The organism is uncultured Psychroserpens sp. (assembly GCF_947492715.1).
In the GTDB taxonomy this organism is placed as follows: Bacteria; Bacteroidota; Bacteroidia; order Flavobacteriales; family Flavobacteriaceae; genus Psychroserpens.
In genome coordinates this window covers 576,714-634,384 of record NZ_CANLNS010000001.1, presented here as the reverse complement: position 1 = coordinate 634,384, position 57,671 = coordinate 576,714, and the positions used below count along the sequence as shown (strand labels likewise).

General features: G+C 34.2%; 60 protein-coding genes (2 of these 60 cut by a window edge). 31 read left to right on the top strand and 29 right to left on the bottom strand.

What is annotated here, in order from left to right; genetic code table 11:
* Window positions 1-193, top strand: partial view of a thioredoxin family protein gene (locus tag Q0787_RS02930; protein ID WP_298900728.1) — the final stretch only. It extends 428 nt beyond the left edge of the window; the window shows 193 of its 621 coding nt (coding positions 429-621); its start codon lies beyond the left edge, outside the window; it ends in the stop codon at window positions 191-193.
* Here the strand turns inward: Q0787_RS02930 and Q0787_RS02925 are convergent, their stop codons facing one another.
* Genes Q0787_RS02925 through Q0787_RS02885 form a run of 9 tightly spaced genes read right to left on the bottom strand, consistent with a single transcriptional unit; the run spans window position 194 to window position 5,966 of the window.
* Entirely contained in the window at window positions 194-955 is a 762-nt protein-coding gene (locus tag Q0787_RS02925; protein ID WP_298900727.1) for an energy transducer TonB, read from the bottom strand.
* Window positions 956-1,013: 58 nt separating this feature from the next.
* A complete protein-coding gene (locus Q0787_RS02920) occupies window positions 1,014-1,553 on the bottom strand; it encodes a hypothetical protein (protein ID WP_298900726.1) in 540 nt (179 codons plus the stop codon).
* A gap of 35 nt (window positions 1,554-1,588) precedes the next feature.
* Window positions 1,589-2,284: a tRNA pseudouridine(55) synthase TruB gene (truB, locus tag Q0787_RS02915; protein WP_298900725.1), complete on the bottom strand. Its 696-nt coding sequence runs from the start codon at window positions 2,282-2,284 to the stop codon at window positions 1,589-1,591.
* On the bottom strand, window positions 2,281-3,072 hold the full coding sequence (locus Q0787_RS02910) for an undecaprenyl-diphosphate phosphatase (protein WP_298900724.1): 792 nt from the start codon (window positions 3,070-3,072) through the stop codon (window positions 2,281-2,283). Before Q0787_RS02910 ends, truB begins: the two co-directional genes overlap by 4 nt.
* Window positions 3,073-3,122: 50 nt before the next feature.
* Window positions 3,123-3,386 (bottom strand): DUF3098 domain-containing protein, encoded by a 264-nt coding sequence (locus Q0787_RS02905; protein WP_298900723.1) that lies wholly within the window; start codon window positions 3,384-3,386, stop codon window positions 3,123-3,125.
* A 9-nt stretch (window positions 3,387-3,395) separates the two neighbouring features.
* Entirely contained in the window at window positions 3,396-3,773 is a 378-nt protein-coding gene (locus Q0787_RS02900; RefSeq protein WP_298900722.1) for a hypothetical protein, read from the bottom strand.
* 57 nt (window positions 3,774-3,830) lie between these two features.
* Complete coding sequence (locus Q0787_RS02895) at window positions 3,831-4,520, bottom strand: hypothetical protein (protein ID WP_298900720.1); 690 nt, start codon at window positions 4,518-4,520, stop codon at window positions 3,831-3,833.
* A 12-nt stretch (window positions 4,521-4,532) separates the two neighbouring features.
* Entirely contained in the window at window positions 4,533-5,087 is a 555-nt protein-coding gene (locus Q0787_RS02890; protein ID WP_298900719.1) for a hypothetical protein, read from the bottom strand.
* Entirely contained in the window at window positions 5,088-5,966 is an 879-nt protein-coding gene (locus Q0787_RS02885) for a permease-like cell division protein FtsX (RefSeq protein WP_298900718.1), read from the bottom strand.
* Between the two features lie 122 nt (window positions 5,967-6,088).
* Between Q0787_RS02885 and leuS the strand changes: the two genes are divergently transcribed.
* The 5 genes from leuS (at window position 6,089) to Q0787_RS02860 (ending at window position 11,506) form a co-directional block, all read left to right on the top strand.
* Window positions 6,089-8,932: a leucine--tRNA ligase gene (leuS, locus tag Q0787_RS02880; RefSeq protein WP_298900717.1), complete on the top strand. Its 2,844-nt coding sequence runs from the start codon at window positions 6,089-6,091 to the stop codon at window positions 8,930-8,932.
* A 4-nt stretch (window positions 8,933-8,936) separates the two neighbouring features.
* Window positions 8,937-9,302 carry a hypothetical protein gene (locus Q0787_RS02875; RefSeq protein WP_298900716.1) on the top strand — a complete coding sequence of 122 codons (366 nt, stop codon included), beginning with the start codon at window positions 8,937-8,939 and terminating at the stop codon, window positions 9,300-9,302.
* Between the two features lie 89 nt (window positions 9,303-9,391).
* Complete coding sequence (locus tag Q0787_RS02870; protein WP_298900715.1) at window positions 9,392-9,907, top strand: hypothetical protein; 516 nt, start codon at window positions 9,392-9,394, stop codon at window positions 9,905-9,907.
* An 82-nt stretch (window positions 9,908-9,989) separates the two neighbouring features.
* Window positions 9,990-10,685, top strand: coding sequence for a zinc metallopeptidase (locus Q0787_RS02865; protein ID WP_298901514.1), 696 nt, complete (start codon window positions 9,990-9,992; stop codon window positions 10,683-10,685).
* Window positions 10,686-10,780: 95 nt separating this feature from the next.
* Entirely contained in the window at window positions 10,781-11,506 is a 726-nt protein-coding gene (locus tag Q0787_RS02860) for a Bax inhibitor-1 family protein (protein WP_298900714.1), read from the top strand.
* Window positions 11,507-11,567: 61 nt separating this feature from the next.
* On the opposite strand, the gene Q0787_RS02855 is transcribed toward Q0787_RS02860, so the two are convergent.
* From Q0787_RS02855 to Q0787_RS02845, 3 genes are all read right to left on the bottom strand, one after another.
* Window positions 11,568-12,245, bottom strand: coding sequence for a response regulator transcription factor (locus tag Q0787_RS02855; protein WP_298900713.1), 678 nt, complete (start codon window positions 12,243-12,245; stop codon window positions 11,568-11,570).
* Window positions 12,235-13,041 (bottom strand): ATP-binding protein, encoded by an 807-nt coding sequence (locus Q0787_RS02850; protein ID WP_298900712.1) that lies wholly within the window; start codon window positions 13,039-13,041, stop codon window positions 12,235-12,237. The genes Q0787_RS02855 and Q0787_RS02850 overlap by 11 nt, the downstream gene beginning before the upstream one ends.
* Before the next feature lie 610 nt (window positions 13,042-13,651).
* Window positions 13,652-14,059: a hypothetical protein gene (locus Q0787_RS02845; RefSeq protein WP_298900711.1), complete on the bottom strand. Its 408-nt coding sequence runs from the start codon at window positions 14,057-14,059 to the stop codon at window positions 13,652-13,654.
* 181 nt (window positions 14,060-14,240) lie between these two features.
* On the opposite strand from Q0787_RS02845, the gene Q0787_RS02840 reads away from it, so the two are divergent.
* From Q0787_RS02840 to Q0787_RS02830, 3 genes are all read left to right on the top strand, one after another.
* Entirely contained in the window at window positions 14,241-14,765 is a 525-nt protein-coding gene (locus Q0787_RS02840) for a phage tail protein (RefSeq protein ID WP_298900710.1), read from the top strand.
* A 193-nt stretch (window positions 14,766-14,958) separates the two neighbouring features.
* On the top strand, window positions 14,959-15,771 hold the full coding sequence (locus tag Q0787_RS02835; protein ID WP_298900709.1) for a T9SS type A sorting domain-containing protein: 813 nt from the start codon (window positions 14,959-14,961) through the stop codon (window positions 15,769-15,771).
* Window positions 15,772-15,846: 75 nt separating this feature from the next.
* On the top strand, window positions 15,847-16,620 hold the full coding sequence (locus tag Q0787_RS02830) for a T9SS type A sorting domain-containing protein (protein ID WP_298900708.1): 774 nt from the start codon (window positions 15,847-15,849) through the stop codon (window positions 16,618-16,620).
* Between the two features lie 72 nt (window positions 16,621-16,692).
* Here Q0787_RS02830 and Q0787_RS02825 read toward each other — a convergent pair whose 3' ends face one another.
* Together Q0787_RS02825 and Q0787_RS02820 are read right to left on the bottom strand one after the other, a co-directional pair.
* Window positions 16,693-17,163, bottom strand: a complete 471-nt coding sequence (locus Q0787_RS02825; RefSeq protein ID WP_298900707.1) for an Lrp/AsnC ligand binding domain-containing protein — start codon at window positions 17,161-17,163, stop codon at window positions 16,693-16,695.
* A 12-nt stretch (window positions 17,164-17,175) separates the two neighbouring features.
* Window positions 17,176-18,540 carry a saccharopine dehydrogenase C-terminal domain-containing protein gene (locus Q0787_RS02820; protein ID WP_298900706.1) on the bottom strand — a complete coding sequence of 455 codons (1,365 nt, stop codon included), beginning with the start codon at window positions 18,538-18,540 and terminating at the stop codon, window positions 17,176-17,178.
* A 122-nt stretch (window positions 18,541-18,662) separates the two neighbouring features.
* On the opposite strand from Q0787_RS02820, the gene Q0787_RS02815 reads away from it, so the two are divergent.
* Entirely contained in the window at window positions 18,663-19,064 is a 402-nt protein-coding gene (locus Q0787_RS02815; protein ID WP_298900705.1) for a DUF423 domain-containing protein, read from the top strand.
* Between the two features lie 54 nt (window positions 19,065-19,118).
* A complete protein-coding gene (gene pckA / locus Q0787_RS02810) occupies window positions 19,119-20,726 on the top strand; it encodes a phosphoenolpyruvate carboxykinase (ATP) (RefSeq protein WP_298900704.1) in 1,608 nt (535 codons plus the stop codon).
* A gap of 80 nt (window positions 20,727-20,806) precedes the next feature.
* Here pckA and Q0787_RS02805 read toward each other — a convergent pair whose 3' ends face one another.
* Together Q0787_RS02805 and Q0787_RS02800 are read right to left on the bottom strand one after the other, a co-directional pair.
* On the bottom strand, window positions 20,807-21,559 hold the full coding sequence (locus tag Q0787_RS02805) for a uroporphyrinogen-III synthase (protein ID WP_298900703.1): 753 nt from the start codon (window positions 21,557-21,559) through the stop codon (window positions 20,807-20,809).
* A gap of 16 nt (window positions 21,560-21,575) precedes the next feature.
* Window positions 21,576-22,229 (bottom strand): DUF4271 domain-containing protein, encoded by a 654-nt coding sequence (locus Q0787_RS02800; protein ID WP_298900702.1) that lies wholly within the window; start codon window positions 22,227-22,229, stop codon window positions 21,576-21,578.
* Between the two features lie 162 nt (window positions 22,230-22,391).
* On the opposite strand from Q0787_RS02800, the gene Q0787_RS02795 reads away from it, so the two are divergent.
* A complete protein-coding gene (locus tag Q0787_RS02795) occupies window positions 22,392-23,117 on the top strand; it encodes a polyprenol monophosphomannose synthase (RefSeq protein ID WP_298900701.1) in 726 nt (241 codons plus the stop codon).
* Window position 23,118: 1 nt separating this feature from the next.
* A complete protein-coding gene (locus Q0787_RS02790) occupies window positions 23,119-24,465 on the top strand; it encodes a dihydroorotase (RefSeq protein ID WP_298900700.1) in 1,347 nt (448 codons plus the stop codon).
* Between the two features lie 2 nt (window positions 24,466-24,467).
* Here the strand turns inward: Q0787_RS02790 and Q0787_RS02785 are convergent, their stop codons facing one another.
* Window positions 24,468-25,487 carry an NAD-dependent epimerase/dehydratase family protein gene (locus Q0787_RS02785; RefSeq protein ID WP_298900699.1) on the bottom strand — a complete coding sequence of 340 codons (1,020 nt, stop codon included), beginning with the start codon at window positions 25,485-25,487 and terminating at the stop codon, window positions 24,468-24,470.
* An 85-nt stretch (window positions 25,488-25,572) separates the two neighbouring features.
* Between Q0787_RS02785 and tyrS the strand changes: the two genes are divergently transcribed.
* Window positions 25,573-26,865, top strand: a complete 1,293-nt coding sequence (gene tyrS, locus Q0787_RS02780) for a tyrosine--tRNA ligase (protein WP_298900698.1) — start codon at window positions 25,573-25,575, stop codon at window positions 26,863-26,865.
* A 90-nt stretch (window positions 26,866-26,955) separates the two neighbouring features.
* Here tyrS and Q0787_RS02775 read toward each other — a convergent pair whose 3' ends face one another.
* From Q0787_RS02775 to Q0787_RS02760, 4 genes are all read right to left on the bottom strand, one after another.
* Window positions 26,956-27,408, bottom strand: a complete 453-nt coding sequence (locus Q0787_RS02775) for a YHS domain-containing (seleno)protein (protein WP_298900697.1) — start codon at window positions 27,406-27,408, stop codon at window positions 26,956-26,958.
* 30 nt (window positions 27,409-27,438) lie between these two features.
* Entirely contained in the window at window positions 27,439-28,419 is a 981-nt protein-coding gene (locus Q0787_RS02770) for an acyl transferase (protein ID WP_298900696.1), read from the bottom strand.
* A gap of 68 nt (window positions 28,420-28,487) precedes the next feature.
* Window positions 28,488-29,393, bottom strand: a complete 906-nt coding sequence (locus Q0787_RS02765; RefSeq protein ID WP_298900695.1) for a T9SS type A sorting domain-containing protein — start codon at window positions 29,391-29,393, stop codon at window positions 28,488-28,490.
* 98 nt (window positions 29,394-29,491) lie between these two features.
* On the bottom strand, window positions 29,492-31,291 hold the full coding sequence (locus Q0787_RS02760; protein ID WP_298900693.1) for a T9SS type A sorting domain-containing protein: 1,800 nt from the start codon (window positions 31,289-31,291) through the stop codon (window positions 29,492-29,494).
* A gap of 344 nt (window positions 31,292-31,635) precedes the next feature.
* On the opposite strand from Q0787_RS02760, the gene Q0787_RS02755 reads away from it, so the two are divergent.
* The gene (locus Q0787_RS02755) at window positions 31,636-32,319 is read left to right on the top strand and encodes a response regulator transcription factor (protein ID WP_298900692.1); all 684 of its coding nucleotides are present in this window, start codon (window positions 31,636-31,638) and stop codon (window positions 32,317-32,319) included.
* Window positions 32,319-33,362, top strand: coding sequence for an ATP-binding protein (locus tag Q0787_RS02750; protein WP_298900691.1), 1,044 nt, complete (start codon window positions 32,319-32,321; stop codon window positions 33,360-33,362). The genes Q0787_RS02755 and Q0787_RS02750 overlap by 1 nt, the downstream gene beginning before the upstream one ends.
* Here the strand turns inward: Q0787_RS02750 and Q0787_RS02745 are convergent.
* Window positions 33,345-34,391: a glycosyltransferase gene (locus Q0787_RS02745; RefSeq protein ID WP_298900690.1), complete on the bottom strand. Its 1,047-nt coding sequence runs from the start codon at window positions 34,389-34,391 to the stop codon at window positions 33,345-33,347. The genes Q0787_RS02750 and Q0787_RS02745 overlap by 18 nt on opposite strands.
* Window positions 34,392-34,478: 87 nt before the next feature.
* Between Q0787_RS02745 and trmB the strand changes: the two genes are divergently transcribed.
* The 3 genes from trmB to Q0787_RS02730 are packed head-to-tail and all read left to right on the top strand — an operon-like array spanning window position 34,479 to window position 36,160.
* Window positions 34,479-35,153, top strand: coding sequence for a tRNA (guanosine(46)-N7)-methyltransferase TrmB (gene trmB / locus Q0787_RS02740; protein ID WP_298900689.1), 675 nt, complete (start codon window positions 34,479-34,481; stop codon window positions 35,151-35,153).
* A gap of 2 nt (window positions 35,154-35,155) precedes the next feature.
* Complete coding sequence (locus Q0787_RS02735) at window positions 35,156-35,785, top strand: lysine transporter LysE (RefSeq protein ID WP_298900688.1); 630 nt, start codon at window positions 35,156-35,158, stop codon at window positions 35,783-35,785.
* Between the two features lie 45 nt (window positions 35,786-35,830).
* Window positions 35,831-36,160, top strand: coding sequence for an MGMT family protein (locus Q0787_RS02730; protein ID WP_298900687.1), 330 nt, complete (start codon window positions 35,831-35,833; stop codon window positions 36,158-36,160).
* A gap of 9 nt (window positions 36,161-36,169) precedes the next feature.
* Here the strand turns inward: Q0787_RS02730 and Q0787_RS02725 are convergent, their stop codons facing one another.
* Window positions 36,170-36,568, bottom strand: a complete 399-nt coding sequence (locus Q0787_RS02725; protein WP_298900686.1) for a hypothetical protein — start codon at window positions 36,566-36,568, stop codon at window positions 36,170-36,172.
* Window positions 36,569-36,892: 324 nt separating this feature from the next.
* On the opposite strand from Q0787_RS02725, the gene Q0787_RS02720 reads away from it, so the two are divergent.
* From Q0787_RS02720 to Q0787_RS02700, 5 genes are all read left to right on the top strand, one after another.
* Window positions 36,893-38,029: an Mrp/NBP35 family ATP-binding protein gene (locus tag Q0787_RS02720; RefSeq protein WP_298900685.1), complete on the top strand. Its 1,137-nt coding sequence runs from the start codon at window positions 36,893-36,895 to the stop codon at window positions 38,027-38,029.
* A gap of 3 nt (window positions 38,030-38,032) precedes the next feature.
* Entirely contained in the window at window positions 38,033-38,275 is a 243-nt protein-coding gene (locus Q0787_RS02715; protein WP_298900684.1) for a NifU family protein, read from the top strand.
* Window positions 38,276-38,448: 173 nt separating this feature from the next.
* Window positions 38,449-39,510 carry an NAD(P)/FAD-dependent oxidoreductase gene (locus Q0787_RS02710; RefSeq protein WP_298900683.1) on the top strand — a complete coding sequence of 354 codons (1,062 nt, stop codon included), beginning with the start codon at window positions 38,449-38,451 and terminating at the stop codon, window positions 39,508-39,510.
* Window positions 39,511-39,581: 71 nt separating this feature from the next.
* The gene (locus Q0787_RS02705; protein WP_298900682.1) at window positions 39,582-39,932 is read left to right on the top strand and encodes a four helix bundle protein; all 351 of its coding nucleotides are present in this window, start codon (window positions 39,582-39,584) and stop codon (window positions 39,930-39,932) included.
* 52 nt (window positions 39,933-39,984) lie between these two features.
* The gene (locus tag Q0787_RS02700; RefSeq protein WP_298900681.1) at window positions 39,985-40,317 is read left to right on the top strand and encodes a 2Fe-2S iron-sulfur cluster-binding protein; all 333 of its coding nucleotides are present in this window, start codon (window positions 39,985-39,987) and stop codon (window positions 40,315-40,317) included.
* On the opposite strand, the gene Q0787_RS02695 is transcribed toward Q0787_RS02700, so the two are convergent.
* Window positions 40,314-41,210 (bottom strand): metallophosphoesterase family protein, encoded by an 897-nt coding sequence (locus Q0787_RS02695; RefSeq protein WP_298900680.1) that lies wholly within the window; start codon window positions 41,208-41,210, stop codon window positions 40,314-40,316. The genes Q0787_RS02700 and Q0787_RS02695 overlap by 4 nt on opposite strands.
* A 254-nt stretch (window positions 41,211-41,464) precedes the next feature.
* Between Q0787_RS02695 and Q0787_RS02690 the strand changes: the two genes are divergently transcribed.
* From Q0787_RS02690 to Q0787_RS02665, 6 genes are all read left to right on the top strand, one after another.
* Window positions 41,465-45,115 (top strand): hypothetical protein, encoded by a 3,651-nt coding sequence (locus tag Q0787_RS02690; protein ID WP_298900679.1) that lies wholly within the window; start codon window positions 41,465-41,467, stop codon window positions 45,113-45,115.
* An 11-nt stretch (window positions 45,116-45,126) separates the two neighbouring features.
* Window positions 45,127-49,635: a DUF6443 domain-containing protein gene (locus Q0787_RS02685; protein ID WP_298900678.1), complete on the top strand. Its 4,509-nt coding sequence runs from the start codon at window positions 45,127-45,129 to the stop codon at window positions 49,633-49,635.
* A 3-nt stretch (window positions 49,636-49,638) separates the two neighbouring features.
* Window positions 49,639-50,043, top strand: a complete 405-nt coding sequence (locus Q0787_RS02680; protein WP_298900677.1) for a hypothetical protein — start codon at window positions 49,639-49,641, stop codon at window positions 50,041-50,043.
* Window positions 50,044-50,480: 437 nt separating this feature from the next.
* Window positions 50,481-51,554 carry an RHS repeat-associated core domain-containing protein gene (locus Q0787_RS02675; RefSeq protein WP_298900676.1) on the top strand — a complete coding sequence of 358 codons (1,074 nt, stop codon included), beginning with the start codon at window positions 50,481-50,483 and terminating at the stop codon, window positions 51,552-51,554.
* A gap of 3 nt (window positions 51,555-51,557) precedes the next feature.
* Entirely contained in the window at window positions 51,558-51,899 is a 342-nt protein-coding gene (locus Q0787_RS02670; RefSeq protein WP_298900675.1) for a hypothetical protein, read from the top strand.
* Between the two features lie 59 nt (window positions 51,900-51,958).
* The gene (locus Q0787_RS02665) at window positions 51,959-52,369 is read left to right on the top strand and encodes a hypothetical protein (RefSeq protein ID WP_298900674.1); all 411 of its coding nucleotides are present in this window, start codon (window positions 51,959-51,961) and stop codon (window positions 52,367-52,369) included.
* 512 nt (window positions 52,370-52,881) lie between these two features.
* Here the strand turns inward: Q0787_RS02665 and Q0787_RS02660 are convergent.
* Window positions 52,882-53,550 (bottom strand): SGNH/GDSL hydrolase family protein, encoded by a 669-nt coding sequence (locus Q0787_RS02660; protein ID WP_298900673.1) that lies wholly within the window; start codon window positions 53,548-53,550, stop codon window positions 52,882-52,884.
* Between the two features lie 290 nt (window positions 53,551-53,840).
* On the opposite strand from Q0787_RS02660, the gene Q0787_RS02655 reads away from it, so the two are divergent.
* Window positions 53,841-54,203: a hypothetical protein gene (locus Q0787_RS02655; RefSeq protein ID WP_298900672.1), complete on the top strand. Its 363-nt coding sequence runs from the start codon at window positions 53,841-53,843 to the stop codon at window positions 54,201-54,203.
* 285 nt (window positions 54,204-54,488) lie between these two features.
* Here Q0787_RS02655 and Q0787_RS02650 read toward each other — a convergent pair whose 3' ends face one another.
* The 4 genes from Q0787_RS02650 to Q0787_RS02635 all read right to left on the bottom strand — a co-directional run.
* Window positions 54,489-55,055 (bottom strand): hypothetical protein, encoded by a 567-nt coding sequence (locus tag Q0787_RS02650; protein WP_298900671.1) that lies wholly within the window; start codon window positions 55,053-55,055, stop codon window positions 54,489-54,491.
* Complete coding sequence (locus tag Q0787_RS02645; protein WP_298900670.1) at window positions 55,052-55,741, bottom strand: hypothetical protein; 690 nt, start codon at window positions 55,739-55,741, stop codon at window positions 55,052-55,054. Before Q0787_RS02645 ends, Q0787_RS02650 begins: the two co-directional genes overlap by 4 nt.
* A 567-nt stretch (window positions 55,742-56,308) precedes the next feature.
* Window positions 56,309-56,659 (bottom strand): hypothetical protein, encoded by a 351-nt coding sequence (locus tag Q0787_RS02640; RefSeq protein WP_298900669.1) that lies wholly within the window; start codon window positions 56,657-56,659, stop codon window positions 56,309-56,311.
* A 123-nt stretch (window positions 56,660-56,782) separates the two neighbouring features.
* A protein-coding gene (locus tag Q0787_RS02635) for an acyl-CoA dehydrogenase family protein (RefSeq protein WP_298900668.1) crosses the window boundary here: on the bottom strand, window positions 56,783-57,671 show its 3' portion. The gene runs 290 nt beyond the window's last position; 889 of the gene's 1,179 nt are visible here — the last part of the coding sequence; the start codon falls outside the window, past its right edge; the stop codon is at window positions 56,783-56,785.

The window sequence follows — 57,671 nt, the reverse complement described above, 5'->3', positions numbered from 1 at the left end:
GATTGATCATACCACAGAAGAAATTGTGCATACGTTTGGACCTAGACCTAGTAAGGCAACTCAGTTGGTGAACGATTACAAAGAAGAACACGGTACGTTAACTCCAGAGTTTAAAGAAGATTTACAAGTGTGGTACAACAAAGATAAAGGTCAAAATATAATTAGTGATATCGTAGCGCTTTTAGGCGTGTAGTTATTTGCCTTGGAAATAATAAGTAATAGAACCAATCTGACTTTTTCGTTTAGCATCAGAGAATACAGCATTTTGAGCATATTCTAAAGCCGTATCAATTAAACACTGATTTTTACTAGACGAAGACGAATTGATATAAGTGTCGGTTACCTGACCTTGAGCGTTTACCGTAATATTTATTACAATTTTTCCACCTACCTCACATAAATATACTGGAGGTGGTAACTTTACTTTATTACGATTGGTCAATGAAAATGAAACACTACTATTGGCATTACCTTTACTGTTTTTTGTGCTTTCTTTAGGTGTATGCATTGCCAATATATCGTTGGCTTTATTGAACGTTTTTCTTTCCTTTTCTTGTAAAGCGTAGTTTTTAGAATTACTGTATGACGAATTAGAATTAGAGGTCATCACATCATCTGTGGTATTTGAAGCGTCTTCAATAGGTTCGTCAGGTGTATCAGAAGTGTCTTCTTCTGGCTGAGAATTCATAGATTTAAAATTACGCATCATTTCCTTGAACTCTTCATCCTCATTAAAGGCTTCGTTGGTTTTAGGATTAGCGTTTTCCTTGTCTTCTAATGCTTTTAGACGTTCCAATTTTTCGAGTTCCTCAATGGTTTGAGGTTCAATTTCATAATAACTTTCAGCTATAAATTCAGACTTTTTCTTAATATGAAAACTGAACATACCAAGAACTATCGTTCCTGTAATTAAGGACGTTATAAGTAGTGCTTTATGTTTTTCAACAAAATTCAAGTAGGCAAAAATTTAAATATAGTTTGTCTTATATATACGTCAATATAGGCAAATTGGATTAAAAGAGCATAAATTCGAGGAAAATGGCGAAGCTTGAGAGCTTTTCAGTTTGTCTAAAACCAAAACGTTTCCTACTAAAATCGAAACCAATTAAAAAGGAGTTTTTAAAATTATCATCATAAGCACGATAACCAATTCCTACTTTATATGTGTTTCCATTTTCAAAGGCTTTTCCTAAATCGACTAATTTTCCATAGCCACCACGAACAAATACTTGATCGTCAAAATCCAAAATATTATAAGTAAAATCGAGATAGACTGGCAGGAAATTTAAATTTTGATCGATGTAATGATCGTATTCCACATTAAGTCCTATACTGGATCTCGTATCAAATTGATAGCCAATCGTGTTGTTTATAAAAAGACCGTTGAGGTTAATAAATGATTCGCCATCGTCGTTGGCAATAGTATAATTATCGTTAGTGGTTAACGTTGCAGATAACGAGACCTTATAAAATAACCCGTTCGTCTTGTCTTCTTCTTGTGAAAAACCTGCGGTAAAATAAAATAAAAGAAGTAGTGTATAAAGATGCTTCATAATTTTTTAGTTAGAAGCAAAATAGATATCAAGAATTATTCCGAAGAGAGTCTTGCAATAAAATCTTCTGGAGCTATTGCATTTTTCACATCGAATGTTCCAATTTTCGTACGACGTAATGCCGAGAGATGTGCTCCAGAGTTCAGTGCTTTCCCAAAGTCGTGCGCTAAAGACCTAATATAAGTACCTTTACTGCAAACCACTCTAAAATTAAGATGATTAGCATCAATAGCTGTGATTTCAAATTCTGAAATGTTTACTGTTCGAGATTTTATCTCTACCTGTTCACCAGCACGAGCGTATTCGTATAAACGTTTACCATCTTTTTTTAATGCCGAAAATACAGGAGGAAACTGTTCGATATGTCCTATAAACTGTTGAACGGTATCATGAATTAAACCTTCGGAAATGTGCTCAGTAGGAAAGGTTTCATTAATCTCTGTTTCTAAATCGTAAGATGGTGTTGTACTTCCCAAAACAAAGGTGCCTGTGTACTCTTTATCCTGACCCTGAAACGTATTAATTTGTTTGGTCATTTTGCCTGTACAGATAATCAATAAACCTGTGGCAAGTGGATCTAAAGTCCCAGCATGTCCTACTTTGATTTTTTTAATATTAAAAGCCTGTCTAATCTCCCAACGCAATTTATTTACAGCTTGAAAGGACGTCCATGTTAATGGCTTGTCTATAAGTAAAACCTCTCCAGATTGGAAATCTTCTCCTGTTTTCATAGTAAAGTAAAAATGATAGCTGTGATACCTACAATAACACAATAAAGTGCGAAATATGAGAGCTTGCTTTTCTTTACAAGAGCTATCATCCAAGTACATGCAAATAAGCCAGAAATAAAGGCAGCAACAAAACCAAAACCTAATGTTGTAAAGTTGGCACTTTCATAACTAATATCTCCACTTACTATATCTTTAGCAATTTTCCCGAAAATTAATGGTACTACCATCAAAAAAGAGAAACGAGCAGCTCTGGTTTTATCGTTTCCTAATAATACTGATGTTGAGATGGTTGCGCCAGATCTTGAAATACCTGGGAGCATAGCAATGGCTTGGGAAATTCCAATAATAAAGGCATTAGAAAAACTCACTTTTTTATTGGTGTCTTTCGCTCTATCTGCTAGAAACAAAAGCGCAGCAGTTACAATAAGCATACAGCCTACGAGTAAAATGTTGCCACCAAATAATTGTTCAAGTTGATCTTCAAAAAAGAGACCTACGATAACAGCAGGTATCATAGATAAAGCGATTTTAGATACAAACTTTAAGTCATCGTTCCACTCAAATTTTAAAACCCCTTTAGCAAGATCTATAATGTCTTTTCTAAACACAACCATAGTGCTTAATGCCGTTGCAAAATGTAAGACTACAGTAAATAATAAACTTTCTTTTGGAACAGAATTATCTCCAAGAATGGCTTTACCTAATTCGAGATGACCACTTGAAGATACTGGTAAAAACTCGGTAAGCCCTTGAATAATTCCTAATACAATTGAATCGATGATATCCATGAGGCAAAAATATCAAAATAGATGCAGCTATTGTTAAAAAGAGTTGATTTTTAAGATTTAGATCCTTTGTTAGGATTTAATAAAATCGCATAAACCTGAATTCCAAATCCTATTAAGACCAATGTTGGTGCCAATCTTATACGTCTCCAACTAAAAATTGAAGGGTCGAATACATTAGGATCATCACTACCTCCACCAGACATTAAAATAAAACCAATGGCAATACAAGCCAAGCCTATAAGCATAAATTTATAGTTTTTCTTTCCGAAGATAAATTCACCTTTTGCAGTTTCTTTACGTTTCTGTTCTCCCATAATCTTATATTAATCCTCTTTGCTATTTGCCTCAGTATTAAACTCAGTAAAAATAATTTCATCGTCAATAGCAAGTTGTGCTATATGCTCTGAAGTTCCAAAAAATAGTTTTGGTAGGTGCAAAGTAACAGTTTTATTTAAAACTTTTGCGTTAAGAGAATCTAAATTTAGCCCACGTTCTAATCCGCGATTAATATAGTAGTGATTTCCATGGTCATCACTAAAAATAATATCAAAGGAGGTTCCTTCTTTAATGCTGATAATTTTTTCGATTTCAACATCACATTCTTCGGGTTTCGGATTTTCAATGATGCAGGAATGAAATGATAAGAGAATTATGATAATAAGACTGAGGGCTAGAACAAAAAAAGAACGCTGTTTTTTCATGACTAGGATATTGGTTGATACGAGGATAACGGTTTTTTATCCCATATAGTATAACGTCTAGCTTTTCTTTTTAGACTGTCCTTCAGTAAATACAATGCGATTAACCATGGCCTCAAGTTCTTCACGTTGTTCGTCTGTATCATAAGAAATCACCAGTAACAAACAAAACCCTTTTGTTATTGTAGCCATATACTGTTGATGAAACTCCGAACCTAAATAGTCTACATCAACATTCATCATATCAAAAGAATGATTCCCAATAGTTTTAGGCGCATCTAGATAGTTAAAAGTATAATCCATTTGCATTTGTTCCATTATTTTTTGAGCTTCTTTTAAATAATCTTGTCCGTGTTTTACTTGTGGATGCTGACTTACATTCTCGGCAATAATGGATATAGAAGGGTTGTAGCCTAGTGTCGATCCTAGTTCATATTGATATGCCGTAAATAAACTAGCGTTATTAATAGATGATGCATCTATAGCGCGTTTTAAATCTTCGTCTTCAACAAGTTCTTTGCCGTACTCTGAAATCTCTTTTCGTTCTTCTTCAGATTGTACGTCCCAACTTGTATCAAAAGGAACACGCATCTTAAAATAGTCATTAGTATACACGCCGTTTTCAACCTTACCATAATCAAAGCTTTCTGGCAATCCTGGTGATTCTGTTTTACATGATGTGACTAAGGTTAAAGTCAACGCCATTGTAATAATGCATGTGAACAAATTAATACGATTTTTTACAGCCATTGGTTTTATGTTTTAATATGTTTTTAGTTTTCCATGAAATAAGAAGGGTCTATCAAAAAGACCTACACCTGTTTCGATTGTAATTACTTGTTTTTCGCGTAACCGAGACTCATCTTCAGGAGTGAATTTATTAAAAACAGTAAATCCATTTTTATTATTTGAAGTTCTTAATGTAACTTCAAATGTATCATCCACGTCTCTAATATACTTTATTTTATACGATTTTAGCACTGTTTTTTTTGTATATAATCTATTGACTTGAAATACAAAAGCCGAGTCGAAAGCGGCAATAATCACTCCTAATGTAAGTCCGATAAAAATACTATAAGCAAAACTTTTTGCTATTCTAATAAAGAGATCCTTTTCAGTAGACACCCAAAATATAACGATTGCAGAAAGCAAAGCAAGTGGTATTACAATATAAAGAACTTGGACAATCTCAAGGTCAAATGGTTTGTAATCTTCGTAATCTGAAAATAGTGCTTTCCCTAAATCTGAGTTTATAAAAAAGTATAAGGCTATAGCTATAATAACCCAAAATACTCTCTTAAAAAAAGACCTATCCATCTAATAATACAATTGATCTGTCTTTAAGTTTAAGAAGCGCTGTGTTGCGATAAATGTACTTACCCAAGTAATTAAAATACCTAAGAGAAAAATACCAATAAATAACGCGCTAATTAATACAGGTTTTTGAAGTAATTCTAACTCTGGAAAAGTTTTATTGAGATAATAAAGTACAACGCCCATACCTATCAAGGCGACTATAGCACCAATAATTCCTAATTGGATACTTTTAAATACAAAGGGTTTTCTAATGAAACGCTTAGTGGCGCCTACCATTTGCATCGTTTTAATAATAAAACGTTTAGAATATACAGCCAATCGTATGGAACTATTAATCAATAACACTGCAATTAACGTAAAAACAGCGCTAAGGATAAGTACCCAAAACGTAATCTTTTTGACATTATCATTCATTAATTCAACGAGGTTATTATCATATTTAATGTCTTCAATAAACGCCTTGTTAGCTAGTTCGGCAGTAATGCCATCTAAAGTTTCGTTAGTTACATAATCTGCATTTAAGTATACATCGATAGAATTTTGTAACGGGTTAGTCCCTAAGAATTCCGTAAAATCTTCACCAAGATCAGACTTAACAATTTGAGCGGCCTCTTCCTTCGATACATATTTTGCCTCTTTGGTGTAATCTGCCATGGCTAAACTTTTTTGAAGCTGATTAACTTCTACATCTTTTGCCGAGTCGTTCAAATAAATAGTAACCACAACTTGCTCTCTAAAATGATCTGCTACTTTTTTGGCATTTAAAACCAATAAACCTAAACAGCCCAATAAAAACAGGACTAAAGCGATACTAATGACTACAGAGAAGTAAGAGGAAATTAATTTTCGTTTTTGATATTGATCAAAAGATGATGCCATAAATAGAACAGATTAATGCTGTAAAAATAAAAAACAATTTGTTTGTTTAAGGTTTACAACGCTTAAACTTTTAAATGTGTTGTAATACCTTTAAATTTGCGGTCTAAATTTGCAAAGAAACCATGAGTTATCATTTTAATGAGATTGAAGCCAAATGGCAAAAATATTGGGCAGACAACCATACCTTTAAAGCTGAAAATAAAAGCGACAAGCCTAAATATTACGTGTTAGATATGTTCCCTTATCCTAGTGGAGCAGGCTTACATGTAGGGCACCCATTAGGTTATATTGCAAGTGATATTTATGCGCGTTATAAGCGTCATAAAGGGTTTAACGTATTGCATCCTCAAGGCTATGATAGTTTTGGATTGCCTGCAGAGCAGTACGCTATTCAAACAGGACAGCACCCAGCAATAACTACAGAAACTAACATAAAAACCTATCGTCGTCAACTCGACCAAATTGGGTTTTCATTCGATTGGAGTAGAGAAGTACGTACCAGTAATCCAGATTATTATAAGTGGACACAATGGATTTTTATTCAATTGTTTGAATCTTGGTATTGTAAAAATCACCAGAGCGCTTTTCCAATTTCAGAATTAGAAAAAGTATTTTCTTCGGAAGGAAATGAATCTGTTGAAGCCGTTTGCGATGATAATGTGAATGTGTTTACTGCAGAAGAATGGAATCAATTTTCTTCGGAAAAGAAGCAAGACATTTTATTAAAATATAGATTGACTTATTTGGCAGAAACCGAAGTCAACTGGTGTCCTGCATTAGGAACAGTTTTGGCCAATGATGAAATCGTTAATGGTGTTTCCGAACGTGGAGGACATCCCGTTATTCGAAAAAAGATGACCCAATGGAGTATGCGAATTTCGGCCTATGCAGAACGCTTACTTCAAGGATTAGATACTATTGATTGGACAGACTCACTTAAAGAGAGTCAGCGTAACTGGATAGGGAAATCTGTTGGGGCTAGCGTTACGTTTAATGTGAATGACCACGATGCAGTAATTGATGTGTTTACAACACGACCAGATACCATTTATGGCGTGTCTTTTATGACTTTAGCTCCAGAACATGACTTGGTATCACAAATTGTAACAGACGAACAAAAAGCTGAAGTTGAAGCCTATATTGAAGCTACAGCAAAGCGTAGTGAACGTGATCGTATGGCAGACGTTAAGACGATTTCAGGTGTCTTTACGGGAGCTTATGCAGAGCATCCATTTACAAAAGAGCCCATTCCTATTTGGATTGGTGATTACGTATTGGCAGGTTACGGAACAGGTGCTGTGATGTCTGTACCTTGTGGTGACCAGCGCGATTACGATTTTGCAAAGCACTTTAATATTCCAATTCCGAATATTTTTGAAGGTGTAGATATTTCCGAAGAAGCCTTTTCAGATAAAGAAAATACGATTATCGCTAATAGTGATTTCCTTAATGGAATGAATTATAAAAAAGCAACCAAACGTGCCATTTATGAATTGGAGCAATTGGGTCAAGGCGAAGGAAAAACCAATTACAGATTGCGAGATGCTGTGTTTTCGCGCCAACGTTATTGGGGAGAACCGTTTCCAGTGTATTACGTAAATGGGATGCCTCAAATGATCGATCTTGAACATTTACCAGTACGTTTACCAGAGGTTGAAAAATACCTGCCAACAGAAGAAGGTGAGCCGCCATTAGGTCGTGCCGATGTTTGGGCTTGGGATACGAACACTAACACAATAGTATCTAATAATCTTGTCACCCTGAGCGGCGTCGAAGGGTCTCATGACAATGGTATTTATCCATTAGAATTAAACACGATGCCAGGTTGGGCAGGAAGTTCTTGGTATTTCTTTAGATATATGGAAGAAGCTGCCAATAGAGGTGAGCATTTTGCAACCGAGGATGCGCTAAAGTATTGGGAAAATGTAGATTTATATATTGGAGGTAGCGAGCACGCCACAGGACATTTACTCTACTCACGTTTTTGGGTGAAGTTTATGCACGACAGAGGTTTTGTTGGTGTAGATGAACCGTTTAAAAAGTTGATCAACCAAGGGATGATTTTGGGGACGAGTGCGATTGTTTATAGAGTTTCAGGGACTAATACTTATGTGTCCAAGGGGTTAAAAGAAGGTCACGATGTTGAAGAAATAAGAGTAGACGTAAATATCGTAAACGCTTCTGATGAGATAGATATCGAAAAACTTAAACAATGGCAACCACAGTTTGAAAATGCTGAATTTATTCTTGAAGAAGGTAATTATATTGTTGGTCGCGAAGTTGAAAAAATGTCAAAGCGTTGGTTTAATGTCGTTAACCCAGACAGTATTTGTGAACAATATGGAGCCGATAGTTTACGTCTTTATGAAATGTTCTTAGGACCATTAGAGCAAGCCAAACCTTGGAATACTGCTGGTATTACTGGTGTTCACGGATTCTTAAAGAAACTGTGGAAACTGTATGTGGATGACAATGGACTTAAAGTAAACGATGCAGAGGCCACAAAAGACAACTTAAAAACCCTTCATAAAACCATAAAAAAGGTAGAAGACGATATCGAGAACTTTTCATTCAATACATCAGTATCCACCTTTATGATTGCTGTGAACGAATTGACAGCTCAAAAGTGTACAAGTAAGGCCATACTAGAACCGTTACTGGTATTAATATCTCCTTATGCGCCACATATTGCTGAAGAATTATGGAGTAAACTAGGGCATGACCAATCGATCTCGACAGCTCCATTTCCGAAGTTTGAAGAAAAACACTTGGTAGAAAGCAGTAAGAATTATCCTATTTCTTTTAATGGTAAAATGCGATTTACATTGGAGCTACCTTTAGATATGAGTAAGGATGATATTGAGAAAACAGTCATGGCTCATGAAAAAACCATTGCGCAATTACAAGGACGAGAACCTAAAAAAGTAATTGTAGTTCCTGGCAAAATTGTCAATATAGTAGGTTAAAAACATGAGGCTGCAGATTAAAAAATATGATAAGATTATATTGTTCTTCTTCGTAGCCTTTATATCTGCTAGTAGCTTAATTTGGTTATTTGAAGAACGGTTTGACCAATCAAAATGGATTACGAATCCAACCCAACGTTACAAAATGGCCAATGACATTGTTGAAAGTAAATTGCTCATTGGCAAAACAAAAGATGAGGTGATATCACTATTAGGTGAGCCCGAAATGACACTAGAAGCAGGAGGAGACACCTTACTATATAAACTAGGAAATGCGCCAAGTTTTTTTAAATCTGAACAAGACAGATTGGTTGTGTTGCTTTATAATAATGTCGTTGCTCAAGTAGTCCTAACACCCTTTAAAGAATAGAGGTTTAAGAGTGTCTATAAATGACTTTCTGCGTTTTATAAAAGTGAGCAGTATCAAGAACTTTCATTACTTTTACTAAAACAACGATTATGAGAACCGTTTTCTTACTGCTTGGTTTATTTGCCTGTTTTAGTCTTAATGCGCAAGACAAGGTTTTTCCAGATGATTATTTAGGAGTTTATAAAGGCGATTTGGTCATTACAAGTTCTAAAGGCAAACAAAGCCTGCCTATGGAATTTCATTTAAAGGCTACAGATTCTACTGATCTTTACAGCTATAAATTTATTGTGTTGGTGAATAATAAGCCCTCTGAAAAGAACTACACTTTAAAAGTAAAAGATAAATCTAAAGGCGAGTTTTTAATAGATGAAAACAATGGTATTGTACTCAACGCCAATTATATTGATAATACACTTTATAGTGTTTTTGATGTTGAGAGTAGTTTGATAACAACTACCGAAACGTTTTATGAGAATAAAATGGAGTTCAAGATTGTATATTCAGATATGACTGACAAAACGAGCAGTGATAATGGAGGAGATGCAGTGAATGTGACGAATTATCCAGTAACGGTTATACAAAAAGCCATTTTAACAAAACAATAACTGACAAAATTTCCCTAGCTACAAATTGGCTTACTTTTTGTACTAGAATAGTAACAATTTAATTTTTATAATTATGAACGGAATGATGGGATATTACGTATTAATTGGAGCCATAGCATTGGTAAGCTGGTTAGTAAGTAATCAATTAAAACAAAAATTTGCGAAATACTCTAAAGTGCAATTGCGCAATGGTATGAGCGGACGAGAAGTAGCTGAGAAAATGCTTGCAGATAATGGAATTACAGATGTTGAGGTGATTTCTGTGGCAGGTCAGTTAACAGATCATTACAATCCAAAAAATAAAACGGTAAATTTAAGTGAGGCAGTCTACAATCAACGTAATGCAGCAGCAGCGGCTGTAGCAGCACACGAGGTTGGTCATGCAGTACAACACGCGCAAGCATACAGTGCTTTAGGAATGCGTTCGGCACTAGTGCCAATTGTAAGTGTAACTTCTGGCATGTCGCAATGGTTAGTTATTGGCGGATTGGTATTAGGAGCAGCAGCAGGTGTTGGCTTAGGCTATTGGGTTGCGGTTGCAGGATTGGTATTTATGGGATTTGCTACGTTATTTAGCTTTATTACTTTACCTGTAGAATACGATGCGAGTAACAGAGCCTTAGCTTGGTTAAAAAACAAAAATGTAGTTACTCCAGAGGAGTATAAAGGATCTGAAGACGCATTAAAATGGGCAGCAAGAACCTATCTTGTTGCAGCTATTGGAGCTTTAGCGTCTCTTCTGTATTGGGCACTTCAAGTGTTTGGAGGGCGTGATTAATACGACCTTATAAACAAGAGTTCAACCGAATTTCGTTTTTTTACACGGGATTCGGTTTTGTTTTATTATTTTAGATTTATTAAATCAATTAACCTATGGAAAATTCTAACCAAAGCCCTTTTCACAATGCTAATAACAAATTGATGTTGAGTGCTTTATCTGCTACAGATCGTGTAGCTTTTTACAAAAAAACCTATGCTCATGTAGCTGGTGGTGTTCTCGTTTTTATCATGTTTGAATGGCTCTTATTACAAAGTGATGCCATTGTTAGTTTTGCGATGTCTATGACGCAAGGTTGGAGATGGTTAATCATGCTTGGTGGTTTTATGTTTATTACCAATTATGCCGAGGGAATGGCTCTAAAAACTCAAGATAAGAATAAGCAGTATCTCGCTTATGGTTTATATATTTTAGCCGAGGCTTTTATTTTTGTTCCACTGCTGTATATCGCAACAACATTTTTGGCCGATGGTGGAGATGTGTTATATCAGGCTTCCATTGTAACCTTGTCTTTGTTTACAGGGTTGTCTGCCATAGTATTTGTGACTAAAAAGGACTTTTCATTTTTAAGAACAGGATTAACAATTGGTTTTTTTATCGCTATGGGATTAATTGTTGCTGGTTTACTTTTTGGATTTAATCTTGGTCTATGGTTTTCTGTGGCCATGTGTCTATTAGCAGGCGGTTCGATTTTATATCAAACCTCTAATATGGTACACAAATATTCAACCGAGGATTACATTCCTGCGGCTTTAGGATTGTTTGCATCATTAATGCTACTGTTCTGGTATGTCTTGCAAATTTTTATGTCGAGAGATTAATTATTCTAAATATTATGTATGAAAAAAAGCATTCTGAAAAGGATGCTTTTTTTTTGTTTAATTAGAATTGCTCTTCGAGGTTTACCAATTTATTTTGAATGGCATACACTACCAAACCAGCAAGATTTTTAGCTTCTGTCTTCAGTAATAAATTATTACGATGACCATCAACGGTTCTCGGACTTATAAATAGTTTTTCGGCAATTTCGTTCGTTGTAAACTGCTTACATATTAAATCTAACACCTCTTTTTCTCGTTTGGTAAAATAGGTTGTGTCAAAGTTAGATTTCTTGATTTGGTCATTATTATTTAATAACCCTTCATGAATAAATTTCATCACTTGTTCATCATAATAAAACCCTTTGTCGGCAACTTCTTTAATGGTAGTAAGCATCAATTTTGGAGTACTGTTTTTTGCTAAATAAGCGACAGCTCCAATAGAAATCATATTAATAATGAATGGCTTACTAAAATAACTGGTAAGCGCAATAATTTTAATATCTGGGTATTCTTTACGAATAAGTTTTGTGGTTTCAACACCATTAAGACCAGGCATTTTTAAATCTGTGATCACAATTTCTGGCAACTGCTTTGCTGAGCGTAGTTGTTCCATTAAATGGTTACCATCTTCTGCATCAAATAAAATGTCTAAGTGTTTTTCTTTGCTTAAAATTGAAATAAGCCCTTGTCTAAATAATAGCTCGTCATCGGCTATTGCAATTGTGATTTTAGTATCCATAAGAGTAACAATTAATTGTGAATATACTTCCCGTTTTTTTAGAGCTCTCAACAAAAAGTTGCCCATTCAATATCGCAACTCTACTCTTAATATTTTGTAATCCAATTCCGGATTTCTTTTTATGTTCATTGACGTCGAATCCAATGCCATTATCTTTGAAAACGAGTTCAAAGCCTTGCTTCTGTTTTTTTAAATGCATTTGTAGTAGGTCTGCTTTGCCATGTCTTAAGGCGTTATTAATTAGTTCTTGTGCGATTCTAAACACATGAAGTTCACTATTTCTATCTAATTGATTTAGGGGTTCAATTTGATGATTTATTTTTATAGATGTGTTTGATGTAAACTCTTCAAACAACTCTTCTAAAGCCACTTTTAAACCAAACTTGTCTAAAATTGGAGGCATTAATTCGTGCGCAATTTTTCTGGAGCTTTCTAGCGTTCTTGTGGTAATATCTAAAATATGATTTAGAGCTTCTTTATGCTCGCTAGAAATGGTTTCGTCTTCAATTAAAACGTTGGTTGTTAAACTCACCACATTCAATTTTGAACTAATAGCATCATGTAAGTCTTGAGCAATACGATTACGTTCTTTTTCCTGAACCTTGATTGTGGTTTGTAATATCTTTTTTTGATGATCGAGTTTAATGTTAATTTTTTCAACCTCTTTCTCGATAAGTTTTTTGCGTGAGTAATAAAAAAATAAGATAAGTCCTAGAGTAACTAAGACTAAAAAAATGATACTATAGACAAGCGCACCTATGATTTGTTCTTGACCGGCTGAAAACTCGTTTTCCATTGTATCAAAATTAAGGTTAAATAAACAACATATAGAATTTTATTTATCAGATATATGTTTCTTTTTACATCACTATTCATCGCTTCATATGATATATAGTTACCTAGAATAAATATAAGGGTACTTGAGGTAATATAGATTAAAACACCAGAGTTAATTTTTAAAAACTTGTTGGTGTTACTTAAAGAATTATACAAGTGAATAATGGCATATACAACTATAGGTAGCGATGTTATAAATATTTCGAATAGATTAAAATGATAAAATAAACTTGGTTTTAAAGCATACTGAATAGCCAGAATAACGCAAACCAATAAAATAACAATGAAAACATATTTCTTTTGATTTTTTTTGAATAAAGCACTATAAAATAAAGACAAAAGCAAGAATTGACTTATAAAATAAAAATGCGAAAGAAATAAATTTGTGATTTCCAACTTGGCAAGTACAAAAGCCGAAGTTGATACTAAAAATGAAATAAATAAATACCAGCTAAAATACTTATAGGCTAAAACACTTTTAAAGTGTTTATAGCCTATAAGGTATAATAATGCATTAATAAAAATTAGTATAATGCCTGTATATTCAAAAAAAACATTTATTAATTTCATTAATAAGCATCTGATTTTATATCATGATAAAGAATACTTCCTCTATCACAGTCCGCAGGACAAGGTGTTGTAAAATCATAAATAGCAGATTTTCCATTAACGGAAGTGATGTCTTTATAGACCTTTCCATCTGTGGTTTCTGTACCAACAATTAATAGTTTTTCTCCGCCGGTACCATCAATAGCTTGATATGCTCTTAATGAGAATTCATACGTTCCAGGGACAACATGAAGCCTATTTGTAGCAGAATCAATGGTAAAATCGAGTTTCATTTCATTAAAACATGCGATTAAATCTTCGACAGGGATTCTGAAAGCTTTGGACAAGGTTTTGTGTTGGCTTTGCCAGTTTTCTGTCCAGTCTTTTCCTTCTTGGAGCGTTCGTGTTAAGGGTCTCGTTGCACTCATAATATTTAATTTAAAGTTGATTAATAATCCTTAAAGCTACTCAAATTGTATTAAAAAAACAGAGCTATTTAAAAAAACAGGTATTTCTACGTGATTTGAATATGTAGTGGTTTTGCGCTTAAAAATTAGAGGGTTTTCTGTCAAATTTGTAATCTATTAACAATTAAAAAATTAGACTATTATGGAACAATACATCGGACAAATTATGATGTTTGGAGGAAATTTTGCCCCAAGAAATTGGGCATTATGTGACGGCCAACTATTACCAATTGCAAGTCATACGGCATTATTTTCAATTTTAGGAACCACTTACGGAGGTGACGGGAGAACAACGTTCGCCTTACCAGATTTAAGAGGTAGAGCGGCATTACATGCTGGTAACGGCCCAGGAGTTGACCCTGTAACACTTGGTCAAAAAGGGGGAGAGAATAGAGTGACTTTAAACGTGACTCAAATTCCAGCGCATAGCCATACAGGAACGATTGAAGCTACAAGTCCAGTAGGACGTGGACAAGGAACGACTAATCCAACGAATGCTTATCCAGCCGAAGGTGGATCTTACGCTACTGCCAAAAATGTTAAAATGGCAGGAGATGCTATTCAAACTAATAATACTGGTGGTAACCAGTCTCATGATAATATGCAACCATTTTTAGCGGTGAACTATATTATCGCATTAGAAGGGATTTTCCCTCCAAGAAGTTAATAAAGAATAATGATGCAAAGAATATCTAATCAATAGATATTCTTTGCGTTTCTAAGATGCTTATTGTTGAGAAACATAGCGTTAAACCAAAATATTAATCTGTTTAACGATAAATAGCTGGATATCAGCAATTTATTTGTTTTAAGTAGTATCTTAAAAATATAAAAAGCTATTAATCATTAAATTATTCATTATGAAAACAAACTACACTTATTCAAAGAAATCACTATTTGGCACCATTGTTTGGTGTTTTTCGCTGTTTATAAGCCTTAATAGTGTAGCCCAAAATCTAAATTTTACTATCGATACCGCTGTAGACAATGGTACTAATATTACAGAAACTATTACCCTTGGATCAGATACTTATGTGCTTACAGTCGCTCACTCAGGAAATGAGGAACTCGACAACTTAGGAGGGGGAGATCTGGTATTCTTTTTGAGCGCTATTGATCCACTTACTCCTCATGTTTTAAAAGTTACCAAAAATGGAGAGCCTGTTAATTTCAAACTTAATAGTATTGATTATGATACTTTAGGTGCAGGAACCATTTCGGTTAGAAATCAAAATGATGAGATTATTTCAGCTCCAACATTTTATCCGTTAGGTGCAGGAACCTTATTTATTTCTGATCCTAGTAATGGTTTTGATATTACTGAAATTAAAATTTTCCCAACGGATACAGACGATTTAAATGATTTTGGATTTCATAATATCGATATTGATATTCTTGATACACTTGGTGTAGACGAAAGCTCTTTGTTAGAAAACAATGTTAGCGTTTTTCCAAATCCATCCAATGGAGACATCACCTTAAAAAATACCACTATCGCTTTAGAAAAAATAGTTGTGTCTGATCTCAATGGAAGAACCGTTTTTACTAAAAATTTAAATGGTGTTATTGGAAATGTTGATGTAAGCATGAGTTCGAAGTTGTCAGCAGGAGTTTACCTAATGACAGTATCATCTAAAGAAGGCTCTGCGGTAAAGAAAATAATTATTAATTGATTTTTATTTATTGGTAATCAGAAGTTTAAATGTCTTATCTTGTGATTCCAAATCTATTTATTAAATACTTATATTATGAAACAAATTTACATTTTACTTTTTTTAATGTCTTCGGTTCTTACGGCCCAAACTTTAAATTTCACCATCGATACTGCAGTAGATAATGGTACCGTAATTACTGAAACAATTGTAAGTGGGCCAGACACCTACGTGTTAACGGTCAATCATTCGGGGAATGAGGAATTAGACAATTTAGGAGGAGGAGATCTTGTGTTTTTTCTAAGCGCCATAGATCCGCTAACACCTCATAGGTTAACCATTACAAAAAATGGAATGCCTACAAACTTTAACTTGAATAGTATTGATTACGACACGCTTGGAGCAGGAACCATTTCTGTAACAAACCAAGATAATGCCGTTATTTCTAGTCCTACGGCTTACCCTTTGGGAGCAGGTACTTTAACAATAACTAATGCTGCAAATGCCTTGAGTATCACGCAGATTAATATTATACCTACTGATACCGACGATTTGAATGATTTCGGATTTCACAATATTAATGTAGATATTCTTGACACATTGAGCACAGATGAAGTGTCTTCATTAGAACAAAGTATAGACATTTTACCTAACCCTTCCGATGGAAATATTACAATAAAAAATGCTGGTGTGGCATTAGACAAGGTTGTTGTATCAGATTTAAACGGTCGTACCATTGTAACCTATAATTTAGAAGGTGCAACTAGTGATAAAAATTTAGATATGAGTTCGCTACTTTCTACGGGATTGTATTTAGTTACAATTTCTTCTGAAAGTAAGGCAATAACTAAGAAGTTATCTATTAAGTAATAACCAACCAACTCTATAAAAAAAAAGCAACCTCATGAGGTTGCTTTTTTTATAGTGTCGGGATAAGACAACTTATATTTTAATTTGACGTTCAATTTGCTGGTTTAAAGAAATAAAAGTTTCAGTTCTTGAAACACCTGTAATAGATTGAATATCATGATTAAGAACATGCATTAAATGCTCATTATCCTTGCAAAGCACCTTAATAAAAATGCTCCAATTTCCAGTGGTATAATGGCATTCTAACACTTCAGGAATCTTTTTCAATTGTTTAACTGCCTCGGGGTTACTTATAGCTTTATCTAAATAAATACCAATAAATGCCATGGTTGTATACCCTAAAACTTTCGGATTTATAACAAACTTAGAACCAGAAATTAAACCAGATTTCTCGAGTTTTCTTAAACGTTGATGTATGGCAGCACCCGAAATACCAACCAATCGTGCAATTTCCAAAATAGGAGTTCTGGCATCTGCCATTAATGCACGTAGAATCTTTTTATCGATACCATCAATTTGTATATTCTGATTGACCATTTTCATAAGCAATACGTCTTAAATGTTTAATGGGTTGTATCCTAAATATGGAACTTCTTTTTCAGAAAATTGAATTCCGAAGTCTTCCAATTCCCTTAAAATAGGCTCATAAACCTCTTTGGTGATTGGAATTTGAACACCAGGTGTTGTGATTTTTTCGTTTAAAATAGCTAATGTTGCTATAGCCACTGGTAAGCCTACTGTCTTGGCCATTGCAGTATAGGTTTGATCCTCTCCAATAGTAACCATTGTAGAATCTATTTGATGCATGTTTCCGTCAAGTTCATATCCAAACTTGTGGTACATCACTATCATGTCTTTATCATCTTCTTCAAGCGTCCAGCTATCCATTAATATTTTTTGAAGAATTTGTGCTGGCGTTGCTTTTTTGAGTTCTACCATTTTGGTTTTACTGAAAAAATCTAATTCCTCTAGTTTATCCCAAACAATATCATCTTGATCTATTTTAAGGGCGTGTCTAAATTTTAATTCAACAGAATCGGTAGGGCTGTAAGGGAGAAAGGCATTAACAAAATCACGATAGCTCATGTTTTCACTATCGTCAATAGTATAACTATCGTCTGTTAAGCCTAATTGCACAAACATATTCCAAGCACGACTAAAACCAACACGACGCATGGTTCCGCGATATAAAGTTTTAATAGTATCTAATCCATAAACCGATTGATACTTAAGAGAATCTCGGTTAGCATACGCCTCAAAACGCCCGAAACCATCTATTTCTAAAAATTCAGTTCGTCTAAATAATCTATTATAAGGAATATACTTATATGAGTTTTCCTGTAAAAACTTTGCTGCACTTCCTTGTCCGGCAACAACAACATTTCTAGGATTCCAAGTGAATTTATAATTCCAAAGGTTATTATCACTTTCAGGAGCAACTAAACCACCTGTAAATGATTCAAATAATACCATTTTACCACCTTTTTCGCGTATATCATCTATGACTTGCATGGCACTCATATGATCGATTCCTGGGTCTACACCAATCTCGTTCATAAATACCAATCCTTTTTCAGTTACGGCTTTGTTAAGTTTTTGCATGTCCTCACTTACATAGGATGCCGTGACCATGTTTTTTCTATAAGTTATACAATCTTTGGCTACTTCAATATGATATCTGGCAGGCAGCATAGAAACCACAATGTCGGCATTTTCAATAGCAGTTTGTCTAGATGATTTGTCAAAAACATCTAGCATAATAGCATTAGCGTTTTCATGACCACCAATTAATTTTTTGGCATTAAGTATATTAATGTCCCCTACAATAATATGTAGTTCTTCTTCAATAGATTTATCTAATAAATATTTTATAAGGTAAGATGTAGATTTTCCAGAACCTATGACTAAAATCTTTCGCATAATGGGTTGAGTTGAGTAATTTTGTTTATGAAGTTTTTTTGTAAATCAGAAAAACAACAAAGAATTTTAAGCACGAATTTACTAAATAGAAAGGGTTATAAAAACCAAAATTCAATTTATATATGAACAAAAAAATTCTAATAGCAGGGAGTGTTTTAGGAGCTCTAGGTATTATTATTGGTGCCTTTGGGGCTCATGGCCTTAAAGCGCTAATCTCTAGTGAGTCACAATTAACCTTCGAAACAGGTGTGCGTTATCAAATGTACCATGCATTGTTTCTTTTGTTTATTGGAAGCTATAACGGACTTAGTAAAAAGGCAAAAAGTATCATCTTTTATTTAGTTGTATTTGGAGTATTTTGCTTTTCTGGTTCAATTTATGGACTGGCAACAAATGAACTTTCAAGTTTCGATTTTAAGCAAATAGGATTCATTACACCTATTGGTGGTTTACTGTTAATTATAGCTTGGATCACATTGTTGATAAACTTTTTGAAAACCAATGCCGATAAATCTCAAAATTAGCAGGCTACTTTAAAATAATGTTTAATTTTGCACTTTAAACAACACAAACAAATTATGGTAAACCATACACATGCAACGAAATCGATTTCGTTAGATGCTTACGGTATAAAAAATGCTAAAGTAAGATATCAACTATCTCCAAACGAACTTCAAGAACTTACTATTTCTAAAGGTCAAGGGCAGGAAGCCTCTTCAGGTGCTTTGGCTGTTAAGACAGGCGAGTTTACAGGTCGTTCACCTATGGATAGATTTATTGTAAAAGATGATATTACAAAAGATCGAATTTGGTGGGGAAATATTAACATCCCTTTTGATGCTGATAAATTTCAGAGACTATATGATAAAGTCACTAATTATCTTTCTGAAAAGGAAGTTTTTGTAAGAGATAGCTATGCTTGTGCAGATGACAATTATAGACTAAATATTCGTGTTATAAATGAGTATCCATGGAGTAACATGTTTGCATATAACATGTTTTTACGCCCTACAGAGGAAGAATTAAAAGACTTTTCAGCTGAATGGACTATTGTTAATGCACCAGGATTTATGGCCGATCCAGAAATTGATGGGACACGTCAACATAATTTCGCGATTTTAGATTTTACACGCAAAATTGCTTTAATAGGTGGTACTGGATATACTGGAGAAATCAAAAAAGGTATTTTTTCTGCACTCAATTTTGTTCTTCCTGTGTTTAAAAACACATTACCTATGCACTGTAGTGCAAATGTTGGTAAAGATGGAGATACAGCAATCTTTTTTGGCTTGTCAGGTACAGGTAAAACAACGTTGTCTACAGATCCCAATCGTAGTTTAATTGGTGATGACGAACATGGTTGGACCAGTGAAAATACAGTATTCAATTTTGAAGGTGGTTGCTATGCTAAAGTGATTAATTTGTCTAGAGATCAAGAGCCGGAAATTTATGACGCTATTAAAAAAGGAGCTATTCTTGAAAATATTGTTATGGATGATAATGGTAAAGTTGATTTTGCCAATACATCAATAACTCAAAATACACGTGTGAGTTATCCAATTCACCATATTGACAATATTAGAGTACCTTCTATTGGTAAAAACCCTAAAAATATATTTTTCTTAACTGCTGATGCATTTGGCGTATTACCTCCAATTTCTAAGCTTACACCAGGACAGGCGGCTTATCATTTTATTTCTGGATATACAGCTAAAGTTGCAGGAACTGAAGCTGGTATTACAGAACCTGTACCAAGTTTCTCGGCATGTTTTGGCGCTCCATTTATGCCGTTACACCCAACGAAGTATGCTGAAATGTTGAGCAAAAAAATGCAAGAGGCTGGTGTTAATGTATGGCTAGTGAATACGGGTTGGACTGGAGGTCCTTATGGTGTTGGATCGCGCATGAAATTAAAGTTTACACGCGCAATGATTAGCGCTGCAATGGACGGAAGTTTAGAAGCTGCTAATAAAGATAACTATCATGTACATTCTGTTTTTGGTGTAAAACAACCTAGAACATGCCCTAATGTACCTACCGAAGTTTTAAGTCCGAGATCAACATGGAATGATGATGAAGGGTATTACAAAACGGCATTTAAATTATCTCAATCTTTTAGAGACAACTTTAAGCAATTTGAAGAATTTGCTAGTGATGAGATTATGGCTGGTGCACCTTTGAAATAACTAGATTGTATTATAAATCATAAAAAAACGTCCTAATATATATTAGGACGTTTTTTATTTATAGTATTATAAAAAGGGATTTATTTTCCTTTGTTTACTTTATCAATATATTTTTCTAAAGCCATTGTCATTGATGGTGTCTCTGGTGTTGGAGCTGCAATATCAACTCTTAACCCATGAGATTCAACTGCTTTAATTGTCGTGTTTCCAAAAACAGCAATTCGAGTGTCGTTCTGCTTAAACTCAGGGAAATTGTGAAATAAAGATTCTATACCAGAAGGACTAAAGAATACTAAAATATCATAGTATACATTTGCTAAATCAGATAAATCGCTTATTACTGTTTTGTAAAATACCGATTCTTTCCATTTTACATTTAAACCATTTAGTATTTCTGGAACTTCCGGTTTTAATTTGTCCGTAGTAGGTAATAAGAAGCTCTCTTCTTTATACTTTTTAATTAATGGCGATAAATCCTTAAAGGTGCGTTTACCAACATAAATTTTACGTTTTCTGTAAACAACATACTTCTGAAGATAATAAGCAACAGCTTCAGATTGACAAAAATATTTCATCGTATCTGGAACTTTAAAGCGCATTTCATCTGCAACTCTAAAAAAATGATCCACAGAATTTCTACTTGTAAGGATAATAGCTGTATAATTAGAAAGATCAACTTTTTGTTGTCTTATCTCTTTAGCTTCTACTCCTTCAACATGAATGAATGGTCTGAAATCTATCTTTACTTTTTGCTTTTCTTGAAGATCAAAGTAAGGCGAATTTTCTATTTTAGGTTCTGGTTGAGATACTAAAATCGTTTTCACTTTCGTCATATTCCTTAAAGTGTTTTTAAGCGTTGAAATCTTTAATTAACTTATATAAAATTAGATAGGGTCCAATTTCAAGTGCGCAAAGATACAAAATAAAATAGAATATGTTATTTAAAAGTAATTTTTGATGATTCTTAAATGAAGAAATAAATCCAATAAGATTGATTAATACAATAAGTCCAATAATTGAATAAATGATAGGTTTTGAGGGATTTAGCGTATAAATTATAATGGCATTGATTGGGAATAACACTAAGCCAGCATAATTTTTAAACGTCGTTTTTTGAAATAAATACGAATCGATGAGTTCATCTATGTCAAACAAACTTCCTATTAAACGTTCTAATAGAATCTTAATTAGAAATAAAACCCCAATACCAAACAATAGTTTAAAAAATAGATTAAGGTCAAATTCTGAAGGGTTTACCAATGTAGAATAACTAATAAAGGCAAAAATTGAAACAGATATAATCCCATTGAAAAATAGTAAGGCATCAAATCCATCTATAAATTTTTGGTCCCTTGCATAAATTTTTAAATACTTAGAGTTGCCAATAACCACCAAAAAATCTTTAAACCTGTGGGCAAAAATGTATTTTGATAGCGTAATAAAAACCAGCCCTAAAACTAGGAAAACTGTAAACCAATCATTAGAAATAACCTCTCTTAGCATACTACAAAACTATGAAGAATATTTGACGAATGCATACCTTATAATTTGCAACATTAAATCAATTATATAAGATTAACAATGTTTATGATTTTAAGCCTTATTTATAAGTGATAAAACACTTACTTTTGTCTATAACTAACATCAAAAACTATTTAATTCTCGATGCAAGATGCCATTGTCATCATACCAACCTATAACGAAATAGAAAATATAGAAGCCATTATTAGAGCTGTATTTGCTCAAGATAAGGTCTTTTCTATTTTGATAGTTGACGATAATTCTCCAGATGGTACAGGAACTAAAGTTAAGAGCTTACAAAGTGAATTTCCTGAGAAACTATACCTGTTGTCTAGGGCTAATAAAACGGGACTAGGAACCGCTTATATTGAGGGGTTTAAATGGTGTTTGCAACGACATTATAATTATATTTTTGAAATGGATGCCGATTTCTCTCATAACCCAGAGGATCTTATTAAACTCTATAATGCATGTGCGATAAAAGGTGCAGACATGGCTATCGGCTCTCGTTATATTGGCAATAGAGTTAATGTTGTTGATTGGGATATGAAGCGGTTATTGATGTCGTATTTTGCTTCTAAATATGTGAAATTTATCACGAGAATGAGAATTGACGATACTACAGCTGGTTTTATTTGTTATAGTCGAAAAGTTTTGGAAACAATCAACTTAGACAAGATTAAATTTGTAGGTTATGCGTTTCAAATTGAAATGAAATTTAAAGCCCACCTCAAAGCATTTAATATAGTAGAAGTCCCTATTATATTCACAGATCGAGCAAAAGGAAAGTCTAAAATGAGTGGAAGTATTATTTCAGAAGCGATTTTTGGAGTGATTAATATGAAGTTTAAAAGTTTATTTGGTAAATAAGATGCAGAACAAAACGATACTTATCAAGAATGCTAAAATAGTAAATGAAGGTGCCATCACAGAAGGTGATATTTTAATTGAAGGAGAACTTATCAAAGAAGTTTCAGATTCAATTAGTGCTAAATCGGCCGATGTGATTGTAGTTGATGCCGAAGGTAATTATGTTTTTCCTGGTGTTATAGATGATCAAGTTCATTTTAGAGAACCAGGACTAACGCATAAAGGAAATATTGAGTCTGAGTCTAAAGCAGCACTTGCAGGTGGTATTACATCGTTTATAGAAATGCCTAATACAAACCCTCAAACCACAACAGTAGAAAAATTAGAAGCTAAGTTTGACGTGGCTTCTCAAAGCGCATATGCTAATTATTCTTTCATGTTTGGAGGTACAAATGATAATTTAGATGAAATTCTTAAAGTGAACCCTAAAACGGTTGCTGGTTTAAAGTTATTTCTAGGGTCTTCAACAGGAAATATGCTCGTTGATAATCCTAAAGTTATTGAGAAGATATTTAGTAGCACTGATATGGTTATTTCTGTGCACTGCGAGGACGAAGCTACAATTAGAAAAAATATGCAAACGCATATCGATACCTATGGCGAAGATATCCCAATTGAAAAGCATCCTATTATCAGAAGTGAAGAGGCTTGCTACTTGTCATCTTCAAAGGCCATTGAATTGGCTAAGAAAACTGGAGCTCGATTGCATGTGTTTCATTTATCAACAGGAAAAGAAACCAAACTTTTCAGTAATAAAATTCCATTAAAAGATAAGAAAATAACAGCCGAGGTTTGTATTCATCACCTCTGGTTTAGCGATGAGGATTATAAGCAAAAAGGCACACATATTAAATGGAATCCAGCAGTGAAAACCGCAAAGGATCGTGACGAACTATGGAAGGCTTTATTAGATGATAGAATTGATGTCATAGCCACAGATCATGCGCCACATACGCTCGAAGAAAAAGATAATGTATATACAAAAGCACCTTCAGGCGGACCCCTAGTACAGCATGCCTTGGTTGCTATGATTGAAATGTACCATAAAAATAAAATTTCATTACCAAAGATTGCTCAAAAAATGGCACATAATCCTGCTATATTGTTTCAGGTTGAAAAACGAGGCTATATTAAAGAAGGGTATTATGCCGATTTAGTGATTGTCGATATCAATAACCCTTGGTCTGTTAAAAAAGATAACATTTTATATAAATGTGGATGGTCACCATTTGAAGGAGCTACCTTTAAATCTAGAATAACTCATACCTTCTTAAACGGAAGCCTTGTCTATAATAATTTTAAAGTATTAGATGTGAAAGCGGCAAAACGACTCACCTTTAATAGATAAGATTATGATCTGATGTCGCGCTTGTAATAGTGTGAAACTTTGGAAATTGATTCGTCAATAGGACGAAACTTAAACTGAAGTGCCAACTTCACCTTAGCGTTGTCATATAAGGTGTCTTCAGAAATAGATTTAGCCATTTGTTTGGATAATTTTCGACGTTTTCCAAACAGTTTATGATGTGTCCAATCTAAGCGCCAAGCTACTCCTAATAACAACGGAGAGGCTTCTTTAGTTGCTGTTTTTACCTCTAAATTTCTGGCCACTTTATCCTGAAAACTCTTAAACGATGCATTTTCTGAAATTACAATATAGCGCTCATTTTTTAAATGACTCGTCATTAATTGTGTCATTATAGAGACAACGTCCCATACATCTACATAAGCCGATGACCCTTTAGGGTAGTAATTTAAACCTTTATAGATTTGTTTAAACAAACTCCCGCTACCTCCGCCATTCCAAAATCCAGGACCTAAAATAATTCCCGGATTAACAATAACAGCGTCAATGCCTTCTTGAGTGCCTCTCCAAACTTCCATTTCGGCTCCATATTTAGTAATCGCATATACGCTATTGTCATGTTCTGGATTCCATTCTGTCGTTTCTGTAATCAATGTGCTTGAATTTGACTCATGCCCAATGGCAGCAATAGAACTTACGTAGCATAATTTTTTAACCGAGTTTGAAATGCATAAATTAACAATATTGGCTGTCCCTTTAATATTGACGTTTCGAAGTTCTTTATAACGGTTGGGTTCAAAACTGATGAAAGCCGCACAATGGTAAACGTAGGTGACGTCTTTAAAGGCTATTTCTAAAGCGGGAATGTCATTTATATTTGCCTCTACCCATTCAATTTTATTATAGAGTTCTTCGGCATTATCAGTATAATAACTAAATACTTTTTTTACAGATTCTAGTTTATGAGCCCTGCGATAAATGGCTCGCACAGCGTCATTATTACTTGCCAAATTAAACAATAGATGTGAACCAACAAGTCCTGTGCCTCCTGTAACTAAAATCATAGCATAAAATTACGCTTTTTTCTAATTGTCTTTTGTCTTTTAAGGTATAAATCTATCTTTGCGGAAGATTACTAATAAATACGTTATGATAAAGAATTTTGTAGAAGAATTACAATGGAGAGGAATGGTTCACCAAACCATGCCTGGAGCTGAAGAACATTTAATGGAAACAATGAGATCTGCCTATATAGGTTTTGATCCTACAGCAGATTCTTTACATATTGGTAATTTGGTACCTATAATGCTCTTAGCACATTATCAACGTTGTGGGCATAAGCCCTTCGCCTTGGTTGGAGGTGCAACAGGAATGATTGGTGATCCATCTGGGAAATCTAGTGAACGCAATTTGCTGGATGAAAAAACCCTACGTCATAACCAAGATGCTATTAAAGCGCAGTTATCACATTTCTTAGATTTCGAAAGTGATGCTCCTAATGCTGCTGTGCTAGTTAATAACTATGATTGGATGAAAGACTTTTCGTTTTTAGAATTTATACGCGATGTAGGAAAGCACATTACAGTAAATTATATGATGGCTAAAGATTCTGTTAAAAATAGAATTTCTTCAGAGTCTAGTGATGGGATGTCGTTTACAGAGTTTACATACCAACTGGTTCAAGGTTATGACTTTTTGCATTTGTACAGAGCAAATAATTGTACAATCCAAATGGGAGGAAGTGATCAATGGGGAAATATTACAACTGGAACCGAATTGATTAGACGCATTGCTCGAGGTAAGGGATTTGCCATTACATGTCCTCTTATTACTAAAAGTGATGGTTCTAAATTTGGAAAATCTGAAGGCGGAAATGTATGGTTAGATCCAAACAGAACATCACCTTACAAATTTTATCAATACTGGCTCAATTCTAGTGACGAAGATGCCGAGAAGTATATCAAGATTTTTACGTTTTTAACGGAAAATGAAATCTCGAATATTATAGCATCGCATAAAGAAGCGCCAGGCCAGCGAAGTCTACAAAAACGTTTAGCTGAGGAAATGACAACGATGGTGCATTCTAAGGCCGACTATGAAAATGCCGAAAAAGCATCTAATATCTTGTTTAGTAAAACCTTTAAGGCAGATATTAAAACTCTTGACGAAAAAACATTTTTAGATGTTTTTGAAGGTGTGCCTCAAGCCGAAATTTCTAAAGAAGAACTCTCTGAACTTAATATGATAGGAGCTTTGGCTGCAAAGACTAATTTCTTATCATCAAATAGTGAAGCACGGCGTGCATTAAAAGAAAATGCCGTGTCTGTGAATAAAGAAAAGGTGAAAGAGGATTATCAATTATCTGAAGAAGACCTAATTAATGATACCTATATCATTCTTAATAAAGGAAAAAAGAACACTTATATTATTAAAGTGTCCTAAAAGAAAAACGTCCCGAAAGTAGCGGGACGTTTAACATTAACCAATCAACTATTATTCGAAGCTAATCCTTCTTTTTCATAGAACTCTAAACTATTCGTCTAAATTCATAGCTTCCCAGTTTTTGTCGGCTTTTTTTTGTAAACCTTTCACATTATTTTTTTTCCAGCTTTTTAAAGTGTTATTTCCCCAAGAATTATAGAATAAATAGAGCTTTCCATCTCTAATTTCAAAAGTTTTGGGGTTGATATCCACCTTCTTAGAACTTACAGCTACAGCATATGCACAATAGCCTCCATATTGGGGAATATATTTTTTAGGATCGTTTTTAAATGCTTTAAGATTGTCTTCCGAAGAAAATTTAAACTTTACATTATCGTAGGTTGTGGTATAAGCCTTATCACCTTCGATAGCTTGGTTATCAAAATAAGCTACAACATCATAACCTTTAGCTATATAATTCTTTTTGGTGTTGTAATCTACAGACTGTGCGAATGTTGTTATCATTCCGAAGAAAAAGATAACACTAAATAATTTTGTTTTCATGGATTTGTAGTCGATAGAAAACTAAAAAGTTTACAAGACCATTAAATTACAACCTCTAATGTCACTCGAATCGAACCTTCCAATAACATCAAAACTATGATTCTTATAAGTACGCCCTAAATCCTGTGTTGCAATGAATGAACACGAATTGATATTTGCTAAATCAATAATATTTATGCCACCAGTTTTTTCGTTGTTTAGGAGTGTAAGTGCGTCCTCAGGATCACGTGTTAGAATACGCATCCAACTAGGACATTTAAAACGACCATCGCCCAACGAATACGCCTGGCTTAATAGTTCGGTCATCCCATATTCACTATGAACTTTAGAAACACCAAAACCCGATTTTAGAATGGTATGGAGTTCATCTCTTACCATTTCTTTTCTACGACCTTTCATGCCTCCAGTTTCCATTATGATTGTGTTTTGGAGTTTGAATTGATGACTTTCCACGAGGTCTAATAAGGCAAAAGACACCCCAATGAGCAATACTTTTTTCCCATTAGCATCTAATGCTGTTAATTGTTGTTTTAAGTCATTAATAGTATTGAGGTAGAAACCACTTTCGACATGTTCGGAGGCATTGATCATATCATTTACCATATAGATTAATGACGATCCTTCGCGTTCTAAGTAACTTGGCAATAAAGCAAGAATAACATAGTCTTTAATGTTTCCATAGAATTGCTCAAAACCTTTTCTAAAACTTTGCTCATAAATTGAGAGGTCTGTAACGTAATGCTTACTGGTTGTAGTGCCAGTTGTTCCGCTGCTAGAAAATGTTTCTTGAATGGGAGTTTGAGAACTTAATACCTGATGACTTTTAAAAAACTGAATGGGTAAAAACGGAATATCTCTAATCTGTTTTACATCACTAGGATGCTTATATAGCAAATCGCAAAAAGAACGATACACTGCGTTATTTTCAAACTGAAATTTAAAAACATCTAAAGCTAGTGTTTGAAATTCTTTTTCAGAAGTAATTGAAAAAATGCGAGTTGTATCTATCATTAGTGCAAAAATAAAAAAAAGCGCCTCGATATTTATGGAGACGCTTTTAAATGATTTGTAATTACAATTTATTTAATGGCTAACTTTTTAGTTGTAGACGCATTATTCTGTGTAATTTTTAAGATATACAACCCTGTGTTTAGGTTTGAAACATTTAATTGATTGTTTTCTAAAGTTTCTCTAATAACTTCTTTTCCAGAAACATCAAAAACACTAACCTCAATACTATCATTGGTGTTAGTTGCATTTATGTTAACCACATGAGATGCAGGATTTGGGTACACATCAAAGTTTGTTGTGCTTACATCATTAGTTGATAATGTTTGCATGAAATTACATGTAGGCAGTGTAAGCCCTGGGTTATCGTTCGTTGTCCAATTTCCTGGATTTAATATCGCAGCTTTAAGTTGTGAAATAGATCCTGTTGTTGTAGAACAATCATAAACAGCATTGTCAACTTCGGGAGCGATTTCTAAAGAAAATCCAACTAAAGATGCTGGCTGTGCCGAAGATGTTCCTCCTGTTGCATTAGCATCCCATGCGCCATTCATTTGAATACCAGCATAAAAACCACTCTCATCGCCAGCTACAGGTGTATTAGCAGGGTCATAAGCAAATAGTTGGTCACCATTAAAACTAAGGCTTACCAAACTGCTTACTACTGTAAGCGATCCAATGTTTACTGTTAAACTGTTTACATCTGTAATTAAGATTTCGGTACCAAAAGTTACAACGCTATTTGGTGATGTCCAATCTAAAGTACCTTCGTTGTTTCTAAAACCACCAGCGGCAAACCAACCATTGTCGGTAAACCTGATTGTAGTATTAGCTGGGATATCAACCAATGCCACAAACGAAAATTGGTCTGGATTATCGGCAATGTAACCGGTAAAGGCAATGTCACCTTTTTGTAATTGTGCTTGAACTAAAAATGTTGAAATTAAAAGTAATGTTGTTAAATAGATCTTTTTCATTTTAAATTAAGGGGATAAAAATTAATAATTTGGTGCAAAAAATAGAGAAACAATCATAGGACCGTTTCTCTATTTGTATGTAAATAAGAGTGTTTAGATTACTTGATCACTAACTTTTTAGTTATCGAAGCATCATTTTGTGTTATTTTTAAGATGTAAACGCCAGTATTTAATGCAGACACGTTTAAACGGTCATTTGTTAAAGACTCACTGATTACTTGTTTTCCTAAGATATCATAAACAACTACTGAAGTTGCATTGTTATTATTACTTATGATATTTACAAACCCAGTTGAAGTTGGGTTAGGGAATACTTTAAAGCTATCTGCAGAAAACTCTTCAGTAGATAAAGTATTAGGTGTAACATCTGCCCAAGACGTACCAATACGTAATTCGTCAAATGTCATAATTGGAGTTTCACCAGCTGAATCTTGTCTTAGAACAAATGTATCAACAGAAGGATTTGGTGATCCATCAGTATCTGTTAATAATGCAGTAGGAGCTGTGCCACCTAAATCTGCACCAGCAGGATTAACCCATCCATTAATAGCACCAGTATCAACATTATAACTCATAACAATAAAAACATCTTCATTTATATTGTATTTAGTTGTAGTAAAGTTCGAACCAGAACTACCATTTGTTAATGCAATGTCGTACGTTGTACCTACAGGATCAGTATCTGGGTGTACCCATAATCTCGCGTCAAAACTACCAAGAACTGCAAAGTAACCACCATCATTTAAATCTGTAATATTTGATAAGTCACTAATGTTGATAATAAAAGAGGCATAAACTTCTCCAGAAGTTACAGGAGTAAAAGTGATTTCTGAATCTATATTAGAATTTTCAGAACCATCTAACTGAACAGATTCTCCAGTTGGAGCAATTAAGCCTGCATAAGTTAAGTTACCAGAAACAACATCAATTGGATTTGCAGAACCACTAAAGTTATTCCAATTAGCTTGTGCGCCAAGGTCTGCACCTACTGTATAGTCAAAACCTTCATATAAAGGTAAACTGTTTGAAGGCTCACAAACAGGAGATGTTACCGTAGACATAAGGTCACATAATCCTCCATCTTGAACAGTAATTACAACATCTGTTCCTTCTGCAACACCTGTCACTGTAATTGTACCAGTTGCATCACTTGAAGGATCGCCATTTGTTAAATCAACAACTCCTGAATCTGCCATTACTGTATATGTAGAAGTTCCTCCTCCAGAAAAATCAACTGTAGCAGTGTATGTGTCACTAGTAGCACCTGGTGTAAAAGTATCACAAACAGCAGAAGTTGAAGATAAACTTAAATCGCAAACAGCTGTATCATTTTCTGCTCTAAACGTTGGAGCTTTAGTTTCATAAGCATCACCAGCCATATTTAGTTGAAGTGATTCTGTATCATTAGTTCCATTTAGGTTTTCGTCATATTGAACAGATTCTCCCAAACCAGCTAATAACCCAGCGTCATCACCATCACTAGTACCATATACAATAGCATCTACTAAATTTGTTGAAGTCACAGGTGTGTTATCTGGAAAATCAGTGTCATTAGCACTGTAAACAGCAACAGCATCTGCTCCGTTTTGTAAGGCATTACTAGCGCCCATGTCTGTATCACCAGGAAGTGTGATTATAGCGGTATTACCTAAGATAAAGAATCCGTTAGCATCTAAAGTTTTACCATCAAGATCGTAAGCGGCATAACTTTGGTCATTTGAGCCATTATAAAGTACAACTACTAATCCATCAAGAGATGCGTTAGGCGTTCCTTTAAGCTCAATAAACTCAGCCATATCAGTACCTGGAGTAGCTGCGTCAATTTCGTTTATAACCACTTGACCAAAGGACAAAGATGTTGTTAAAACGGTTAAACATAAAAAGTAAAGTTTTTTCATAATTATTTTGTTTGTTAAAAAGTTAAGTATTTTGAAAAAATAGCAAACAAATATAAGGAGAATTTGGTGTTTAAACGAATAAATGAGATGCTATATCTCCATTTAACAATAGAATAACACTAGTTTTAAGTGGTTAATGTACAGTTTGTAAAGGCTATTGTAGACTTTTATAAGGATGTAGGTGTTTAAACCACAGCGATAGCCAGTTTTTACAAATTCGTGCACAATTAATTATGGCATTATGATTGGTTTTTATAAGGTTAACTTAATGTTATCAATTTATCGTGTAGTATAATTTTTTGTTATTAATAGTATCTTTACATCACAAAGTTTTCACTATTACAATGAAAAAAAGAGATATTAAAATCTTGTTGGTTGATGATGAGCCCGATATTTTAGAGATTGTTGGTTATAATTTATCATCTCAAGGCTATCAAATTAGTACTGCCGAAAACGGTATTGAAGCCGTAAAAAAAGCAAAAAAAGAAAAGCCTCAATTAATCATTTTAGATGTTATGATGCCAGAAATGGATGGCATTGAAGCATGTGAGCTTATTAGAAAGGTTCCAGAATTGAGTGATACTATTATTACATTTTTAACAGCTAGAGGTGAAGATTATTCGCAAATGGCTGGTTTTGATGCTGGGGCAGACGATTATATAACTAAGCCAATTAAGCCTAAAGTATTAGTAAGTAAAGTTAAGGCACTTTTAAGACGCCTAAAAGATGAAGAACAAATAGAAGAAGTTCTAAAAATTGGTGATCTTACCATTAATAGAGAAGAATATAAAATATCAATAAAAGACGAAGAATTGGTCTTGCCAAGAAAAGAGTTTGAATTACTATCTTTGTTAGCAACAAAACCCAATAAAGTCTTTAAACGCGAAGAAATCCTTGATAAGGTATGGGGAAATGAAGTGGTTGTAGGAGGTAGAACCATTGATGTTCATATTAGAAAACTTCGAGAAAAAATTGGAGACAAAAAATTTAAAACCATTAAAGGTGTTGGGTATAAGTTTGTAGACTAATGCAAAAAAAATTAAAAAAATCATACAAGTTTGCTTTTAAAACTTCCTTGTACATTACTTTTTTTTTAACGCTCTTATCGAGTGTTTTTTTGTATTTACTGCATTCTATTGATTTACTTTATTTGGCCTCTTTTGCTTTATTTACTTATATATTGTCTTTTATCGTTATCCAATATAGAGTAGAGCGTTTTATATACAGACGTGTAAAAAAAATCTATGACGACTTAACAATTTTAGAATCAGCCTCGCTAAGAAAACAACCTATTACTACTGATATGGCAACCCTTACTCAAGAAATTGATAAGTATGCTCGAGATAAAAAATTGGAGATTGAAACGCTTAAAGTTAGGGAAGAATATCGTAAAGAGTTTTTAGGTAATGTGTCGCATGAGTTAAAAACACCGTTATTTACTGTTCAAGGCTATTTATTGACCTTGTTAGATGGTGCTATGGACGATGAAAATGTTAGTGAAAAATATTTAAATAGAGCCAACAAGGGCTTAGAACGACTTATCTATATTGTTAAAGATTTAGATATGATTACCAAGTTAGAAGTTGGTGACTTAAGGCTAAATATTGATAGGTTCGATATTGTAGAATTGGTAGAGAGTGTGTTTGATCTTTTAGAAATGAAGGCCTCGAAAAAGAAAATATCGTTAATGTTCGATATAGATTATAATCAACCAATACTTGTCTCTGCAGATAAAGAGCGCATCCAGCAGGTGCTTACAAATCTAATTGTAAATTCCATTAAATATGGGAAAGAAAAGGGTACCACCGAAATAAGCATAGAAAACCTTATTAAAAATAAGGTTATAGTAAGAGTTACAGATAACGGAGAAGGTATTTCTAAAGTCAATATCCCACGTTTGTTTGAACGTTTCTATAGAGTCGATAAAAGCGGATCTCGAAAAGAAGGAGGGTCGGGATTAGGACTTTCAATTGTTAAACATATCATTGAAGCTCACGAAGAAAAAATCTATGTAGAAAGTGAAGTAGGTGTAGGAAGTGAATTTTCATTCACCCTAGAAAAGGTGAAATAACTTTTTGTAATTCACATCATAGTCCATCGCATTTAAGCCTTTGTATTCTGAAATCACAGTTAACTTTTCTAAATTGAAATCGCCCTGGTTGCAGCTAGGAGCATATCCAAGATCGGTTAATCGTTTCGCTAAATATTCTTGCTCAAATTGCCCTGGTGTAGGAATGAAAAAGGCCTTTTTACTAAGTTTAGTCAAATCCATTATTGTCGTATATCCAGAACGCGCTACGATAAGCGCACTTTCATTAATAACTTTTTCAAGCTCTTTACTCGTGAGATAGTTGTAAATTGTAATGTGCTTCTCTTCGGAAATATGCTGTTGTTTTTCAACACGTCCCATAACAAAAACCACCTTTCCATTAAAATTTTTGAAATCATTTAAAAGTTTACCTTCCAGCAACGTACGTTGAGGTTCAGGACCAGATAAGAGCACCAGAACATCAAATTTCATAGGTGTCGTTTTCTTCTCAAATCGACTCAGCGGACCAATATATTTTATGGGCATTTCATGCATATTAACATGACCTAAGACACCACTTAAATTATGGTCACCTAAATTATCTGGAACCCAACATTCATTAAAACGTCTAATGATTTTCTGATGCAGTTTTGTGCTCAACCAAGTCGTATTTCCGCTTAATACTTGAAGTTGATGTGTTACAAATACACAAGGCACTTCTTTGCTATGTACACCCAAGCGATTATCAGATATAATTCCATCTATATTGAATGCTTTTATAATAGAAGCTGTTGCCTTTTTCTCGGCAGTAATGGCTTTCATCAATTTAGGAGAGTTTTGAAACAATTTCAACTTAAAATGATGTCCCTTTTTTGGGTAACTTACGCCATAAGAAGGTAACGCAATGGTTTGCAATTCAGGGAATTCTTTCTCTAACAATAATAAAGCGGCACCATCACTTGCAATAATAGGCTCAAAATGATGAGCAATTAAAGCATTAATAAGAGGAATGCATCTTGCAGAATGGCCTAATCCCCAATTTAAAGGTGCTATGAGTATTCGTTTTTTCAAATTCAGTAAAAACAAAGTTAAAGATTAAAATGTTTCCTTAATTTTACGGCTTGAATAATAAAAATAAGAAATTGTTAATTTTTTAAAGTGGGAAGTAAAAATAAACTTAGACGATTTAAAGAAAATGAAACCTTTGACAATGTGTTTCAGCCAAAACGAGACGAGCTCGTAAACGAAAAGTACGAACTAAAAGGACAATGGAATAGGTCTGTTTTTAAAAATGACAATCCTTTGGTTCTTGAATTGGGTTGTGGTCGTGGCGAATACTCGGTAGAATTGGCAAAGAAATTTCCAAACAAAAATTTTATTGGAATAGATATTAAAGGCGCTAGGTTTTGGAGAGGTGCAAAAACCGCTATTGAAGAGAATATACCTAATGTTGCATTTTTACGAACACAAATAGAATTAGTAGATTATGCGTTCGCAAAACATGAAGTAGACGAAATATGGATAACCTTCCCAGACCCACAAATAAAATACAAACGCACAAAGCATAGAATGACTAATTCCGAATTTTTAAAACGTTACAAAACCATTTTAAAACCAGATGGTGTTGTTAACTTAAAAACCGATAGCGAATTTATGCATGGCTATACACTTGGGCTCCTGCATGGAGAAGGACATGAGGTGCTTTATGCTAATCACAATGTCTATAAACAAGAAGGAAGTCCAGAAGAAGTTACGAGTATACAAACCTATTATGAATCCCAATATCTAGAACAAAACAAACCAATTACGTATATTAGGTTTAAAATTAGTTAGATTTGAACATAACCGCCATTTTCTTTCTGGGATTAATTATCGCCCTTGTTGGAGTTATTCCTCCTGGATTATTAAATATGACCGCTGCAAAGGTAAGTCTAAAGGAAGGTTCAAGTCGTGGCGTGGCGTTTTCTATTGGGGTTTGTTTAATAGTGTTTTTACAAACTTACATTGCGGCAATGCTTGCAAGATATCTTAGTAATCACCCCTATGTTGTTGAAGTTTTGCAACGGGTTGCCTTTGTGATTTTTGTGTTAATTACCATTTATTTTTTATTGCTAGCTAAAACCTCTCCAAAACCCGATGTAGAACAGCATACTAAGAGTAACCACAGTCGTTTTTTTCAAGGTATGTTTTTGTCTGCAATTAATGTGTTTCCTATTCCTTATCAAGCCTATATGACCATTACCATCGCAACGTTTGGGTGGTTTACTTTCGCAACTTCAAACATTGTGACCTATTGTTCTGGGGCAGCAACAGGAACTTTTGTTATGTTATATATTTATATATTCTTTTTTGATAAAATCAAGGATAAAAAATTCACATCTCAAAAAAACATGAACTATATCATTGGTGCAATTACTGGTATCGTTGCAGGTGTGACCTTGATTAATATTATAATGGATTTATAACCCCAGTTAAATACAGATTATACCAATTGGCAAACGACAATTTATATGAAACAAGAAACACTTAATTTCTTTGATAAAGTTTACGAAGTTGCACGATTAATACCTTACGGAAGAGTAACAAGCTATGGTGCTATAGCTAATTATTTAGGCGCAAAACGAAGTGCAAGAATGGTAGGTTATGCTATGAATGGCTCTGCAGGTAAAGACGTACCTGCACATCGTGTGGTAAATCGTAAAGGTTTGCTAACAGGAAAGCATCATTTTGACGGCACCAACCTTATGCAACAACTTCTTGAAAGCGAAGGCATAGAAGTGATCGAAAATCAAATCCAAAACTTGGATAAAGTATATTGGGATCCCGCTAAAGAATTATAAGTAAAGTTATTACAGATTTGATACCTTTTTAAAGTTATGATTTATAACGTTTGGCTTTTTGTCAGACAAAGAAATATTATGAACTTTAGCCAGTAAGTCTGTTTCATTCTTAAAAAGTGAACTTTTAAGAGATTGCATCTCAGATTCTATACTTTCTTTGATTAGTTTTTTAAGACCATCAGTAAAGGACAAGCTAAACTGTTTTTTGTATAAAAAAACATGATTAGAAAGCGTAACTTTACCATCTTCAATACATATATAAATCTGGTTCTTCTTGTCTATAATAAAGAACTCTTCAGATATTGGTGAACTCAGTTTTTTTATATGCGGTTTTTCACAATATGCAGTAATAATACGCTTAACATATTGTGCGTCTTCTTTAAGATCTTTTTTTCTAAATGTGAACATAATGTCTGTTTTTAAAATAGCTACAATGAGGTAACTATAGTTATACTATTAGAAACAATTTGAATGCCAAAGTCACAAAACATTATGAATCAAACACTTAGACGGATATTTTTGCATTTAGTGTCTGTTATTTTGTCGTTCATCGAATCCCAGTAATGCAATTTCGAGTGCTGCCAGTTGTTTTTTACATCAATTAATAGGGTTCATGGCGTCTATTGTGTTATAAATCATTTCAATTAAACGGTTTCAAAATGTAAACATTTCGCTGTATCTTTGCATTTTAGAATGATTCTTAATAAAAGGATCTAGTTTTTAAAACACACTATGAAATTAAATAAACAAGATATACTTAAAGCGCTCGAAACCATTTCTGCACCAGGAGAAGGACAAAATATGGTTGAGAGTGGAGCTGTAACCAATGTTGTCACGTTTGCAGATGAGGTTATTGTAGATATTACTATCTCAAACCCGAGCCTTCAAGCCAAAAAGAAAACCGAAGTTGAAATCATGAAGACCATTCATGATATCGTTTATGAAAAGGCTAAGATTACCGTTAACGTAAAAGTTAATGCTCCAGCAAAAGCAGCTCCTAATGTTATTAAAGGGAAGGCCATTCCTGGAATTAAAAATATTATTGCTGTAGCTTCTGGAAAAGGAGGCGTAGGAAAATCTACAGTAACGGCGAACCTTGCTGTGACTTTGGCAAAAATGGGATTTAAAGTTGGAGTTCTTGATGCCGATATTTATGGGCCGTCGATGCCAATTATGTTTGATGTAGAATTAGAACGCCCATTGGCTGTAAAAGTTGATGGAAAATCTAAAATGCGACCAGTAGAAAATTATGGTGTTAAAATGTTATCCATTGGATTTTTTACAAAACCAGATCAGGCTGTAGTTTGGAGAGGACCAATGGCGGCAAAAGCATTAAATCAAATGATTTTTGATGCCGCTTGGGGAGAGCTCGATTTTATGCTCCTTGATTTGCCTCCAGGAACAGGAGATATCCATTTAAGTATTATGCAATCCCTCCCAATAACAGGAGCAGTGGTTGTTAGTACACCGCAAAATGTGGCTTTGGCAGATGCAAAAAAAGGTGTAGCCATGTTCCAACAAGATAGTATTAATGTACCTGTATTGGGTATTATAGAAAATATGGCTTATTTTACACCAGATGAGCTTCCAGATCATAAATATTATATTTTCGGAAAAGAAGGTGCTCAAAACCTTGCCGAAGATTTAGAGGTACGCTTTTTAGGAGAACTACCTTTGGTACAAAGTATAAGAGAAGCTGGAGATGTTGGTCGACCAGCAGCATTACAAACAGCTACATCTTTAGAAAAGGCGTTTGAGAAGCTAACTCAAAATGTCGTTGAAGAAGTAGTGAGACGTAATGACGATTTGCCGCCAACAGAAGCAATTAAAATAACGACCATGGCTGGATGTTCAGCAGTAAAGAAATAATAGATGAGTACAGAAGAATTAAGACTTAACGTAGAAAAAGCATTGGATGAGATTCGTCCTTTTTTGCAAAGTGATGGTGGTGATATTTCATTACTATCCATAGAGGATGATAAGTTGGTTAAAGTGCAATTACAAGGTGCTTGTGTTGGATGTAGTGTTAATCAAATGACACTTAAATCTGGCGTTGAGATGACCATTAAGAAGTACGCGCCTCAAATAGAAGAAGTCGTTAATATTGAGTCTTAGTATGGCGTGACCACAAGGGTCAGGCTTTCACTACTCGCTCTCTGCGAGGAGCTCAAACAGGCCGTTCAATCCTTCACGCATAGACTGATAAATGTCATAAAAAAGAGACGTTAATTGTAAGAACTTTGCCCAAACAAAGCTGATTAAGAATTACAGAATTTCGAAACACACAAATGATTAAAACAGATATACTCATTATTGGAGCTGGACCAACAGGTTTATTCACCGTTTTTGAAGCAGGTTTGCTTAAATTAAAATGTCATTTAATTGATGCGTTACCGCAACCAGGAGGTCAATGCTCGGAGATATATCCTAAGAAACCTATCTACGATATTCCTGCATACCCAGAAATTTTAGCAGGCGATTTAACAGATAAATTACTCGAGCAGTGCAAGCAATTTGAACCAGGATTTACACTAGGTGAGCGTGCCGAAACCATAGATAAGCAAGACGATGGTACATTTATAGTTACAACAAATAAAGGTACCAAACATCAAGCACCTGTTGTTGCTATTGCAGGAGGTTTAGGAAGTTTTGAGCCGCGTAAACCATTAATTCATAATATTACCGATTTTGAAGATAAAGGTGTAGAGTATATCATCAAGGACCCAGAAATATATAGAGGTAAAAAAGTAGTGATTGCAGGAGGTGGAGATTCTGCATTAGACTGGAGTATCTTTTTGAGTGATATTGCAAGTGAAGTCACATTAATTCATAGACGCAATGAATTTCGTGGTCACTTAGATTCGGTAGAGAAAGTTCAAGAGTTAAAAAATAAAGGAAAAATAAATCTTGTTACACCTGCTGAGGTAATTGGGATTGTTGGAGATAGAAATGTAAAAGCTGTTGTTGTAAAACAGGCACAACATATTGAAAAAGAATTCGAATTGGAGTGTGACCATTTTATTCCACTCTTTGGCTTGTCTCCAAAACTGGGACCAATAGCAAATTGGGGATTGGAGATTGAAAAAAATGCCATTGTTGTTAACAATGCTCTAGATTATCAAACCAATATTCCAGGAATTTTCGCGATTGGTGATGTGAATACCTATCCAGGAAAATTAAAGTTGATATTATGCGGATTCCATGAAGCAACATTAATGTGCCAAGCAGCATATCAAATTATCAATCCTGGCAAACGTTATGTGTTAAAATATACAACAGTAAGTGGTGTAAATGGATTTGATGGGACACGTAAAGAGGCCCCTAAAGCTGTTGTGAAAAAGATAGATTAATCACTTAGTAAATAGTATTAAGTGGTTAGTAATTAGTGATTAATAAAAAGTAAATAGTAGTAAGTGGTATAATGGCTGTAAAACGATTTGAAGACTTATTAGTTTGGCAAAAATCTCAAGATTTGGCAGTTGCTATTTACAGTACTTTTAAGGACAACAAAGATTTTTCTTTTAGAGATCAAATAAAAAGAGCTACTGTTTCTATTTCTAATAATATTGCCGAAGGTTTTGATAGAAATTCTAATGCCGATTTTTCAAGATTTTTGTATTTTTCACTAGCTTCTAATAGTGAAGTTAGATCAATGTTGTATTTGTCTTTAAGACTTGGTTTTATTAATAAACTTGAGGTTGACAAACTAATTGAAAAAACAAATGAAATTTCTAAGATGTTGCATGGTTTGATTAAGTCTATTAGAAATTAAGAACAAGCTATAAGTTACTAACCACTAACCACTAACTACTAACCACTATTATATGGAACAAGACGTCAACATAAAAATAACAGATCGCGATGGTGTAACTCATGAGGTTTTGGCACCTACAGATATGGCAATGAACCTCATGGAAGTTGTTCGTTCTTACGAGTTGGCTCCAGAAGGTACAGTTGGTATCTGTGGAGGTATGGCCATGTGCGCCTCATGTCAATGTTACGTAAATTCTGAGCACGAACTTCCCGAAATGCAAGACGACGAAGAAGCCATGTTAAGCGAAGCTTTTTATGTTAAGGACAATTCGCGTTTGGGTTGTCAAATTCAAATCACGCCTGAGATGGAAGGTTTAGAAGTAGAACTAGCCCCTGAGAGTTAATCTGTTTTATAATCTACTAATTTTCTAGGTCCTTCTAATACAATTCTAACAATTTTAAGTGTACCATCATCTGTGGTAGCAATTTGCCATTTAATAAGAGAGATTTCACCGTTTTCAATTTCTATACCAGTAATACTTCTTGGGTGGACGCAACTTCCGTCATTAAAAAAAGCGATGTCTCCAGGTTCTGGGAATCGAGGTCTGTGTGTATGACCAACAATCGTGATGAGGTTATCGTTATCTGCAATCCATTTTTTAGTGCGACGTTCAACTTTTATAAGTTCTTTGTAGTTTTTTGCCGGACTTGTAGGATCTGCAATACCCATAACATTGAGTGGTTTCCATAGAACGCGAACCATAAAACGGCTCCATTTCCAAAAGAGATAATTCCACCAATCTGCTTGATGCCCATGGGTTAAGAACAACTCCTGTCCTGTTTCAGAATGTTTTAAAACAACTGCTTCATGGTATTTGATGTCGCAAAAAAGTTCAACATTCTCGCCTATTTTTGGATCAAAATAGGTTGATAAATGTTTTTCTACATAGTCTGGATCTCGATATACCATATCATGATTTCCCCAAATCATGTGTAATCGCTCTTGTTCATGAAATAACTTCATCAACATATACACATTTTTGTGTGCATTTAAGATAGATTCAAACGATAAGTTTTCCCAAAGTTCGTCGCCATCGCCTAACTCGCAATAGCTGAAACCTTCGGCATAATAGTGTTTTAAGGCATGAAAATAAATATTTCTGTTATTGGCAAAATCGTCGGCAAAGCTATTATCACCTCTATGGCAATCGCTAAATAAAATTAACTTACTGCTATTGTCAAATGGAACAACTTTAGCATTGTTATAAGCACGATCTAATCTGGATTTTGAAGACATGAATAAACTTTCAACTAAAATAAGCAGAAATTAAATAACTGCGCTAAACTTGTTGTGTTTTTCAATTATAAGGACATGTATATCGGTATAATTAAAGGTTTATGCTTTAATATTTAAAGCTATAACCTTTATCCAGACTCATATTTCGTAATTAGCTTTAAGACATTAAAAATGAACATGCAAAATCATCGCAAAGCCCTGTAAAATGGACAATTGGTGATTTGTTTTCAGTTAACTATTAAAGTATTTACGCAATGAAAAATTTTGTAGCACAGATTTTAACTGTCTTTATATTAATGTTGTTTTCCCTGTCTTATGCACAGGAAAATTCTAAAGACTCATTTACACTTCCAGAAATTATAAGGCCTTCTCCTACGGTAGCTCAATTAATGAAGTTTGAAGAGGTAGATTTAAACCATTATACAGGGCAACCTCGTATAGGGATGCCCTTATTTAGTAAATCCATTAATGGATTAAACTATAGTCTGGCCCTACAATACCAAGTTTCGGGCATTCGCGTAAATGAACAGTCGGGCTGGGTAGGCAAAGGTTGGTCGCTAGAAACTGGCGGTGTGATTTCACGTTCGGTAGTTGGACTACCAGATGATTTAAACGTTCCAGGAATGTTTATTGGAATTAATCACAATCAATTTTATGACTATTGGGATTGGAATATTCTAGACACTTTTGATCCTAACAATCCAGATCCTAATAGTGATGCTTATAAGATAAGAGCGTTTTATTTTGATGCGCAACATGCCCAAGACTATCAATTGGATTATCAACGTGATATCTATCAGTTTAATTTTTTTGGTAGGACAGGACGTTTTCTATTTGTGAAAGAAAATGGTGTTATTACGCCTAAAATTATTGGTGATGCCTCAAAACTAAAAATCACTGTAAGTTATGCTGCACAAACAGGATTTTATGATGGCTATGACAACCCTTATCCTGAAGTCATTGATTCCTTTACAATCACTGATGAGAACGGATTTAAATATACTTTTGATCAAGTCGAGGTTACAAAAAATAATAGTTTTTCCATTTCTTACCCACAACCTGGAAGTGGTGGTGGAGCCGTAGCTCCAGTAGCAGGAGATGATATTCCTAAATTTCGCTCGGCATGGAAACTCAGTAAGGTTGAGACTCCTAACGACTTAAACTTACTAAGTATCGTTTATAAAGATGTTGTAGAAGAACCCGAATATCTTGCTACCACCATTGAACATATTGTAGATGTTAATACCAGACCTTATACTGTAGGGATTACTCCAAGTTGTATTTCAGCATTATACGCTCAACTAAAACCTCTTGCTGTAAGCTCTACGCGAACAACGATTATAGATTCTAAAAAGGTTGATTATATCACATTTAGAGATGGTGTTACCATAGAGTTTACCTCTAACGATAATCACCCTGAATATGTTGGTAAAAGACTCAATTCTGTAGTGATTAAAAACAATGGCAGTGTTAATAAAACCTACGATTTTAATTATAACGCGGCAATGGAGAATACTTCTAGTTTGTTGTTTTTAGATGAAGTTGAGGAAAATAATTCATTAGCCTATGTCTTTGAATATAATAATAAAGAGAATTTAAATGCCTTTGGTCAAACGTTGAGTGATGCCTTTGGATATTATAACAGTGGTGATGAGCAAACGTATAAAGATTTAGTGACCTCTGGTGCACTCTCAAGTATTACATATCCTACTGGAGGTAAACGTGAGTTTAATTGGCAAAGTAATACCTATAGTTATAAAGGTGATCGCTTGTTGACCTTTGATGAGATTTTCGAAAACCCAGATAATTATACCGTAACACCAGATTCACAAATTCATAATACAACAAATCATTATCAGACAGGAGGAACGCCTCCAACGAGTGCTGTGCAAACAATAACGGTAAATGTGGATCATAATGCTAATGTTAAATATGAAATATTAAGTGGTCAAGATTATATAAATCCATTTAATTTTACAGTGTACTATGTTCCAATAACAGGTAGTGGTACAGCTGGTAGTTTTATTCTGAATGGTAACAATACAACAGGAAATGTAAAAGTAGGATTAAAAACAGGAACATATGAGTTTCACATTGCCCAAGATCCGTTTTTACCGGTTGAAGATCCATATGCGCAGTCTACACTACCTCATGCTGTTAGCGTTAGATTAGTGATTTCTCCAAAGTCATTAATCGCCGATGAATTAAATTGGTGGGTTTATGGAGGCGGTCTTCGTATGTCATCTGTAGAAAATGTAGATGCTGGTCAGACCAAATCTAAAACAGCATTTAACTATCAATTAGAATCTTTAGTTCCAAGCCCAATGGGATATCCAGGTAACCCTAATTTTCAGGGACCAACAAACCCTACACATTATTATTCTAGCGGTTCTTTTGATGGATCATCTCATTTACAACGTAAATACACAATAGATAGTAAACCCATTTACAATGCGGCTCAAATTGTTGAAAACCCCGTGCGCTATTTTGTAACCGAAACTAATAATGCATTGGATGCACAGATGACCCAAGGCAACTTTATAGGCTATAGAGATGTGGCTGCTTATAACGTTGATACATCGGTTGCTCCAACGCCACAAACAAGTGGCGAAACTATTAAAGATGAATCTGTTGTAAAATACAGGTTTCATTCCCCTATTGACTTTCCAACGTTTACTCAAGGATACACCTATCCATTTCCGCGAATGGTTGACACAGATTATAAAAGAGGAAATGCAAAAACAGTGTCCATATATGATACAGACAACAAACTTCTTAAGCAAACTACAAATACGTATAATTACGAAAGTGGTGCTATAGAACAGGTGGTGACAGAATCATTAGCTTTTGATACTAACGAAAATGATTTTATCAATGGAAGTGATGGAACTGGGCCACATTGTGCAAGAGTCATGTTTGATAACTTTTATTTGTATGGTCAAAATAGCCCTTTACTAACAAAGTATAATACAGATATTTGTACAGGACTACCTTTATCAAGAGCAGGTTTATTCATCGCGTTTGGCTCACCTTTCATACATGTAAATGAGCTAACGGTAGGACCATCTAGACGTTATGACGAGGTGACCTACAAAGTACAGCTTACGTCTACAGAGACTAAGGATTACGTTTATGACGGCACCGAGCAGGTTGTTTTAAACGTTCCTATTCCTGATAAAATGGTGACAACCAATCAAACCTTTAGTTATAGTTCTGATAATTATCAAATTGCAGAACAAAATACATTCCTTAAAGAAAAAGGTGTTGACCAACATTGGCAAACCAAATATTACTATCCAGTAGGACCGAGTTTAAATAGTAATTCAACAGTTATAAAAGACAAGTTAGAGGATTTAAACAAGATTAATGAGGTTTTAGAGACGGAGAGTTTTAAGAATGGTGTTAAGCTAAGTGAGACACAAAATATTTATCATGAATTTGTAAGCAATCAAGTATTACCTCAATCTGTTAAATCGGGTAAGAGTTCAACAACCCCAGAGTCTCGAATAGAATTTATAAAGTATGATGGCTATGGGAATCCACAAGAGCTTAGAAAGTCTGATGGTGTTCCAATAAGTTACATATGGGGATACGACAATACATTTCCCGTAGCAAAACTTCTAAATGTCACTTTTGCTCAGATAGAGACTGTTTTAGGCAGTAATTTCAATGCAGGTTCGGGAGGTTTAACTGCGACCCAGATAAATACATTAAAAACTAATTTTCCGGATGCTCAGGTATCAACTTACGAGTATAATGCTATGGTTGGTATCACAAAGGTGACAGATGCTAGAGGCTATTCTATGACCTATAATTACGATAGTATGAATAGGCTTTTATATGTCAAAGATCAAGATGGTAATATCTTAAGTGAAAATGAATATAACTACAAAAACCAATACTAATACCTATAACAATGAAAAGATCAATAATCACATTAGCTTTTGTAGTTGTGTCATCTATAGTATTGGCACAAACCACAACAGAGAATTACGTAAAGTCAACCACATATAAGAAAGCGGTTAAGACGCAATCAGAAATAGACGCACTTATCGATGATGATAAGATAGAGTCTGTGACGTACTTAGATGGTCTAGGGCGTCCAAAACAATCTATTGTCAAACAAGCAGGAGGACATAAACAACATATTGTTGTACCTATGTTTTATGATGGCTACGGAAGGCAGGTAGAAGACTATTTACCAATGGAAAGTCTAGTAACAGGAATTACGGCATTAGATTATATCGATAATGCTGTATTAAAAGCCAATCAGAAAACACATTATTATAACAAGTATTCAGGAGAATGGGCAAGTGTTTCTGATGTAAACGCGTATTCTGAAAAGCAATTTGAGAATTCCCCATTAAATAGAGTATTACAACAAGGTGCTCCAGGAACAGATTGGAAGATTGGCTCTACTATGGGTACCAATCACAGCATTAGATTCGATTACCAAAGCAATGTTGCTAGCGAGGTACGGCTGTTTGATGTGAATTTTTTAAATTCAAATACCGAAACACCAGAGCTGATTTACAATGGTTATTATTCGGCAAACGAGTTATTTAAAAGCATTACCAAGGATGAGAATTGGCAAACTGGACAAACCCATGGCAAATCTCACACTACAGAAGAGTTTACCAATTCGCAAGGTCAAGTGGTTTTAAAACGTACCTATAATAGTGGTATCGCTCATGATACCTATTATGTATATGATGATTTTGGTAACCTAACGTATGTGCTTTCACCAGAAGGCTCAAAAGCAATTTTAAATGGCAGCAATACAGTTGATCAAGCTGTGTTAGACAAGTTTTGTTACCAATACCACTACGATTATAGAAATAGACTGGTAGAGAAGAAGATTCCACAAAAGGGATGGGAATATATTATCTATGATGCTCTAGATCGTCCAGTGCTTACCCAAGATGCTATTTTAAGAGGGAGTAATAAATGGTTGTTTACCAAGTATGATGCTTTTGATAGAGTAGCTTATACAGGACTCTTTACAGCAAATGACACGAGAATTAACATTCAAAATACAATCAATATTCAAACAGGGGATTTACACGAAACACAGCAGTCAAGCACCACAAGTCTTGCGAATGACACCTCTACGGTATTGTACTATTCAAACAATGTGTACCCACAAAACATATCTAAGGTGTATACAATAAATTATTATGACAACTACAATTGGGATACCGAGAATGCGTATCAGGCGTCTTATGATTTGGACTTGTCTTCAGGTATGGATCTTTCTGATAATGAGGTAAAGAAGACCAATCCGATAACAGCATGGAATGCAGGTTTTACAACAGATGAAACCATAATTGATGATGGTTATATCGAATGGACCGTTAAGGATGCCGATAAAGGTGTTGTTATCGGACTCACAAATTCAGCAATCACATCACCTACCTATCATAGAGACGAGATTGATTATGGAATTTATGCAGCAGGCGTAGGAAACAGTTATAGAGTTTATGTTTTTGAACAAGGCGTTAATACGACCATCCCACCAACCTATTATGTGGCAGGAGACGTATTTAGAGTGTTGCGATCAGGGAGCCAGATTTATTATTACCATAATGGCGAGGTTATTTATGCCTCTGCAACAAGTACTACAGGCGAACTCATGGGATATGGATCGTTCTTACATGAAAATGCCATTGTAGAAGATGTCTTTATAGGCTATTCGGCATTAAGTCAACCATTTGCACAGGATGTAACAGGTCTAGCAACAGGTTCTAAGGTAAGGACCTTAGATACCAATACGTGGACCACAACCGAGAGTTACTATGATGCTAAAGGACGACCTATCCAAAACACATCAACAAACAGTTATTTAGAGTATACAGACCGTATGAGTTCTAAACTAGATTTTGTAGGTAAGGTCACTAAAACACACAGCACGCATGATGTAGAAAAACAAAAACCTAAGGTTGTTGTAGATGAATTTACCTATGATCATGCAGATAGATTATCCAGACATGAACAGAGTATTAATAATCATCCTAAAGAACTTATCGTGAAGAACCATTATGACGAGTTTGGACAATTGGAGATGAAACAGGTTGGTGGCGAATTGGCTATAGACCTTAGCTATGCAGGAGAACTAGGTGTGTCTGTAGTCAATAATATCATTACCAAAACGGCAAGTGGTTCTTGGGGCACGGCAGGGCTTTCAACGCAAAATGGGATTTTTGAGGATGGGTATGTACGTTTTACTACTGTAGATATTAATAAGGCTTTTATGGCAGGACTATCCTATACCGATCCAAATGTAGGTTATCCATCGATAAAGTATGCCATTAATATTACCTCTGCAGGTAATGTAGGTGTTCTTGAGAGTGGTTCAAATAAAGGATTTAAAACCACGCATGTACCGGGGGACACTTTTACGGTAGAACGTCGCGGGACTACGATATACTATTACAAAAACGGAGAACAGTTCTACACTTCAGAAACACCAGCCACTACGTCAACGATGTATGGCGATGTTGCTATAGCTAGCACAGGCACCAGAATTAAGGACTTGAGTGTTTATAATTTAAATGGCGGGTTACAAGAGGTAGATTACAGCTATAATGTACGAGGCTGGCTTACCGATATCAATAATGTAGATAATCTTTATGCTACAGGAAACGATTTGTTTGGCTTAAAGCTAAACTACAACAGCAAAGATAATACGAACTCTACCTCGTTGTATAATGGTAACATAAGCGAGATTTTCTGGAATACCAGAACTTATGACGCCTCAACGAGCGAAAGCCAGATAAAGCGAGGTTATAGTTTTAGTTATGATGCACTTAATAGGATCAAAGGTGCAGATTTTGAAAAAGCATCTGGTGTTAACCATGATAATTACTTTGATCTTAGCAATATGGATTATGATAGAAATGGTAATATCATGACATTAAAACGTAGCGGTGTTAACAGCTCGGGCGTACTAGTAACCAACATGGATGAGTTAGCCTATAGTTATGACGGCAACCAGCTTACGAATGTTGTAGAAACGGGAGATAACACTATTGGATTTAAGCAAGTAACCATACAAAATGATGATTATACTTATGATGCCAATGGTAATATGATAACAGATAAAAACAAGGATATAAGAGACATTACCTATAACCATTTAAATTTACCAACAATAGTTACATTTGGTACAGCAGGAGATAAGAAAATTAATTATATTTACGATGCAACAGGTCTAAAATTAAAGAAAGTGGTTACAGAACCAAAAAATGTAACAAATACCCAATACAGAGGGAATTACATCTACGAGGATGATAACTTAAAGTTCTTCTCACACCCAGAGGGTTATATAGAACCAGAGGGTAAGAGTTTTAACTACATCTATCAATATAAAGACCATTTAGGGAATATACGACTTACCTATGCAGATAGTGATGGCAATGGTTCTATAAATCCTAACCTAGAGATCATAGAAGAAAACAACTACTATCCCTTTGGCTTAAAACATAAAGGGTATAATGACGTGGTGAGTGCTAACTCAAATTCCCAAGCGAGTAAGTTTAAATACAATGGTATGGAGCTCGAAGAGTCTCTTGGTGTAGATTGGTATGAAATGGATATGCGACAGTATGATCCTGCCATTGCTAGATGGACATCTATTGATCCTGTTACGCATTATGAGTATTCTACGTATTCATCTTTTGATAATAATCCTATTTTTTATGCTGATCCAAGTGGCGCTGATAGTGAAACATTTTATGATGCTGAAGCTAGAGATATGTATAGGACAATGGTTAATAGTTTGGGTGGATCAACAGCTTCAGATAATAATTCTGAAGAAGAGGAGGACTGTTGTCCTTGGTTAGATAGAAAAATTGATCAACAGCAAGTAATCAAAAGAGCTTTGAAGAATGGGCAAGATCCAGATGAAGCATGGGAAGATTATAAAGATGGAACAGGTGACACGGCTATGGGTGAAGCAGCTAACATTGCAGCGGTTGAAGTTGTTCTGTTTTTTACTGGAGAATGGGCAGCAGTTAAAGTATTGCAGGGAGGTGTTTGGATTGTAAGAATGGTTAAAGCTAAAAATTTATCTAAAGGAGTAAATGTAGCTATGGGAAAGGTAGAGTTTAGTGCTGAAGCTGCAGCTGCTTTTAAAAGATTAGGAAATTTAACTTCTTTTGCGAAAATAAAAAACGGAGTAGCAGATATTAGTATTGGTTTCTTAAATAAGTTTAAACCCGGTGATATACAAAAAGTAGAACAAGCTTTTAAGGCTAATGGAGCTTCGAGTATGAGGATTAAATCTGGTATATCTGTAGATCCGGTTATAGTAAGAGCATTAAATAAAAGAATAAAAAAAGGGGAAGGATTTATGGGGTATAATATTCAAAGCGGATTGAAAGCATGGATTACAGGTAATAGATATATTTTAACGAAAACTCTATAGTAAATGTCAAATTATTTAAAAAAAAGAATTAAGATTAATAACTTAGAAAAACATGCAGGGAGTTATTTTGTAGATGAATCTTCAAAAATCATCAATATTTTAAAAGATGAAGGGAAAAAGGTTCTATTAGGTATTCAAAAGAACGATAATGTCTATACAATTTTAGGTGAGGAATATGTCTTTTATTCTACGCTAAATGGAAATAAAGGAAAGTTTACACTTAGTGAGTTTTCAGATATTTTACATGATAATGCTTTGGAGAAAGGAAAGATTTTTGCAAGATACAAATGTGTGAAGATAAATGGGAATGAAAAAATATGGTTAAAAAACAAATCAACAATGAAATCACTTTGGAATACAATTTTATGGTTAGAAAAACCTAGTAATCGAGATTATATCTATAAATGAGGCAGGTAGTGTAGGTAGTGTATTAAAAAAGGTCATGGACTAAAATATGATTACAAATAATCGAAAAGCAGTAATTAATTACTGCTTTTCTTCATAAAGAGTTCTTTGTTAAGGACTGCCCCCTCGCTGGTGCAAGCGTCCACGCTTGTGCTAAAAGATAAATAATACAAAGGCTGTGATGAGAGTCATGGCTTTTGTTTTTAAGCTGTTATAGATTATTTTCTGTACTTTTAGCTTTATAATATTGAGCGACAGGTGTGGCTTCGCGTTAAGGGTTGTAGCGGCATCCTTTTTACGTCAGTTCGAGTGATGCGACGATAGGAGCATTGTATCGAGAACTCGTAAAAAGATATAGCGTAAGACCTGACCCACTGTAGCTTAAGCGAAAGAGGGTAACGCTCAAAAAACATGACGCAACAGGTCTAAAATTAAAGAAAGTGGTTACAGAACCAAAAAATGTAACAAATACACAATATAGAGGGAGCTTTATCTACGAGGATGATAACCTAAAATTCTTCTCGCACCCAGAGGGTTATATAGAACCAGAGGGTAAGAGTTTTAATTATATTTATCAATACAAAGATCATTTAGGGAATATAAGACTCACGTATGCAGACAGTGATGGTAGTGGTTCTATAAATCCAAACCTAGAAATCATAGAAGAAAACAACTACTATCCCTTTGGACTCAAACATAAAGGGTATAATAACGTGGTCACCAGCACAAATCCTGCGCAGAAAAAGAAATTTGCTGGTGAAGAGTTTGAAGAAGAATTAGGAAAAAACACAGTGGCTTTTCAATGGAGAGATTATGACCCAGCAATTGCTAGGTTTAATAAAATTGATAGATTTGCTGAACAGTATGAAGACCTTACTCCTTACCATTTTTCTGCAAATAGTCCAATTTATTATAGGGAAATAGCTGGAGATAGTATAAGTTTAACTTTTGATAAAACAAAGACACAAGAACGATATGAATCAGTTGTAAATAATGGAACTGGAGGTTTTTATGAGGTTCAAATTGATGAAGATGGAAATGTTACTGGATTAACAGCAACAGACAAAGAAGGTGAAATGACAGAAGAACAAAAAGCATTTTATGATGAGTATAAAGCTGTTGTTGATAGTGAACATAAAGTAGAAATGAAGGTTCGTGGGAAATCTGTTGATGTAAGTGTTGGAAGTTGGGCTTTAAGTAAAATCGATATGTCAGACATTGAGGCTTTCGATAATGCAGGTGAAGGAGGAGCTACAAGTGCTGGTGCTCTAATACATGAAACGGTTGAACAACATGAAAAAACAAAGAAAGGTCATAAGCCAGGACAACTTGCTACCGCTGACTACCCAGCTGCTCATAAAATAGCCACAATGGCTGAAAATAGAGTAAATGGGAACACAAGAAATGGCAATGAATTTACGGAAAGTGATGGGTCTATTACTGTTCAAAGAATAATACCTAATACTACTACTGGTAGAAACACAGTCACAAAAAAGAAGAAAAAACAAAATTAAAACATGAAAACCATGAAAAAATCATTTTTAGTATTAACATTAATTATTTCGCTTATTTGTCTTCAATGTAAAGACAGAGCTTCATCAGATTGTAATGAAAACATTGAATTTAAGGATGTCTTTATGTCAAAAATTAATAGCGTTGAAGAATACTCATTAGGAAAAGGTGATAGAAAGTCATTTGATGAAAGCTTAGAGTTTTTATCAAAGTATGTTAAAGTTTCGTTTGAAGAGATTATGAATTATGCGAATGAGTATACTAATATTGATGCTTTCAAAAAAGACAAATCTACTTGGTTGGAATGGTACGAAAAAAATAAGTGTGATAATATTCAATTTAAATAAATTGGGTGGCACTAATCGTTAAAACCGCGATAGGGCTGAGTGTTAAAAACAATAAAACTATGAGATATATATTATACTTATTTTTAGCTATTAGTGTTCTTAGTTGCAAAAACGAGAATTCTTTAAAAGATAATTTAGAAATAGATAAAATTAAAGTTTATTATTTCCCCTTTGATATTACCCCACCAGTTGGCCTTAGTGAGGAAGGGATGAGGGATAGTGAATCTATTTCAATAACTAAAATAAAGAACATACAAGAAGTAAAGATGGAATTGTTGAATTTAGAAAAGCTCAAAAATCCTTATCAGTTTTCTGATACATCTATTCATTTATTATGTGATTTTTATTATAAAGATAAATTGATGTTCACTCTTTTACATGACACAAATTATTTCGTAATAGAGGATAATATTTATGAAAATAATAAGGTCTTAATTGAATTACTTATTGAAGATTTCAAATTAGATTAATTAGATAGGGTAGTGTAGTAAAAAAGGTCATGGACTAAAACATGATTTTAAATAATAGAAAAGCAGTAATTATTAATTACTGCTTTTCTTCATAAAGTATCCTTTTTTAAGGATAGAAGTTATAAATTATTCCCTCGCTAACGCAAGCGTCCACGCTTGTACTAAAGATAAATAATAATTAGAGCCATGATGTAATAGTCGTGGCTTTTGTTTTAGGGTTATTATAGATTATTTTCTGTATTTTTACTTTATAATATGATAACGACAACTCTGGCTTCGCGTTAAGGGTTGCAGCGGCATCCTTTTGACGTCAGGTCTCGATACAATGTTCCCTTTAGTCACATCACTCGATCTGACGTAAAAAGATACAGTGTAAAACCTGACCCACTGTAGCTTAAGCGAAAGAGGGGAACGCCCAAAAAGAGAAACATATATTATTTACGACGTAACAGGTGGAGTTTGTTATCACACTAGCGCCAGCGTGGGGGATATTTTGAGGATTAGTATAATAACTATTGGAGATTTAATGACTGCACAATAACTTCTGCAGCAAATCTACTTCCTTCAAGAGAAGGGTGAAACCCATCAGGATCATAATACGAAAAATCGTTTGTTTGATCAAAATGTTCTTTCCAACGTCTACCTACAGGGCATAATATAGCATTGTTCGCCTCTGCAGCTGCAGTATAGTTAGCTATTACATTATCGAAAGTATGATAATAAACTAGTGCTGGCCATACCATATAATAAGCCAATCTTGTATTATTTGCTTGGCATAGATTTGCATAATCAGCACCACTATTTACCAGCATATTGAAACCAAACTCTTGCGATGATGGCCCTTGTTGAATAACGACAAAATCATATATACCTGAACTAATAAGTGTTTGAACTTCACCTTCTGCCCAATGATCAACGATAGCATAATTACTACTGGCAAGCATTCGCGTGTTTATAATAATTCCTCTGGTAGCTGCCTCTTCTTTCACTAATCCAGGTAAATTATTATAATAAGTAAGACTATTGCCAACGAAAAGAATATTATAGCTTGCATTTGGGTCAAAAGAATCATCAGGCTGCTCTGAACTATCCGTTGAAAGTGAATATTCAAAAGAAGAATTCGGAGTACATGAAATCACTAATAAAATAAATATACTAGAAATTAATCTTATTGTCTTCATTAGAAAGATTTACATATCATCAATTCAACTAATATAAGTTATATTTTGTTCTTTTCTCCTTTTTATCAACAAAATTATATGCGCTTTCGTATTCAAATATAAGTAACTCCCCTTGCTAGCGCAAGCGTCCACGTTTGTGCTAAAAGATAAATAATACAAAAGTCATGATATGAGTCATGGCTTTTGTTTTTTTAGTATTTAAAATGTAATAGCGTATATTTACTATAAGGGTTGTTGTGGCACTAGCGAGACGCTAGCGCCAGCGTGGGTAATTAATAGACTTAAAAAAAATGCAAAAAACTAATATTAGATTTAAAATTTTTTTTCCTTCGGGATATATAATAGAAGATTATAATAATGATAATATTGATATAAATGTCATATTTGAAGATGAAAGTGTTTTTCACGGAACATTATTCACATTAGAAAATATTAATCAGTTAATGATTAAAAATAATGACGATTTTTTTTGGGCAGATGATATGGTTATAGTACATAATCTTAAGAAAACTTCGATTAGGAAAGCTGTTAGTATGATAATCGAAGATTCAGTTGAGTTAATATTGACGAAAATAGGAACGACAAGTGAAGTGTATGATGATATGAATTTTGAGAATATAAAAGACATGGCCCCATTGAGTATTTATAAATGAAATTGAATGGAGATATATAATAATCAGAATTTTAAATAATCGAAAAGCAGTAATTATTAATTACTGCTTTTCTTCATAGAGAGTCTTTTTAAGGATAGAAGATCTAAATTGAAGATTCTTAGTAAAGAGAAACGTTCTTTAAAAACACTGTAATAGAAGCAACAAACAGCTTGTAAAAAATGACCCATGAGGGGAGTGGATTTTCCCTCGCTAGCGCAAGCGTCCACGCTTGTGCTAATAAATAATACTAAAGGCCATGATGTAAGTTGTGGTACTCGTAATGAACTAATTTTTGAATTGTCTCATAAATTCAAAGGTTATCTTTTGATCTTGCCCTCTTAGAGGTATTTGTGATAAGGTTTTTTCTATGTTGTAAATACTATTATTTTCTTGTATAGGGTTTTTAAGTGTCTTAATAATTAACCCTTTGGTCTTATCATCTAATCTCAATATTTGCTGAATTGTAATTAGAGGTCTTATTTCCATCGTTCTGAATAAGGTTTCATTAAAGTATTGTACAAACTCAATATTTGTGTCGCACTTCGATTTATAAATACAAAGCAAATTTTTTATATAATCAGTATCTCTTTTAATATTAAAACTTCTTCTTGCTGGTTGAGTAATAGGTTTTATAGTTGAATTTATATTACTCAAAAATAGAATATCACAGGGTTGGCAATTAAGTTTTCCTCCTGTAAGCGGTATTTTCTTATTTTCAAATTTATCATATAAGTTATCAGATTTTTCTCTAATATTATCGATCGTTATTTGAGCCTCAGATTGTTTTGCATCTGTATTACAAGCAAAAAACAAATGGCATAGAAGTATCGTTATGGTTAGTTGATGTTTCATTGGTATAAATCTTTTACGGCTTTTGCTAGCTTTTTTAGTGTTGATTCATCCGATTTAATGACTATAATAACGCCTTCAGAAGATCCTGTAGTTCCATTTTCAAAATTGAAATTCTTCATAAACTTATTATTATCATTGGGATGAATAGTAATACAGCCAGCCGAACCTCTACTATTATAATTTCCTTTATCACTATAACCTGAGTGCACATTCACATAAGTCATAGTCTTATTTTTTCCATAAGGATTAAACCCTTTAGCTTCTCGTTCGCCATTGCTTGCAACAATGTTTAACCCTCTTTGAGTTGATTCTTTATGACCATATAAATTATTAAAAAGATGATATTGAACGTCTATTCTCTTAGGCAATATGGTATTGTACGGGGTTTCTATTTCTTGGGGATTAGAAATATAAGGGCTAACAGAATTTGGATACGGACTACAGCGATAAGGTCCATTAACTTTTTTATTTACATGATCCACAACATAAGTTACACCTCTGTATGTTTTGCCAGGAATGCTTTTGTCCTCTGGTTGCCCATGCTCATCTAAAACAAATACTTCAATAGGAGCTGTATTGGCTATGATGCTTTCGTTTATAGCCTTTTCACGACATCCATTACAACTCAGAAAATAAGTTGATAATACCATGAGTATGAAATAACCTAAATGTCTAAATCTTTTCATAATAAAAATCATATCTAGAAACGTGAGTTTAAATGTTAACAGCATAAACTCCAGTTCGATTAATTAAGATTAACAGTGTCCAAAGTACGATATCTTAATGTGATTTTTACAAGGCTTTTTCACTGAAAATCAAGGGGTTATTTCCTGTTTTGAAAGGGATGTAAGTCTGTTGTGTTCCTACGCGTTAAGGGTTGCAGCGGCATCCTTTTTACGTCAAGTCTCGATACAATGTTCCCTTTAGTCACATCACTCGATCTGACGTAAAAAGATACAGTGTAAAACCTGACCCTCTGTAGCTTAAGCGAAAGAGGGGAACGCCCAAAAAAAAGAGACATATTTATGATGTTGATGTTGGTACTGGTACTGGTTATGGCACTAGTGTAGGACTTTTAAGTAGCTTAGGTCATTGTTATTCCATAAACCTCATATCACATCCAGACCATTAAAAAAGGAAGGGATTATTCATTACGTTTCAGAATAAAGGTTAAGTACTTTAAAAAGATGATTTAGAAGTCATGGATTTTTTTGGGAGTATTTAAACGTATACTAAAGTAATGTCAGAAATAATTATTTCACTTTTACTATTTCAACTTCAGAATCTAAAGTGTTACTTTTTACGTGACAGATGTAAGATGAATTTTTGGTTTCTATGATTTTGACATTAAAACTCTTCCCTATAACGCTATCTTTTTGAGGATAATTAAGAATGTCTTTATACGTTAATATATATTCACAATCAGAAGCCCATTCTATCTTTGAAATTATCTTAATATCATCTGTATCATTATATTCAATTTGTATTGAATCATTTCTTTCTATAACATGTCCACTATAATCTTTGTGTTTATATTTAAAAATCCCTGTCCTGAAATTAGAACAATCTGTTGGTTTAGAAGAACAGCTAAAAGTTGTTATCAAGACTAGCAGAATTAATTTTTTCATTATATAACATGATTTAAGTTCTATCCGAAGATAAAAAACAAAAGCCATGATTTGAAAATCATGACTTTTAGTATTCTATAGATTCAACCTGACTAAGCTCTATTTAAAGGCATTTAAACCTGTAATATCTAAACCTGTAATTAATAAATGGATGTCATGAGTCCCTTCATAAGTGATTACACTTTCAAGGTTCATAGAGTGGCGCATAATACTATACTCACCAGAAATCCCCATACCACCAAGCATTTGTCTAGCTTCGCGGGCAATGGTAATAGCCATCTCAACATTGTTACGCTTAGCCATAGAAATTTGAGCCGAAGTTGCTCGATCTTCATTACGTAATACACCTAAACGCCAAGTTAACATTTGAGCTTTCGTAATTTCTGTAATCATTTCTGCTAATTTCTTTTGTTGTAGTTGAAATTGCCCAATAGGCTTTCCAAACTGGATACGTTCTTTACTATAGCGTAAAGCAGTGTCGTAACAGTCCATTGCAGCACCAATAGCGCCCCAAGCAATACCATAACGTGCAGAATCTAAGCATCCTAATGGTGCACCAAGACCTGATTTATTGGGTAATAAATTCTCTTTTGGAACTTTCACATTGTCAAAAATGAGTTCGCCTGTTGCACTCGCACGAAGCGACCATTTATTGTGAGTTTCTGGTGTAGAAAACCCTTCCATACCACGCTCTACGATAAGTCCGTGAATACGACCTTCTTCATTTTTAGCCCAAACAACTGCGACTTGGCAAAATGGAGCGTTTGAAATCCACATTTTAGCACCATTTAAAAGATAATGATCCCCCATATCTTTGAAATTAGTGGTCATACCTCCAGGGTTACTTCCATGATCAGGTTCGGTTAAACCAAATGATCCTATCCATTCTCCAGAGGCTAATTTTGGCAAATATTTCTGGCGTTGTTCTTCGTTTCCATATTTCCAAATTGGGTACATAACGAGAGACGATTGTACAGAAGCCGTACTA

Bases quoted from the DNA above. Each gene is read 5' to 3' on its own strand.
- Q0787_RS02920 (WP_298900726.1), bottom strand. From the start codon at position 1,553: ATGAAGCATCTTTATACACTACTTCTTTTATTTTATTTTACCGCAGGT.
- truB (WP_298900725.1), bottom strand. From the start codon at position 2,284: ATGAAAACAGGAGAAGATTTCCAATCTGGAGAGGTTTTACTTATAGAC.
- Q0787_RS02910 (WP_298900724.1), bottom strand. From the start codon at position 3,072: ATGGATATCATCGATTCAATTGTATTAGGAATTATTCAAGGGCTTACC.
- Q0787_RS02905 (WP_298900723.1), bottom strand. From the start codon at position 3,386: ATGGGAGAACAGAAACGTAAAGAAACTGCAAAAGGTGAATTTATCTTC.
- Q0787_RS02900 (WP_298900722.1), bottom strand. From the start codon at position 3,773: ATGAAAAAACAGCGTTCTTTTTTTGTTCTAGCCCTCAGTCTTATTATC.
- Q0787_RS02895 (WP_298900720.1), bottom strand. From the start codon at position 4,520: ATGGCTGTAAAAAATCGTATTAATTTGTTCACATGCATTATTACAATG.
- Q0787_RS02890 (WP_298900719.1), bottom strand. From the start codon at position 5,087: ATGGATAGGTCTTTTTTTAAGAGAGTATTTTGGGTTATTATAGCTATA.
- Q0787_RS02885 (WP_298900718.1), bottom strand. From the start codon at position 5,966: ATGGCATCATCTTTTGATCAATATCAAAAACGAAAATTAATTTCCTCT.
- leuS (WP_298900717.1), top strand. From the start codon at position 6,089: ATGAGTTATCATTTTAATGAGATTGAAGCCAAATGGCAAAAATATTGG.
- Q0787_RS02875 (WP_298900716.1), top strand. From the start codon at position 8,937: ATGAGGCTGCAGATTAAAAAATATGATAAGATTATATTGTTCTTCTTC.
- Q0787_RS02870 (WP_298900715.1), top strand. From the start codon at position 9,392: ATGAGAACCGTTTTCTTACTGCTTGGTTTATTTGCCTGTTTTAGTCTT.
- Q0787_RS02865 (WP_298901514.1), top strand. From the start codon at position 9,990: ATGATGGGATATTACGTATTAATTGGAGCCATAGCATTGGTAAGCTGG.
- Q0787_RS02860 (WP_298900714.1), top strand. From the start codon at position 10,781: ATGGAAAATTCTAACCAAAGCCCTTTTCACAATGCTAATAACAAATTG.
- Q0787_RS02855 (WP_298900713.1), bottom strand. From the start codon at position 12,245: ATGGATACTAAAATCACAATTGCAATAGCCGATGACGAGCTATTATTT.
- Q0787_RS02850 (WP_298900712.1), bottom strand. From the start codon at position 13,041: ATGGAAAACGAGTTTTCAGCCGGTCAAGAACAAATCATAGGTGCGCTT.
- Q0787_RS02845 (WP_298900711.1), bottom strand. From the start codon at position 14,059: ATGAGTGCAACGAGACCCTTAACACGAACGCTCCAAGAAGGAAAAGAC.
- Q0787_RS02840 (WP_298900710.1), top strand. From the start codon at position 14,241: ATGGAACAATACATCGGACAAATTATGATGTTTGGAGGAAATTTTGCC.
- Q0787_RS02835 (WP_298900709.1), top strand. From the start codon at position 14,959: ATGAAAACAAACTACACTTATTCAAAGAAATCACTATTTGGCACCATT.
- Q0787_RS02830 (WP_298900708.1), top strand. From the start codon at position 15,847: ATGAAACAAATTTACATTTTACTTTTTTTAATGTCTTCGGTTCTTACG.
- Q0787_RS02825 (WP_298900707.1), bottom strand. From the start codon at position 17,163: ATGAAAATGGTCAATCAGAATATACAAATTGATGGTATCGATAAAAAG.
- Q0787_RS02820 (WP_298900706.1), bottom strand. From the start codon at position 18,540: ATGCGAAAGATTTTAGTCATAGGTTCTGGAAAATCTACATCTTACCTT.
- Q0787_RS02815 (WP_298900705.1), top strand. From the start codon at position 18,663: ATGAACAAAAAAATTCTAATAGCAGGGAGTGTTTTAGGAGCTCTAGGT.
- pckA (WP_298900704.1), top strand. From the start codon at position 19,119: ATGGTAAACCATACACATGCAACGAAATCGATTTCGTTAGATGCTTAC.
- Q0787_RS02805 (WP_298900703.1), bottom strand. From the start codon at position 21,559: ATGACGAAAGTGAAAACGATTTTAGTATCTCAACCAGAACCTAAAATA.
- Q0787_RS02800 (WP_298900702.1), bottom strand. From the start codon at position 22,229: ATGCTAAGAGAGGTTATTTCTAATGATTGGTTTACAGTTTTCCTAGTT.
- Q0787_RS02795 (WP_298900701.1), top strand. From the start codon at position 22,392: ATGCAAGATGCCATTGTCATCATACCAACCTATAACGAAATAGAAAAT.
- Q0787_RS02790 (WP_298900700.1), top strand. From the start codon at position 23,119: ATGCAGAACAAAACGATACTTATCAAGAATGCTAAAATAGTAAATGAA.
- Q0787_RS02785 (WP_298900699.1), bottom strand. From the start codon at position 25,487: ATGATTTTAGTTACAGGAGGCACAGGACTTGTTGGTTCACATCTATTG.
- tyrS (WP_298900698.1), top strand. From the start codon at position 25,573: ATGATAAAGAATTTTGTAGAAGAATTACAATGGAGAGGAATGGTTCAC.
- Q0787_RS02775 (WP_298900697.1), bottom strand. From the start codon at position 27,408: ATGAAAACAAAATTATTTAGTGTTATCTTTTTCTTCGGAATGATAACA.
- Q0787_RS02770 (WP_298900696.1), bottom strand. From the start codon at position 28,419: ATGATAGATACAACTCGCATTTTTTCAATTACTTCTGAAAAAGAATTT.
- Q0787_RS02765 (WP_298900695.1), bottom strand. From the start codon at position 29,393: ATGAAAAAGATCTATTTAACAACATTACTTTTAATTTCAACATTTTTA.
- Q0787_RS02760 (WP_298900693.1), bottom strand. From the start codon at position 31,291: ATGAAAAAACTTTACTTTTTATGTTTAACCGTTTTAACAACATCTTTG.
- Q0787_RS02755 (WP_298900692.1), top strand. From the start codon at position 31,636: ATGAAAAAAAGAGATATTAAAATCTTGTTGGTTGATGATGAGCCCGAT.
- Q0787_RS02750 (WP_298900691.1), top strand. From the start codon at position 32,319: ATGCAAAAAAAATTAAAAAAATCATACAAGTTTGCTTTTAAAACTTCC.
- Q0787_RS02730 (WP_298900687.1), top strand. From the start codon at position 35,831: ATGAAACAAGAAACACTTAATTTCTTTGATAAAGTTTACGAAGTTGCA.
- Q0787_RS02725 (WP_298900686.1), bottom strand. From the start codon at position 36,568: ATGTTCACATTTAGAAAAAAAGATCTTAAAGAAGACGCACAATATGTT.
- Q0787_RS02720 (WP_298900685.1), top strand. From the start codon at position 36,893: ATGAAATTAAATAAACAAGATATACTTAAAGCGCTCGAAACCATTTCT.
- Q0787_RS02715 (WP_298900684.1), top strand. From the start codon at position 38,033: ATGAGTACAGAAGAATTAAGACTTAACGTAGAAAAAGCATTGGATGAG.
- Q0787_RS02710 (WP_298900683.1), top strand. From the start codon at position 38,449: ATGATTAAAACAGATATACTCATTATTGGAGCTGGACCAACAGGTTTA.
- Q0787_RS02705 (WP_298900682.1), top strand. From the start codon at position 39,582: ATGGCTGTAAAACGATTTGAAGACTTATTAGTTTGGCAAAAATCTCAA.
- Q0787_RS02700 (WP_298900681.1), top strand. From the start codon at position 39,985: ATGGAACAAGACGTCAACATAAAAATAACAGATCGCGATGGTGTAACT.
- Q0787_RS02695 (WP_298900680.1), bottom strand. From the start codon at position 41,210: ATGTCTTCAAAATCCAGATTAGATCGTGCTTATAACAATGCTAAAGTT.
- Q0787_RS02690 (WP_298900679.1), top strand. From the start codon at position 41,465: ATGAAAAATTTTGTAGCACAGATTTTAACTGTCTTTATATTAATGTTG.
- Q0787_RS02685 (WP_298900678.1), top strand. From the start codon at position 45,127: ATGAAAAGATCAATAATCACATTAGCTTTTGTAGTTGTGTCATCTATA.
- Q0787_RS02680 (WP_298900677.1), top strand. From the start codon at position 49,639: ATGTCAAATTATTTAAAAAAAAGAATTAAGATTAATAACTTAGAAAAA.
- Q0787_RS02670 (WP_298900675.1), top strand. From the start codon at position 51,558: ATGAAAACCATGAAAAAATCATTTTTAGTATTAACATTAATTATTTCG.
- Q0787_RS02665 (WP_298900674.1), top strand. From the start codon at position 51,959: ATGAGATATATATTATACTTATTTTTAGCTATTAGTGTTCTTAGTTGC.
- Q0787_RS02660 (WP_298900673.1), bottom strand. From the start codon at position 53,550: ATGAAGACAATAAGATTAATTTCTAGTATATTTATTTTATTAGTGATT.
- Q0787_RS02655 (WP_298900672.1), top strand. From the start codon at position 53,841: ATGCAAAAAACTAATATTAGATTTAAAATTTTTTTTCCTTCGGGATAT.
- Q0787_RS02650 (WP_298900671.1), bottom strand. From the start codon at position 55,055: ATGAAACATCAACTAACCATAACGATACTTCTATGCCATTTGTTTTTT.
- Q0787_RS02645 (WP_298900670.1), bottom strand. From the start codon at position 55,741: ATGAAAAGATTTAGACATTTAGGTTATTTCATACTCATGGTATTATCA.